Source organism: Curvibacter soli (assembly GCF_029211125.1).
In the GTDB taxonomy this organism is placed as follows: domain Bacteria; phylum Pseudomonadota; class Gammaproteobacteria; order Burkholderiales; family Burkholderiaceae_C; genus Curvibacter_A; species Curvibacter_A soli.
In genome coordinates this window covers 112,618-157,092 of record NZ_JARGEN010000058.1, presented here as the reverse complement: position 1 = coordinate 157,092, position 44,475 = coordinate 112,618, and the positions used below count along the sequence as shown (strand labels likewise).

General features: G+C 69.8%; 39 protein-coding genes and 1 pseudogene (1 of these 40 only partly in view). 23 read left to right on the top strand and 17 right to left on the bottom strand.

Annotation, left to right across the window (positions count from 1 at the left end; translation table 11 throughout):
* Nucleotides 1–135: 135 nt before the first annotated feature.
* The 3 genes from PY257_RS13170 to gph form a co-directional block, all read right to left on the bottom strand.
* Complete coding sequence (locus PY257_RS13170) at nt 136–489, bottom strand: chorismate mutase (protein ID WP_275742532.1); 354 nt, start codon at nt 487–489, stop codon at nt 136–138.
* A 6-nt stretch (nt 490–495) separates the two neighbouring features.
* Nucleotides 496–1,995: an anthranilate synthase component I gene (trpE, locus tag PY257_RS13165; protein WP_275742530.1), complete on the bottom strand. Its 1,500-nt coding sequence runs from the start codon at nt 1,993–1,995 to the stop codon at nt 496–498.
* Nucleotides 1,996–2,309: 314 nt separating this feature from the next.
* Nucleotides 2,310–3,008 (bottom strand): phosphoglycolate phosphatase, encoded by a 699-nt coding sequence (gene gph, locus PY257_RS13160; RefSeq protein WP_275742528.1) that lies wholly within the window; start codon nt 3,006–3,008, stop codon nt 2,310–2,312.
* 192 nt (nt 3,009–3,200) lie between these two features.
* Between gph and PY257_RS13155 the strand changes: the two genes are divergently transcribed.
* Nucleotides 3,201–3,596 carry a hypothetical protein gene (locus PY257_RS13155; protein ID WP_275742526.1) on the top strand — a complete coding sequence of 132 codons (396 nt, stop codon included), beginning with the start codon at nt 3,201–3,203 and terminating at the stop codon, nt 3,594–3,596.
* An 8-nt stretch (nt 3,597–3,604) separates the two neighbouring features.
* Here PY257_RS13155 and PY257_RS13150 read toward each other — a convergent pair whose 3' ends face one another.
* Both PY257_RS13150 and rpe read right to left on the bottom strand, forming a co-directional pair.
* Complete coding sequence (locus PY257_RS13150; RefSeq protein WP_275742524.1) at nt 3,605–5,749, bottom strand: catalase; 2,145 nt, start codon at nt 5,747–5,749, stop codon at nt 3,605–3,607.
* 315 nt (nt 5,750–6,064) lie between these two features.
* Nucleotides 6,065–6,757 (bottom strand): ribulose-phosphate 3-epimerase, encoded by a 693-nt coding sequence (gene rpe / locus PY257_RS13145; RefSeq protein ID WP_275742522.1) that lies wholly within the window; start codon nt 6,755–6,757, stop codon nt 6,065–6,067.
* A gap of 52 nt (nt 6,758–6,809) precedes the next feature.
* On the opposite strand from rpe, the gene apaG reads away from it, so the two are divergent.
* The 17 genes from apaG to PY257_RS13060 all read left to right on the top strand — a co-directional run bounded on the left by apaG (nt 6,810) and on the right by PY257_RS13060 (nt 26,320).
* A complete protein-coding gene (apaG, locus tag PY257_RS13140; protein ID WP_275742559.1) occupies nt 6,810–7,220 on the top strand; it encodes a Co2+/Mg2+ efflux protein ApaG in 411 nt (136 codons plus the stop codon).
* Complete coding sequence (locus tag PY257_RS13135; RefSeq protein ID WP_275742520.1) at nt 7,217–9,178, top strand: site-specific recombinase; 1,962 nt, start codon at nt 7,217–7,219, stop codon at nt 9,176–9,178. Before apaG ends, PY257_RS13135 begins: the two co-directional genes overlap by 4 nt.
* 122 nt (nt 9,179–9,300) lie before the next feature.
* A complete protein-coding gene (locus PY257_RS13130; protein WP_275742518.1) occupies nt 9,301–10,566 on the top strand; it encodes a cation:proton antiporter in 1,266 nt (421 codons plus the stop codon).
* The gene (locus PY257_RS13125) at nt 10,556–11,704 is read left to right on the top strand and encodes a YbdK family carboxylate-amine ligase (RefSeq protein ID WP_275742516.1); all 1,149 of its coding nucleotides are present in this window, start codon (nt 10,556–10,558) and stop codon (nt 11,702–11,704) included. Before PY257_RS13130 ends, PY257_RS13125 begins: the two co-directional genes overlap by 11 nt.
* Nucleotides 11,705–11,838: 134 nt before the next feature.
* Nucleotides 11,839–12,816, top strand: coding sequence for a thiamine-phosphate kinase (gene thiL / locus PY257_RS13120; RefSeq protein WP_275742556.1), 978 nt, complete (start codon nt 11,839–11,841; stop codon nt 12,814–12,816).
* Complete coding sequence (locus PY257_RS13115) at nt 12,794–13,309, top strand: hypothetical protein (RefSeq protein WP_275742514.1); 516 nt, start codon at nt 12,794–12,796, stop codon at nt 13,307–13,309. Before thiL ends, PY257_RS13115 begins: the two co-directional genes overlap by 23 nt.
* Entirely contained in the window at nt 13,299–15,041 is a 1,743-nt protein-coding gene (locus PY257_RS13110; protein WP_275742512.1) for an alpha/beta fold hydrolase, read from the top strand. The genes PY257_RS13115 and PY257_RS13110 overlap by 11 nt, the downstream gene beginning before the upstream one ends.
* Before the next feature lie 105 nt (nt 15,042–15,146).
* On the top strand, nt 15,147–15,338 hold the full coding sequence (locus PY257_RS13105) for an SDR family oxidoreductase (RefSeq protein WP_275742510.1): 192 nt from the start codon (nt 15,147–15,149) through the stop codon (nt 15,336–15,338).
* Nucleotides 15,339–15,396: 58 nt separating this feature from the next.
* Entirely contained in the window at nt 15,397–16,854 is a 1,458-nt protein-coding gene (gene adeC / locus PY257_RS13100) for an AdeC/AdeK/OprM family multidrug efflux complex outer membrane factor (RefSeq protein ID WP_275742508.1), read from the top strand.
* Nucleotides 16,855–16,872: 18 nt separating this feature from the next.
* On the top strand, nt 16,873–17,946 hold the full coding sequence (locus PY257_RS13095; protein ID WP_275742506.1) for an HlyD family secretion protein: 1,074 nt from the start codon (nt 16,873–16,875) through the stop codon (nt 17,944–17,946).
* Nucleotides 17,947–17,952: 6 nt separating this feature from the next.
* Nucleotides 17,953–20,706 (top strand): ribosome-associated ATPase/putative transporter RbbA, encoded by a 2,754-nt coding sequence (gene rbbA / locus PY257_RS13090; protein WP_275742504.1) that lies wholly within the window; start codon nt 17,953–17,955, stop codon nt 20,704–20,706.
* Nucleotides 20,706–21,836: an ABC transporter permease gene (locus tag PY257_RS13085; protein ID WP_275742501.1), complete on the top strand. Its 1,131-nt coding sequence runs from the start codon at nt 20,706–20,708 to the stop codon at nt 21,834–21,836. The genes rbbA and PY257_RS13085 overlap by 1 nt, the downstream gene beginning before the upstream one ends.
* A gap of 34 nt (nt 21,837–21,870) precedes the next feature.
* Nucleotides 21,871–22,278 carry a hypothetical protein gene (locus PY257_RS13080; RefSeq protein WP_275742499.1) on the top strand — a complete coding sequence of 136 codons (408 nt, stop codon included), beginning with the start codon at nt 21,871–21,873 and terminating at the stop codon, nt 22,276–22,278.
* 89 nt (nt 22,279–22,367) lie between these two features.
* Nucleotides 22,368–23,816 (top strand): bifunctional enoyl-CoA hydratase/phosphate acetyltransferase, encoded by a 1,449-nt coding sequence (locus PY257_RS13075; protein ID WP_275742497.1) that lies wholly within the window; start codon nt 22,368–22,370, stop codon nt 23,814–23,816.
* A 134-nt stretch (nt 23,817–23,950) separates the two neighbouring features.
* Complete coding sequence (locus PY257_RS13070) at nt 23,951–25,156, top strand: acetate/propionate family kinase (protein WP_275742495.1); 1,206 nt, start codon at nt 23,951–23,953, stop codon at nt 25,154–25,156.
* A 124-nt stretch (nt 25,157–25,280) separates the two neighbouring features.
* Nucleotides 25,281–25,811, top strand: coding sequence for a phosphatidylglycerophosphatase A family protein (locus PY257_RS13065; protein ID WP_419095714.1), 531 nt, complete (start codon nt 25,281–25,283; stop codon nt 25,809–25,811).
* Nucleotides 25,805–26,320: a CinA family protein gene (locus PY257_RS13060; protein ID WP_275742491.1), complete on the top strand. Its 516-nt coding sequence runs from the start codon at nt 25,805–25,807 to the stop codon at nt 26,318–26,320. Before PY257_RS13065 ends, PY257_RS13060 begins: the two co-directional genes overlap by 7 nt.
* 8 nt (nt 26,321–26,328) lie before the next feature.
* On the opposite strand, the gene PY257_RS13055 is transcribed toward PY257_RS13060, so the two are convergent.
* Nucleotides 26,329–26,493: a hypothetical protein gene (locus PY257_RS13055; RefSeq protein ID WP_275742489.1), complete on the bottom strand. Its 165-nt coding sequence runs from the start codon at nt 26,491–26,493 to the stop codon at nt 26,329–26,331.
* A gap of 51 nt (nt 26,494–26,544) precedes the next feature.
* Nucleotides 26,545–28,791: a beta-glucosidase BglX gene (bglX, locus tag PY257_RS13050; protein ID WP_275742487.1), complete on the bottom strand. Its 2,247-nt coding sequence runs from the start codon at nt 28,789–28,791 to the stop codon at nt 26,545–26,547.
* Between the two features lie 199 nt (nt 28,792–28,990).
* On the opposite strand from bglX, the gene PY257_RS13045 reads away from it, so the two are divergent.
* Complete coding sequence (locus PY257_RS13045) at nt 28,991–30,601, top strand: glucan biosynthesis protein G (RefSeq protein WP_419095713.1); 1,611 nt, start codon at nt 28,991–28,993, stop codon at nt 30,599–30,601.
* 102 nt (nt 30,602–30,703) lie between these two features.
* On the opposite strand, the gene PY257_RS13040 is transcribed toward PY257_RS13045, so the two are convergent.
* The gene (locus PY257_RS13040; RefSeq protein ID WP_275742485.1) at nt 30,704–31,474 is read right to left on the bottom strand and encodes a YecA/YgfB family protein; all 771 of its coding nucleotides are present in this window, start codon (nt 31,472–31,474) and stop codon (nt 30,704–30,706) included.
* Nucleotides 31,475–31,571: 97 nt separating this feature from the next.
* Between PY257_RS13040 and PY257_RS13035 the strand changes: the two genes are divergently transcribed.
* Nucleotides 31,572–33,209: an FMN-binding glutamate synthase family protein gene (locus tag PY257_RS13035; RefSeq protein ID WP_275742483.1), complete on the top strand. Its 1,638-nt coding sequence runs from the start codon at nt 31,572–31,574 to the stop codon at nt 33,207–33,209.
* Nucleotides 33,206–34,018 (top strand): BUD32 family EKC/KEOPS complex subunit, encoded by an 813-nt coding sequence (locus PY257_RS13030; protein ID WP_275742481.1) that lies wholly within the window; start codon nt 33,206–33,208, stop codon nt 34,016–34,018. Before PY257_RS13035 ends, PY257_RS13030 begins: the two co-directional genes overlap by 4 nt.
* Nucleotides 34,019–34,070: 52 nt before the next feature.
* On the opposite strand, the gene PY257_RS13025 is transcribed toward PY257_RS13030, so the two are convergent.
* From PY257_RS13025 to PY257_RS13010, 4 genes are all read right to left on the bottom strand, one after another.
* Nucleotides 34,071–34,502, bottom strand: coding sequence for a PIN domain-containing protein (locus tag PY257_RS13025; protein ID WP_275742478.1), 432 nt, complete (start codon nt 34,500–34,502; stop codon nt 34,071–34,073).
* Nucleotides 34,492–35,742: a THUMP domain-containing class I SAM-dependent RNA methyltransferase gene (locus tag PY257_RS13020; protein WP_275742476.1), complete on the bottom strand. Its 1,251-nt coding sequence runs from the start codon at nt 35,740–35,742 to the stop codon at nt 34,492–34,494. Before PY257_RS13020 ends, PY257_RS13025 begins: the two co-directional genes overlap by 11 nt.
* A gap of 151 nt (nt 35,743–35,893) precedes the next feature.
* Nucleotides 35,894–36,313 carry a hypothetical protein gene (locus tag PY257_RS16350; protein WP_419095712.1) on the bottom strand — a complete coding sequence of 140 codons (420 nt, stop codon included), beginning with the start codon at nt 36,311–36,313 and terminating at the stop codon, nt 35,894–35,896.
* 106 nt (nt 36,314–36,419) lie between these two features.
* The gene (locus PY257_RS13010) at nt 36,420–37,781 is read right to left on the bottom strand and encodes an ammonium transporter (RefSeq protein WP_419095711.1); all 1,362 of its coding nucleotides are present in this window, start codon (nt 37,779–37,781) and stop codon (nt 36,420–36,422) included.
* A 338-nt stretch (nt 37,782–38,119) separates the two neighbouring features.
* Here PY257_RS13010 and PY257_RS13005 point away from each other — a divergent pair.
* Nucleotides 38,120–38,414: pseudogene (locus PY257_RS13005) on the top strand (TSUP family transporter); the annotation flags it as partial.
* A 35-nt stretch (nt 38,415–38,449) separates the two neighbouring features.
* On the opposite strand, the gene PY257_RS13000 reads toward PY257_RS13005, so the two are convergent.
* Genes PY257_RS13000 through PY257_RS12990 form a run of 3 tightly spaced genes read right to left on the bottom strand, consistent with a single transcriptional unit; the run spans nt 38,450 to nt 41,222 of the window.
* On the bottom strand, nt 38,450–39,457 hold the full coding sequence (locus tag PY257_RS13000) for a tripartite tricarboxylate transporter substrate binding protein (protein ID WP_419095710.1): 1,008 nt from the start codon (nt 39,455–39,457) through the stop codon (nt 38,450–38,452).
* A gap of 47 nt (nt 39,458–39,504) precedes the next feature.
* Nucleotides 39,505–39,990, bottom strand: coding sequence for a MaoC family dehydratase (locus tag PY257_RS12995; RefSeq protein ID WP_275742474.1), 486 nt, complete (start codon nt 39,988–39,990; stop codon nt 39,505–39,507).
* Nucleotides 39,987–41,222, bottom strand: coding sequence for a CaiB/BaiF CoA transferase family protein (locus tag PY257_RS12990; protein WP_275742472.1), 1,236 nt, complete (start codon nt 41,220–41,222; stop codon nt 39,987–39,989). Before PY257_RS12990 ends, PY257_RS12995 begins: the two co-directional genes overlap by 4 nt.
* 98 nt (nt 41,223–41,320) lie before the next feature.
* Here PY257_RS12990 and PY257_RS12985 point away from each other — a divergent pair, with 98 nt between their 5' ends.
* Nucleotides 41,321–42,220 carry a LysR family transcriptional regulator gene (locus tag PY257_RS12985; RefSeq protein ID WP_275742470.1) on the top strand — a complete coding sequence of 300 codons (900 nt, stop codon included), beginning with the start codon at nt 41,321–41,323 and terminating at the stop codon, nt 42,218–42,220.
* A 44-nt stretch (nt 42,221–42,264) separates the two neighbouring features.
* Here PY257_RS12985 and mrdA read toward each other — a convergent pair whose 3' ends face one another.
* Both mrdA and mreD read right to left on the bottom strand, forming a co-directional pair.
* Nucleotides 42,265–44,208, bottom strand: a complete 1,944-nt coding sequence (gene mrdA / locus PY257_RS12980) for a penicillin-binding protein 2 (protein ID WP_275742468.1) — start codon at nt 44,206–44,208, stop codon at nt 42,265–42,267.
* On the bottom strand, nt 44,205–44,475 hold the 3' portion of the coding sequence (mreD, locus tag PY257_RS12975) for a rod shape-determining protein MreD (protein WP_275742466.1). The gene runs 254 nt beyond the window's last position; 271 of the gene's 525 nt are visible here — the last part of the coding sequence; its start codon lies beyond the right edge, outside the window — the gene reads right to left on this strand; its stop codon occupies nt 44,205–44,207. The genes mrdA and mreD overlap by 4 nt, the downstream gene beginning before the upstream one ends.

Genomic DNA, 44,475 nt, shown 5'->3' with positions numbered 1-44,475 from the left:
CTCTCAGACTACTTGCGTCAGGAACTCAGAAGTCCATCGCTCTCCATGGCTTTTGCGTAAGTCCTAGTAACTACTCTCGAAACTCTGTGGCCCTCCTCAGTGGATCTAAATCGTAGTTGCCGATCATCAGCAGCCTCATGCGGCACCTCCCGCGGACGGAGTCTCGGGCGACTGGGCGGCGCGGATGCGCTCGAACGTGCGGCCCTCGAACGCGATGAACGCGTCCACCATGGCCCGGTAGGTGGCTTCGAGCACATCCTCGGGCGCGCCGAAGCTGCGCGCGCCGGCACGCACGCGGCTGACGATGAACTCGATGCGCGGGCCGTCGTACACCTGGTCGGCGCTGTCCTTGATGCGCGCGGCCTGGGCCACGTAGCCGCTGCGCTCGGATATCAGGGCGACGATGCGGTCGTCTAGCGCGTCGATGTGGCGGCGCACGTCGGCCATGGTTTCGCAATGCTCCATGGGGATGCTGAGGTGCTGTGACATGCGGCTTTACTCCAATCCTTCTTCCACCAGTTCGGCCGCGCGCAGCAGCGCGCGGGCCTTGGCCTCGGTTTCCTTCCATTCCAACTCAGGCACGGAATCGGCCACCACGCCGGCGGCCGCCTGCACGTAGAGCCTGCCGTTCTTGATGACGCCGGTGCGGATGGCGATGGCCACGTCCATGTCACCGGCGTAGCTCAGGTAGCCGCAGGCGCCGCCGTACAGGCCGCGCTTGCTGGGCTCCAGCCGGTCGATCAGTTCCATGGCGTGCACCTTGGGCGCGCCGGTCAGCGTGCCGGCGGGGAAGGTGGCGCGCAGCACGTCCATGTTGGTCATGCCGTCGTTCAGGATGCCCTCGACGTTGCTCACGATGTGCATCACGTGGCTGTAGCGCTCCACCACGAACTGCTCGGTCACCTTGACCGTGCCGGTCTTGGCGATGCGCCCGATGTCGTTGCGCGCCAGGTCGATCAGCATGACATGCTCGGCGCGCTCCTTCGGGTCGGCGATCAGCTCGGCCTCGGCGGCCTTGTCCTGCTCGGGCGTGGCGCCGCGCGGGCGGGTGCCGGCCAGCGGGCGGATCGTGATCTTTTGTCCTTCACGCACCTTCTCCTGCCGCACCAGGATCTCGGGCGAGGCGCCCACGACCTGGAAGTCGCCGAAGTCGTAGTAGTACATGTAGGGGCTGGGGTTGAGCGAGCGCAGCGTCCGGTACAGCGACAGCGGGCTTTCGGTGAAGCGCTTGCTGATGCGCTGGCCCACCTGTACCTGCATGAAGTCCCCCGCGAAGATCAGCTCCTGGGCGCGCTCCACGGTGGCCAGGTAGTCGGCCTTGGCGAACTCGCGCTCGGGCGCGTGGCCCTGGGTGGGCAGGATCTGCGGCGCACTGACCGAGTAGCGCAACTGCCCCTTCAGTTCGCGCAGGCGCTTCCTGGCCGTGGCGTAGGCCTCGGGCCGCGCCGGATCGGCGTAGACGATAAGGTAGAGCCGGCCCGAGAGGTTGTCGATCACGGCCACCTCCTCGCACTGCAGCAGCAGGATGTCGGGGCAGCCCAGGGTATCGGGCGGGCAGGTGGCCTCGAGCTTCTTCTCGATGTAGCGCACCGCGTCGTAGCCGAAATAGCCTGCCAGCCCGCCGCAGAAGCGCGGCAGGCCGGGGCTGAGCGCCACCTTGAAGCGCTTCTGGTAGGCGGCGATGAAATCCAGCGGGTTGCCCGCGGCAGTTTCCACCACCTGGCCGTCGGTCACCACCTCGGTCCTGGCGGCGGCGCCGAAGCCGCTGGCGCGCAGCAAGGTGCGCGCGGGCAGGCCGATGAAGCTGTAGCGCCCGAAGCGCTCGCCGCCGACGACGGATTCGAGCAGGAAGCTGTTGCGCCCGCCGCCCGGGGCGTGGGCCAGCTTGAGGTAGAGCGAGAGCGGGGTTTCGAGGTCGGCGAACGCCTCGGCCATCAGCGGGATGCGGTTGTAGCCCTGGCCGGCGAGACTTTTGAATTCGATTTCGGTGATCACGGGACGGGAGCCTCCAAGCTCGTGGCGCCGCGCGGGAAGCTCAAGGCGCCACAGTTCATTCGGGGAAAGCGCCGCCGGGACCAGGCTGCCGGGCGGGCTGCGGGAGCAGCGGGGCGCGCGTGCGCCAGATGCTCAGATGCGTGCCGATGTCGCAGGCTTGCGCCAGGGCCAGGCTCCCCGGTCGCCGCAACCTGTGGTGAAAACATGGTGAATGAACATGTCCAAAGTGTAGCAAACGGCGTCCGGCGGGCGTTGGGGCCCACTATTTTTCTGATGAAAACCGGCCCCAGCGCCCGTATTACCTGCGGTGGCAGCTATTTTTTCGGGAGCATTTGCAGGTCGGCCAGCGCATCGACAAAGCCGTCCGCATCCACCGCGCGCACCGGCACGCCGTGGTTGTAGCCGTAGGTCACCAGCACCACGGGGCAGCCCGCGCCGCGCGCGGCCAGGGCGTCGTTGCTCGAATCCCCCACCATCAGCGTGCGCGCGGGCGGCGTGCCCAGCGCCGCGCAGGTCTTCAGGAGCGGCAGCGGGTCGGGCTTCTTGCGCGCGAAGCTGTCGCCGCCGAAGACATGGGCGAAGAAGCCGTCCAGCCCCTTGGCGCGCAACAGCGGCAGCGCGAAGGCCGTGGGCTTGTTGGTCAGGCAGGCCAGCGGCAGGCCCAGGCCGCACAGGCGCTCCAGCCCCAGCACCGCGCCGGGGTAGACCGTGGCATGGCGGCCGTTGACGGCGCGGTAGTGGTCCTGGTAGCGGTCCCGGGCGCGCGGGTACAGCGCCTGCACCGCCGCCGCGCCGGGCGCCTGCCCCAGCACGTGGGCCAGCACGGCGCGAATCAGGTGCTCGGAGCCCTTGCCCACCATCGTCTCGACCTCGGCCCTGCCCACGGGCGGCAGCGACAGGTCGGCCAGCATGCCACCCAGCGCGTGGACGAAGTCGCCCAGGGTGTCCACCAGGGTGCCGTCGAGATCGAGGATGGCCGCCAGGGGCCGGGCGGCAATGGGCGTGTGGGCCATGGCGGATGTCCAGCCGCGGGCGGGCAAAGCTTGGTATCTTACCGGCGGGCTTCTGCCAGCGGCGTCCTACGTGCGCCGTCGATACCGGGGCCGGGCGGCGGCCCAACTGTCCGACAGGTAGGGCGGGCACGCGCGGCCTACGCTGCAACCGTCGTCCCCGCAGCGGGATGCTTGCCATCGAAAGGTATTGCCATGATGTTCCTTACTCCCACCCGTTCCACCGTGTATGCACCGCTGCTGTTCTGCGCGGCGGCCCTGCTGGGCGCTGCCGCCCATGCCGCGCCCGGCGATGCGGCCCAGCAGCGCTACCGGCTGTACCGCCAGGACTGCCTGCGCAGCCAGTCGCAGGAAAGCCAGGCCGCCTGCCTGCACGAAGCCGAGGCCGCACTGCAGGCCGAGCGCGCCGGCCAATTGGCCGGCGGCGATGCCGCGACCTATGAACGCAATGCGCTGCAGCGCTGTGCCGTGTTCAAGAGTGCGGAAGACCGCTCGGACTGCAGGGCCCGCATGTCCGGCGGCGGCACCACCAGCGGCAGCGTGGAAGGCGGCGGTCTGCTGCGGGAGGCGGTCACGCCACTGTCGCAGTAGGCCCGCGCTCAGGCGGCGACGCCGCCGGCATCCTCGCGGCCCCAGTGCCGGTGCTGCGCGATGGCCTGCATGAATGCCAGGGCCAGGGCGGTGCCGTCCTCGCCCCGCGCGCTGCCCACCACCACGCCGGGGTGGGCCAGCGCCACGTCGGCGGCTGCCTGGCCGGGCGCGATGCCCAGCCCCGCGAGCAGTGCCACGCCCTCATCCACGGCGCAGATCGGCTTGCCGTGCTTGTAGGCTTCCTGCACGTAGTGCCGCGCATCGCCCAGCGCGCACAGCGCCTGGGCGCAATCCGCGCCGCCGGCCACGAGCACAGCGTCGAACAGCACGGACGGCATGGTGGCGAAGCTGTGCTCCACCATGAATTTACGCTTGCCCATGGTCGCCACCGACCCCAGACGCAGGCCGACGGTGCCGCAGGCCAGCCCGGCTTTTTCCAGTTGCTGCAGCACGGGGCGCAGCGCGAGCGCATCCATGCCGTCGTGCACCAGTACCGCCACCGTGCGCGTGGCGACCGGCGCGGCCCCGCGCACGGCCATGCTGAGGGCGGCGGATTCCGTCAGCGCCAGGGCCGGCATCGCCGCATCGGGCACCCGGAAACCCGCGCGCCCCGCGGCGGCCTGCGCGTCGGGCGCGCCGACGCCGATGTCCGACGCCACCTTGCGCGCCAGCCTGGCATCGACGCAGGCGAGGTTGTCCACCATGCGCTGGCGAACCTCGGGCGTCTGCACTTTCGACAGCTCGAAGCGGAAGGCGGCCACGATGTGCTCCTTCTCCGCCGGGCTCTGGCTGTTCCAGAACAGCGTGGCCTGCGAGAAATGGTCGTGGAACGAAGGACTGCGCCCGCGCTGCTTGCCGCCCGGCGCGTCGTCGCCCGTGTCGGGCTGCGTCTGGAAGCCCAGAGCGTCGCCGTCCACGCGCATCTCCGTGGCCGCGGGGCCCAGGGTATGGGGCTCGTAGGCCACGCGCTCCGCCTGCGGGGCCTGGCAATGCATGCCGTCGCGCTGGAAGTTGTGCACGGGACAGACGGCGCGGTTGATCGGCAGTTGATGGAAGTTGGGGCCACCCAGGCGCGAGAGCTGCGTGTCGGTGTACGAGAACAGCCGCCCCTGCAGCAGCGGATCGTTGCTGAAATCGATGCCCGGCACCAGGTGGCCGGGGTGGAAGGCGACCTGCTCGGTCTCGGCGAAGAAGTTGCCGGGGTTGCGGTCCAGCACCATCCGGCCGATGGGCTCCACGGGAACCAGTTCCTCGGGGATCAGCTTCGTAGGGTCGAGCAGCTCGATGCCCAGCGACTGCTCCTGGCCTGCGGGCACCATCTGCACGCCCAGTTCCCACTCGGGGAAATGGCCCTGGGCGATGGCGCTCCAGAGGTCGCGGCGGTGGAAGTCCGGGTCCTTGCCCGCGATCTTCTGCGCCTCGTCCCACGCCAGGCCGTGCATGCCTAGCTTGGGCTTCCAGTGGAACTTGACGAAATGCACGTCGCCCGCAGCGTTTATGAAGCGGAAAGTGTGCACGCCGAAGCCTTGCATCATGCGCAGGCTGCGCGGCAGCGCGCGGTCGGACATGAGCCACATCAGCATATGCGTGGCCTCGGGCATGAGGGAGGCGAAATCCCAGAACGTGTCGTGCGCGCTGGCCGCCTGCGGCATGCCGTGGCGCGGCTCGGGCTTGAGGGCGTGGATGAGGTCCGGGAACTTCATCGCGTCCTGGATGAAGAACACCGGGATGTTGTTGCCCACGAGGTCGTAGTTGCCCTGCTGCGTGTAGAACTTCACCGCGAAGCCGCGCACGTCGCGCACCGTGTCGGCGGAGCCCGCGCCGCCCGCGACGGTGGAAAAGCGCACGAACACCGGCGTCTTCTGCTGCGGGTCCTGCAGGAATGCCGCCTGCGTGACGCTGGCCAGCGACCGGTAGGGCTGGAAATAGCCGTGCGCGGCGCTGCCGCGCGCATGCACCACGCGCTCGGGGATGCGTTCGTGGTCGAAGTGCGTGATCTTCTCGCGCAAGATGAAGTCTTCGAGCAGCGTGGGCCCGCGCACGCCCGACTTCAGCGAATTGTGGTTGTCGGAGATGCGCAGACCCTGGCTGGTGGTGAGGTAGCTTTCAGGAGGCGCCGCGGCGGGCGCGGTGCGGTGGGATGCCAGCGGCATGGGAATCCTCTTCAAAGGGACGGCGGACGCGCGGCGCGGCCCACCGCGATGGCGGGAGTCAAGGGGCGTCGGAGCAGCTTTCGATGGCGTTCACGAGCGCAGCCAGGGCGCCGAAGGCCATGGCGGCGGCGACACACCAAACGATCCAGACCATGACGGGCGGCTCCTGTTCGCTTCCTGGGAGAAAGGCCGCATCCACTGCGGTACTGCAGTGGAGAAGCCTAGGCCCGCCCGCCGGCCCGCCGCGTGAGACAAGCCGGCACCACGCTGTAGGCGCCGGACGACAACCGCGGCAAGAACGGAGTTGCCGCGAAGTTACCGCACCAGGGCGCCGCGCATGGCCGCGATGACGGCGGCATAGTCGGGCTTGCCGAAGATGGCGCTGCCGGCCACGAAGGTGTCGGCCCCCGCCGCAGCCACGCGGGCGATGTTGTCCACCTTGATGCCGCCGTCGACCTCCAGGCGGATGTCCTTGCCGCTGGCGTCGATGCGGCGGCGCACGGCCTCGATCTTGCGCAGCGCCGAATCGATGAAGCCCTGGCCGCCGAAGCCCGGGTTGACGCTCATCACGAGCACGAGGTCGATGTCGTCGATCACCCAGTCCAGCACGTCTAGCGGCGCGGCGGGGTTGAACACCAGCCCCGCCTTCACGCCCTTGGAGGTGATGGCCTGGATGCTGCGGTGCACGTGGCCCGAGGCGTCGGGGTGGAAGCTGACGAGGTCCGCGCCCGCCTCGGCGAATGCCGCGGCCAGCGCATCGACCGGCGCCACCATCAGGTGCGCGTCGATCGGCACGGGCGTGCCGTCGGGCCGCTTCGCATGGGGCTTGAGCGCCTGGCACACCATGGGGCCGAACGTGAGGTTGGGCACGTAGTGGTTGTCCATCACATCGAAGTGGATCCAGTCGGCGCCGGCGCCGACGACGTTGCGGACTTCCTCCCCGAGCCGGGCGAAGTCGGCCGAGAGGATCGAGGGGGCAATGCGGTAGGTGCGGGACGGCATGTCCATGATTGTCGCAGCCGCAGGTGCATTGCGGCCCGCCGCAGGTACCATTGCCTCCATGCGAGCCTATGAATTCCGCGTGGAAGTGGTGCCCCGGTACCTGCCCGAGCAGTCGGCGCCCGAGGACGGCGTCTACGGCTTCTCCTACACCATCACGGTCACCAACGCGGGGAACGTCGCCGCGCAGTTGATCGCGCGCCACTGGATCATCAGCGACGCCCGCGGCCACACCGAGGAGGTCAAGGGCCTGGGCGTAGTCGGCCACCAGCCACTGCTGCAGCCCGGCGAATCGTTCCAGTACACCAGCGGCTGCCGCCTGCGCACCGCCAGCGGCACCATGCACGGCAGCTTCTTCTGCGTGGCCGAGGACGGCAAGCACTTCGACGCGCCGGTTGCGCTGTTCGTCCTCGAAGCCATGGGCCCGGCCGGCGGCTCCATGGAGCCCTTGAACGGCCGGGTACTGCATTGACGCGTCCCCGCGACCTGGACGCTCTGCTGGCGGCGCTCGACCCCGCTGCGGACCTGGCCGGGCGGCACCTGTGGCTGCTCTCCCTGCTGGAATGGATACGGGGCAGCCGGCGCGGCAGCGGCGATGCGGTCGCACGCGTGCGCCTGCTGCTCGCCGCCGCCGAGGCCCGGCCCGCCGTGCGCACCCGCCTGGCGGCATGGTGGCGCACGCTGGAAGACACGGTGGACGTCACGCCGCTGCTCGCCGACCTGGGCTTCGCACCGCGCACGGCGCTGTTCAGCGAAGCGTCGGAGCGCCTGCGCCGCAAGCTGCTGCCAGGCACGCCGGAGACGGTGGATGCGGCGGAGCTGTTCGTGCTGGCCCGGCCCACGGCGTTCGACGTGCAATGGCTGTCCGCGCTGGAGGAGGCCGACCTGGCCCGGCTGGAGGCGCTGCTTGCCAAGCCCGAAGCCACCGGCGCCTCGCACTGGCAGCAGGCGCTGATGGACGCCATCGCCTACTGCGCCAGCCAGATCGCCGCCGCCGGCTGCGCGCCCGAGTTGCGCCTACGCATGCGCGCGGCGGGGCGCGACACGCGCCCCTTCCTGGACCTGATGCGCGACGTGGAAACGCTGCGCGTGGAGGTGCTGCACGGCCTGCGCCACGACGACCGGCGCGACGCGGCGGCGCAGCAGCTACGCGAGCGGCTCGACGCCTGCCGCCACGCCGCCGCCACCGTCTACACGCACCTGGAGGAAAACGGCATCTCGGTCGGCCTGGTGTTCCGCCTGCGCCAACTGCGCGAGCGCGCGTTGCGCATCCGCGCCCTGCTGGACTGCGTGCTGTCGCCCCAGCCCGGCCCGAGCGCGGTGCGCCTGCTCGCGCACCTTGCGGCGGTGGCGCAGGAGCGCCGCAGCCTGCGCGCGCTGATCGCCTCCAACTCCTCCCTGCTGGCGGCCAAGGTCACCGAGCGCAGCGCCGAGACAGGCGAGCACTACATCACCCGCGACCGGACCGAGTACCTGGCCATGGTGCGCAAGGCCTGCGGCGGCGGCGTGCTCACGGCGGGCACCACGTTCCTGAAGTTCGTGGTCATGGCACTGGGCCTGCCGGCGTTCTGGAGCGGGTTCTGGGCCGGCGCGGTGTACGCGGGCAGCTTCGTGCTGATCCAGTTGCTGCACTTCACGCTGGCCACCAAGCAGCCCGCCATGACGGCGCCGGCCATGGCCGCCCGGCTGAAGGAGCTGAGCGGGGGCCACGCGGTCGACGATTTCGCGGACGAAGTGACGCACCTGGTGCGCACGCAGGTCGCGGCAGTGCTGGGCAACGTGCTGCTGGTGGTGCCGGCGGTGCTGGCCTTGAGCGTGCTGATCCAGTGGCTGCTCGGCCACCCGATGATCGATGCCCGCGAGGCCGGCCACGTGCTGCATTCACTGCACCTGCTGGGCCCCACGGCGCTGTTCGCGGGCGCCACGGGCGTGCTGCTGTTCGCCTCCAGCATCATTGCCGGCTGGGTGGAGAACTGGTTCGTGCTGCACCGGCTGGATTCGGCGCTGCGCTACAACCCGCGCATCACCGCGCTGCTGGGCACGCCCCGCGCCGCGCGCTGGGCACGCTTCATGCGCGAGAACATCTCGGGCTTCGCGGCCAACGTCTCGCTGGGTTTCATGCTCGGGCTGGTGCCGGCGTTCGCGGCGTTCTTCGGCATCGGGTTCGAGGTGCGCCACGTCACCCTCTCTGCCGGGCAGCTCGCCGCCGCAGGCGCCGCGCTGGGCTGGGAATCGCTGCGCACGTCCGCGCTCTGGTGGGGCGCCGCCAGCCTGCCGCTGGTGGGCGCGCTCAACGTCGTTGTAAGCTTCTACTGCGCATTCCGCTTGGCGCTGCGCGCCCACAACGTGAGCGGCGTGGACCGGGCGCGCATCCGCGCGGCCATCCGGGCGCGCATGCAACGCGCGCCGCTGCACTTCCTGCTACCCTGAGCCGCGCTAGGCCGATTGCAGCACCTGTCCTACAGGGCCGGCGCGCATGCGCGGTTAGATTCGAAGCCCATGGCCGGATACCCGTGGTCGCCCGCGGCGCCCATGGCACACAACGACACTCCATGAACGAACTCCTCTCTTTCTGGGCCGAATGGCTGCGCCCTTCCGCCGGACTGCCGACCGTGCAGTGGTCGCTGCTGCTGGCCGCCGCCGCCATCGCCGGCCATCTGCTGCAGCGCTACAGCGGCCTGCCCAAGGTGCTCGGCTACTCGCTCGTGGGCGCGATCGCGGGCCTGGCGGGCTTCAGCGGCGCGCAATGGCCGCTGCAGGGCATTGGCCTGTTCCTGCTGGAACTGGGCACGTCGCTGGTGCTGTTCCAGGCCGGCAGCCGCATTCCGCTGCGCTGGTTCCGCCACAACCCCATGGTGCTGGTGCAGAGCGTGGCCGAATCGGCGCTCACCTGGCTCGCCGTGTACGGCGTGCTGCACTACTGGCTGCATGTACCCGCCGCCGTGGCCAGCCCGCTGGCGCTGATGGCCATGGCTGCTTCGCCCGCGGTGCTGTCGCGCGTGGTGGCCGACACGCACGCCACCGGGCCGGTGACCGACCGGGCCATGGTGCTGGCCACCCTTTCCGCGCTCTACGCGCTGACGCTGGGCAGCGCCAAGGCCGAACTGCTGCCACGCGAACAACTGCCGTTCATCGACACCATCTACCCCGTGGTCGTGGTGCTGGGCGTGTCCATCGTCGTCGGCGCGGTGCTGGCGCTGGCGCTGCGGCTGGCACTGCGCTTCATGAGCCCGACGAGCGAGAACACCTCCATCCTGCTGCTCGCGCTCATCACCGCCTGCACCACGGTGGCCGCCACCATGGGCGGCTCCGCGCCGCTGGCGGCGCTGCTGGGCGGCATGCTGCTCAAGCAGTTGCACCCGCGGCCCTGGGCCTGGCCGCGCCAGTTGGGCACCGCGTCGTCGCTGCTGGTCATGCTGATGTTCGTGCTGGTCTCCACCGTGGCCGCGCAGGGCGACTGGAACGCGCCCGTGGCTGGCATGGTGCTGGCGCTGATCGCGGTGCGCGTGGCGGCCAAGGCCGTGGGCGTGGGCATCGGCAACGTGGGCAGCGGCGCGAGCTGGCGGCAGGCGTTCTGGGTGAGCTGCGCCATGTCACCCATGTCGTCCATCGCGCTGCTCATCGCGTCGCAGTTCATGGTGGCGGCGCCCGCCACGGGCGCGATGATCGCGCGCATCGCGCTGCCGGCCATCCTGCTCATGGAGGTGCTGGGCGCGGTGCTGGCGACGGCGGCCATCTACCGCGCCGGCGAAAGCGCCAAGCCCTGGCCAGCGGGCCGCGAGCACAACGCCGTCGAGGAGAACCGCCATGAGTCTTGAGCCCTTCAGCCACTCGGAGGCGCTGACGCTCGGCGTGGAGCTGGAGCTGCAGCTCGTCAACACCAACGACTACGACCTCGCCCCCTACGCCGAGGACATGCTGCGCCTGATGCACAAGCAGACGCTGCCCGGCAGCGTGGTGCCCGAGATGACGTCGAGCATGATCGAAATATCGACCGACATCTGCCACTCGTGGCTGGAGGCGCGCGAGCAGCTCGGGCAGATCCGCGACGCGCTGGTGAAGAGCGCCGACAAGCTCAACATCGCCATCGTGGGCGGCGGCACGCACCCGTTCCAGCAGTGGCACGAGCGGCGCATCTACGACAAGCAGCGCTTCCGCGAGCTGTCGGAGCTGTACGGCTACCTGAGCAAGCAGTTCACCATCTTCGGCCAGCACGTGCACATCGGCTGCCCCGGCGCCAACGAGGCGCTGCTCATGCTGCACCGCATGTCGCGCTACATCCCGCATTTCATCGCGCTGTCGGCATCGAGCCCCTACGTGCAGGGGCAGGACACGGCGTTCGACTCGGCGCGGCTGAACTCGGTGTTCGCCTTTCCGCTCTCGGGCCGCGCGCCGTTCGCGCTGACCTGGGGCGAGTTCGATGCCTACTTCGGCAAGATGGCGCGCACCGGCGTGGTCAAGAGCATGAAGGACTTCTACTGGGACATCCGGCCCAAGCCGGAGTTCGGCACCATTGAGATCCGCGTGTTCGACACCCCGCTGACCGTGGAGCGCGCCGCCGCGCTCGCGGGCTACGTGCAGAGCCTGGCCGCATGGTTCCTGGCCGAGCAGCCCTTCGTGCCCGATGAGGACGACTACCTCGTCTACACCTACAACCGCTTCCAGGCCTGCCGCTTCGGGCTCGACGCGGTGTACGTGGACCCGCAAAGCGGCGAGCACATGCCGCTGCGCGAGCACATCCTCCACACCATGGACCGCATCGCGCGCCACGTCCAAACCCACGGCGCCACCGGTGCCCTGGCCCTGCTGCGCGACAGCGTGGAGCGCGACCACAACGACGCGCGCTGGCTGCGCGAGCGGCAGCGGCAGGAGCAGTTGCTAGGCGAGGTGGTGCGGCAGGCGGCGGGGCGGTTCCGGGGCGAAGCAGTGCTGCGGGCGGCTGCAGACGCTCCTTGATTGATAGCTTGCAGCTCTTATTCCATAAGCGCCGCAGGCATGAAAGCCTTGTCATCCACAGAGCCAATTCTCCAGCGACCACAAAATCGTGAGTCAGCGTACCAACCTTGCAAACCACCGCATCGCAGGCCCCCATGGGTGAATTCGACCTCATAGCCCGCTACTTCCAGCGCCCCGTGCGCCGCGCCGTCCTTGGCGTGGGCGACGACTGCGCGCTGCTCGCGCCCGCGCCGGGCATGCAGCTCGCCGTATCGAGCGACATGCTGGTGGAGGGGCGGCACTTCCTGCCCACAGTCCAGCCCGAGGCGCTGGGGCACAAGGCGCTGGCGGTCAACCTGTCGGACCTGGCGGCCTGCGGCGCGCAGCCGCTGGCCTTCACGCTGGCGCTGGCGCTGCCGCGCGTGGACGAAGACTGGCTCGCGGGCTTCTCGCGCGGGCTGCTGGCGCTGGCCGACGCGCACGGCTGCGAACTGGTGGGCGGCGACACCACGGCGGGGCCGCTGAACATCTGCATCACCGTGTTCGGCGAAGTGCCCGCAGGCCAGGCCCTGCTGCGCAGCGGCGCGCGGGCGGGCGACGACATCTATGTGAGCGGCACCGTGGGCGATGCGCGGCTGGCGCTGGAGGCCTTCCGTGGCACGCTGAGCCTGCCGGCCGAGGTGTTCGCCGCCGCCCGCCAGCGCATGGAGCGCCCCACGCCGCGCGTGGCGCTGGGGCTGGCGCTGCGCGGCGTAGCGAGCAGCGCGATCGACGTCAGCGACGGGCTGCTGGGCGACCTGATGCATGTGCTGCGCGCATCCGGCGTAGGGGCGCGCGTGGAAGCCTCGGTTGCTCCTGAACTGATAGCTGCCTCCGCTTATGTATCAAGCGCTAGAGGCCAATTTGACCCTGAAACCCTGGCGACCTGCGTGTTCGCGGGCGGCGACGACTACGAACTGGCCTTCACCGCCCCGCCCGCCGCACGCGATGCGGTGCAGGCCGCGGCGCGCGATGCCGGCACGCGGGCCACGCGCATCGGCGTGGTGGAGGCGCAGCCCGGCCTGCGGCTGGTGGATGGCGCGGGCCACGCGCTCGACCTGCGGCGCCTGCATGGGTTCGACCATTTCGCCTGAGCGCCGCGCGGGTTCATGCCAGCGCCATGCGCCCGCCCCCGGCACATCGCCCGGGTCATCGCGGCTCCAGCAGTTCGCACAGGGCGTCGATGCAATCGGCGCGGTATCCGCCAATACCGCGTCAGGTGCGATGACAGCATGTTCACCATGTTGCCGCGCCACAGCTCCATCAGGCGCGGAACTCGCCCTCAGCCAGAAGCAGCCGCAAGGTGGCCAGGGCGGCGTCGAGGATCTGTGCTGCACGCGCACATCCGCCGGCCGCCGCGAGCGGGTGATCGCGACCGGGGCAAAAGCGGGCAAGGCATTCACCTCTGGAAACCCCATGTCTTTTTTGCCCGGTATTCTGACGTATCCTGCCCATACCGACCGACTGCTGGTCGGTACCCGTGGGGTCTTGACGCACATCAACCCAGGCCGCGCGTCCGGTGCATACACTGACAGCGGTTCCATGCACATCTGCCCAAAGAGAGGAAGCCTGCCCCATGCCTTCTGATGCGCCTGCTCCATCGTCCGGTTTCGCCGACCAGATAGACCAGCCTGTGCATGCGACGATCGCCCGGTGGTCCGCATCGCTGTCGCAGTCCTCGGCCCTGTTGGCCGCCGCCGACTGGGGTATGCACCTTGCGCTTTCGCCCGGCAAGCGGCTGGAGCTGGCATCGCTGGCGCTCGGCTACGCCGAACAGCTCGTGCACTATGCGCTGGAATGCGCCTTGCACCCGGCCTGCACGCCGGCATGCGTCCCGGTGCCGGCGCGCGACCGCCGGTTCGCCCAGGACGAATGGCACCACTGGCCGTTCAACCTGCTGCACCAGTCCTTCCTGCTGACCGAGCAATGGTGGGTGGCCGCCACGCACGGCGTATGGGGCGTCGAGAAGCACCACCAGGACATGGTGGCCTTCGCGGCGCGCCAGTTGCTGGACATGTTCTCGCCGGGCAACCTTGTCCTCACCAACCCGGTGGTGCTGCGCAGGACATGGAACGAGGGTGGCGCCAACCTGCTGCGCGGCGCGCTTTATGCGATGGACGACATGGAGCGCCAGATCAGCCAGCGGCCCCCCGCGGGCGCGGAGGATTTCACGGTCGGCGTGAACGTGGGCGTGACCCCCGGCAAGGTAGTGCTGAAAAACCGCCTGATGGAGCTGATCCAGTACACGCCCACCACGCCCACGGTGCACCCCGAACCGGTGCTGGTCGTGCCGGCGTGGATCATGAAGTACTACATCCTCGACCTCTCGCCGCACAACTCGCTCATCAAGTACCTGGTGGACCAGGGCCATACGGTGTTCTGCATCTCGTGGAAGAACCCGGGCGCCGAGGACCGCGACCTGGGCATGGACGACTACCTGGAACTGGGCTTCGACGCCGCGCTGGACGCGGTGAACGCCATCGTGCCGAAGCGCAAGGTGCATGCCACGGGCTACTGCCTGGGCGGCACGCTGCTGGCCATCGCGGCGGCGGCCATGGCGCGCGACGGCGACGAGCGGCTCGCCTCGATGACGCTGTTCGCGGCCCAGACCGACTTCACCGAGCCCGGTGAACTGGCCCTGTTCGTCGACGAAAGCCAGGTCAGCCTGCTGGAAGCGCAGATGGCGCAGGCCGGCTACCTCACCGCCGGGCAGATGGCGGGGGCGTTCCAACTACTGCGCTCCTACGACCTGCTGTGGTCGCACCTGGTCAACCAGCACCTGCTGGGCGAGCGCGCCAAGATGAACGACCTCATGGCCTGGAACGCCGACGCCACGCGCATGCCCGCGCGCATGCATTCGCAGTACCTGCGCCGCCTGTTCCTGAACGATGACCTCAGCGAAGGCCGCTACCCGGTGCGCGGCAAGCCCGTGGCGCTGGGCGACATCGACGTGCCCACGTTCATGGTGGGCACCGAAACCGACCACGTGGCACCCTGGCGCTCGGTCTACAAGCTGCAGTACATGTGCCCGACGGAGATCACCTTCGTGCTCACCAGCGGTGGCCACAACGCGGGCATCGTGAGCGAGCCGGGCCACCCGCACCGCCATTTCCGCATGCAGACGCGCCCGGCCGGCGGCACCCATCTGTCGGCCGACGACTGGCAGGCCCAGGCACCCGATTTCCAGGGCTCGTGGTGGCCGGAATGGGCCAAGTGGCTGCGGCAGCATTCGTCGGCGCCGGCGAAGCCCCCGCGCATGGGCATGCCCGGCCATCCGCCGCTGGGCGACGCGCCCGGCGTCTACGTGCTGGAGAAATGACCATGCCGCCCATGCTGCAGGGCCGCAAGGGGCTGGTGATCGGCAGCGACAACGATCAGGGCATCGCCTGGGGCTGCGCGCGCCTTTGCCGGCGCGGGGGCGGAGTTGGCCGTCACCTGGCTCGACGACAAGGCGCGGCCCCATGCGGAGCCCCTGGTCCGGCAGGTCTGGGGAGCGCCCATCCCGATGCCGCTCGACGTGAAGCAGCCGGGCCCGCTGGAAGCGGTGCTCGCCGCCATCGCCCGGCGCTGGGGCCGGCTCGACTTCCTGCTGCACTCGACGCGGCGCGCTCCATGACCGGCAGCACGCTCTACGTCGATGCCGGCTTCCACGTTCCTGGGCTGAACCGGACTCCATGAACCCGACCATCCATCGCCGCCTGCGAGGCTTTCCCGCTGCCTGCGCGCTGGCCGGCGCCGCATGGCTGGCGGCGGGCTGCGCCTCCATGGCCCCGCCCTACGAAGCACCCGCGCTGCCCGTGGCCGCGCAGTACCCGTCCGACGCTCCCGCGGACGCGGCCGGTGCCACCGCCGCCAGCCTGGGCTGGCGCGACCTGTCCACCGACCCGCGCCTGCAGCAGTTGATCGCGCAGGCGCTGGACAACAACCGCGACCTGCGCATCGCCGCACTGCGCGTGGAAGAAGCCCGCGCGGCCTACGCGATCCAGCGCGCGGAGCAGTTCCCGTCCATCGGCGCCAACGCGGATGCCAGCCGCTCACGTGTACCGGCGGACCTGAACATCACAGGCAAGCCGCTGGTATCGGGCACCTACCAGGCCGGCGTCGGCATGGGCGCGTGGGAACTCGACTTCTGGGGCCGGGTCCGCAGCCTGCGGGACGCCGCGCTGGAGAACTTCCTGGCCAGCGACGCCGCCCGACAGGCCGTCGCCATCGGGCTGGTGGCCGAAGTGGCCAACGGCTACCTGTCGCTGCGGGAGCTCGACGAGCGCGTGGCGCTCGCGCGCCGCACCATCGCCACCCGCCAGGAGTCGCTGCGCATCTTCACACGGCGCTTCGAAGTGGGCTCCACCTCGAAGCTGGACCTGACGCAAGTGCAGACGCTGCTGACGCAGGCCCAGGCGCTCGGCGTGCAACTGGAGCAGGCCCGCGCAAGCCAGGCCCACGCGCTGGAGTTGCTGGTGGGCGCCCCGGTGGACCTGCCGACCGCACCCAGCGGCCTGGAAGACGGCTCCGTGGTGCAGCAACTGCGCCCGGGCCTGCCGTCGGATCTGCTGGCCGCGCGGCCCGACATCCTGGCCGCGGAGCACCAGCTACGCGCGGCCCAGGCCAACATCGGTGCGGCGCGGGCGGCGTTCTTCCCGCGCATCACGCTCACGGGCAGCCTCGGCACCGCCAGCGCCGAATTCGACGGGCTGTTCAAGTCCGGCAGCGGCACCTGGAGCTTCGCCCCCAGCCTTTCGCTGCCGATCTTCGACGCCGGGCGCAACCAGGCCGGCCTGGATCTCTCGCAGGTGCGCCGCGACATCGCCGTGGCGAACTACGAAAAAACCGTGCAGTCGGCGTTTCGCGAGGTGTCGGACGCGCTCACGGCACAGCAGCGGCTGGCCGAGCAGGTGCGCATCCAGCAGGCGGCGCAGGACGCGCAGCAGGAGCGCGCACGCCTGGCCCGGCTGCGCTACGACAACGGCGCCGCAGCCTTCCTCGAAGTGCTGGATGCGCAGCGCGACCTGCTCTCCACCGAACAGCAGTTGGTGCAGACGCGCCGCGCCCTGCTCTCCGCCCGCGTGGGCCTGTATGCCGCGCTAGGCGGCGGCGCGCAGGCCCTGCCCACAGCCACCACCCCTGCCCACTGAAAGAAAAGCGCCGACTCCATGAGCCCTTCCATCAAGCACAAACTGGTACCGGTCGCGGTCGTGGCAGTCCTTGCGGCGGCGGGCTATTACGCTTGGGCGCAACTCCGGCCCACAGGCCCCGGCGCGGGTTTCGCGAGCGGCAACGGACGCATCGAGGCCACCGAGATCGACGTAGCGACCAAGTTCGCGGGCCGCGTGGACGACATCCTGGTCAACGAAGGCGACTTCGTGAAAGCCGGTCAGCCGCTCGCGCGGATGCAGATCCAGACCCTGGAGGCGCAGCGCGACGAGGCGCGCGCCCAGCGCCAGCAGGCGCTCAACGCCGCCGCAAGCGCCGATGCCCAGGTGACCGTGCGCGAAAGCGACAAGATGGCCGCCCAGGCCGTGGTGGCGCAGCGCGAGAGCGAACTCGACGCCGCCCAGCGGCGCCTGGCGCGCTCTGAAACGCTCACGCGCGAGGGCGCGTCGTCGGCGCAGGAGCTCGACGACGACCGCGCCCGCGTGCGCAGCGCGCAGGCCGCCGTGGGCGCGGCCAGCGCCCAGGTGGCGGCGGCGCAGGCGGCCATCGACGCGGCCCGGGCGCAGCGCGTGGGCGCGCGCTCGGCCATCGCGGCGGTGGACGCGACCATCGCGCGCATCGAGGCGGACATCAGCGACAGCCAGCTCAAGGCCCCGCGCGACGGCCGCGTGCAATTCCGCGTGGCCCAGCCCGGTGAAGTGCTGGGCGGCGGCGGCAAGGTGCTCAATCTGGTCGATCTGTCCGACGTGTACATGACCTTCTTCCTGCCCGAGACGGTGGCGGGCAAGGTGGCCCTGGGCAGCGACGTGCGCATCATCCTCGACGCCGCGCCGGCCTACGTGCTGCCGGCCAAGGTGTCCTTCGTGGCCAGCACCGCGCAGTTCACGCCCAAGACCGTGGAGACGGCAAGCGAGCGCCAGAAGCTCATGTTCCGCATCAAGGCGAAGATCGACCCCGAGCTGCTGCAGAAACACCTCAGGCAGGTCAAGACCGGCCTGCCCGGCATGGCCTGGGTCAAGACGGACCCGGGCGAGGAATGGCCCTCGGAGCTGCAGGTGAAGCTGCCGGAATAAACCAGCGTGCAAGCACCTACGCCCACCCCTGTGCCGCCGGACCGTGCCCCGGTGGCCCGCCTGGCCGGCGTGCGGCTGCGCTATGGCAAGGCGTTGGCCCTGGCGGGCATCGACCTCGAAATTCCCGCCGGGTGCATGGCGGGCGTCATCGGCCCCGACGGCGTGGGCAAATCCAGCATGCTGGCGCTGCTGGCGGGTTCGCGCGCCGTGCAGGAGGGCCGCGTGGAGGTTCTGGGCGGCGACATGGCCAGCAAGCGGCACCGCGACCACGTATGCCCGCGCATCGCCTACATGCCGCAGGGCCTGGGCAGGAACCTCTACCCCACGCTGTCGGTGGAGGAGAACCTGCAGTTCTTCGCGCGCCTGTTCGGCCACGACGCGGCCGAGCGCCGCCGCCGCATCGACGACCTCACGCAGAGCACGGGGCTGTACGAGTTCCTCGCGCGCCCCGCGGGCAAGCTCTCGGGCGGGATGAAGCAGAAACTCGGCCTGTGCTGCGCGCTGATCCACGACCCCGACCTGCTCATCCTCGACGAGCCCACCACCGGCGTGGACCCGCTGGCGCGCGCCCAGTTCTGGGACCTGATCCAGCGCATCCGCCGCCAGCGCCCCGGCATGAGCGTGCTCGTGGCCACGGCCTACATGGACGAGGCGCAGCGCTTCGACTGGCTGGTGGCCATGGACGACGGCCGGGTGCTGGCGACCGGCGCGCCGGCCGAACTGCTTGCGCGCACCGGCAGCGACTCGCTGGAGGCCGCCTTCATCGAGCTGCTGCCCGAGGAGAAGAAGCGCGGCTACCAGCCGGTGGAGATCCCGCCACTGCCGCAGGAGGGCCAGAACGAGATTGCCATCGAGGCACAGGGTCTGACGATGCGCTTCGGCGACTTCGTGGCCGTGGAAAACGTGAGCTTTCGCATCCGGCGTGGCGAGATCTTCGGCTTCCTCGGCTCCAACGGCTGCGGCAAGTCCACCACGATGAAGATGCTCACTGGCCTGCTGCCCGCCACCGAAGGGCACGCGGCGCTGTTCGGCAAGCCCGTGGACCCGCGCGACATGAACACCCGGCGCCGCGTGGGCTACATGTCGCAGGCGTTCTCGCTCTATGGCGAGCTGACCTGCGAGCAGAACCTGGTGCTGCACGCGCGCCTGTTCCACGTGCCCGAGGCGGAGATGCCCGCGCGCGTAGAGGAGATGCTGCAACGCTTCGGCCTGCAGGACGTGCGCGCCAGCCTGCCCGAGAGCCTGCCGCTGGGCATGCGCCAGCGTCTGTCGCTGGCCGTGGCGATGGTGCACCAGCCCGAGATGCTGATCCTCGACGAGCCGACCTCGGGCGTGGACCCGATCGCGCGCGACAACTTCTGGCGCCTGCTGGTCGAGCTTTCGCGCCGCGACCGCGTGACCATCTTCATCTCCACCCACTTCATGAACGAGGCCGAGCGCTGCGACCGCATCTCGCTCATGCACGCGGGCAAGGTGCTCGACAGCGACACGCCCCAGGCCCTGGTGCACAAGCGCGGCGCGGCGACGCTGGAGCAAGCCTTCATCGGCTACCTGGTGGACGCGGGCGGCGGCACGCCCACCAGCGCCGAAGACACACCTGCGTCCGCCGCGGCGGTTGTGCAGACGCGCAACCCGTACTTCAGCCTGCGACGCATGTTCAGCTACACGTGGCGAGAGACGCTGGAACTGCAGCGCGATCCGGTGCGCGCCACGCTGGCCCTGGCCGGCTCGCTGATCCTCATGTTCGTGATCGGCTACGGCATCAACATGGACGTGGAGAACCTGCACTACGCGGTGCTCGACCGCGACCAGAGCACGCTGAGCCAGAGCTACACGCTGAACCTGGCGGGGTCGCGCTACTTCGTCGAACGCCCGCCGATCACCGACTACGCCGAGCTGGACCGGCGCATGCGCAGCGGCGAGCTGTCGCTGGCGATCGAGATCCCGCCCGGCTTCGGACGCGACGCCCTGCGCGGCCAGCCGGTGCAGATCGGCGCCTGGATCGACGGCGCGATGCCGATGCGCGCCGAGACCGTGCAAGGCTACGTGCAAGGCATCCACCAGCAGTGGCTGGCCGATCAGGCCCTCGAACGCACAGGCATCAGCCTGGTCGGCGGCGCGACCATCCAGAGCCGCTTCCGCTACAACCCCGACGTGCGCAGCCTGCCGGCGATGGTGCCCGCCGTGGTGCCGATGCTGCTGCTGCTGCTGCCGGCGATGCTGACCGCGCTGGCCGTGGTGCGCGAGAAGGAAATGGGCTCGATCGTCAATCTCTACGTCACGCCGGTCACGAGCAGCGAGTTCCTGCTCGGCAAGCAGCTGCCCTACGTGGCGCTGGCCATGCTCAACTTCGGGCTGATGAGTCTGCTGGCGGTCACCGTGTTCGGGGTGCCGGTGACCGGCAGCTACCCGGCCCTGCTGCTGGCCGCGCTGATCTTCAGCTTCAGCGCCACCGGCATGGGACTGCTCGCCTCGGCGATCACCCGCAGCCAGATCGCGGCGATGTTCTTCGCGATGATCGGCACGCTGATCCCGGCGGCGCAGTTCGCCGGGCTGATCGACCCGGTGTCGTCGCTGGAAGGCGCCGGCCGGCTCATCGGCGAGATCTACCCGGCGACCTACATGTTCACCATCAGCCGCGGCGTGTTCAGCAAGGGGCTGGGGCTCGCGGACCTGCAGGCCTCGTTCCTGCCGCTGCTGCTGGCGGCGCCGGTGATCATGGGCGCGGCGGTCGCGCTGCTCAGGAAGCAGGAGCGGTGATGTACCGGCATCACCTCGCCAACATCTACCGCCTGGGCATCAAGGAGCTGTGGAGCCTGTGGCGCGATCCGATGATGCTGCTGCTGATCACCTACACCTTCACGGTGTCGGTCTACACCGCCGCCACCGCGATGCCGGAGACCTTGCACAAGGCGCCGATCGCGATCGTCGACGAAGACGGCTCGCCACTGTCGCAGCGCATCGTCTCGGCCTTCTATCCGCCGCAGTTCCTGCCGCCGCGGATGATCACGCTGCCGGAGATGGACACGGGCATGGACGAGGGTCGGTTCACCTTCGCGCTCGACATCCCGCCCAACTTCCAGCGCGATGTGCTGGCCGGACGCGCGCCGGAGATCCAGCTCAACGTCGACGCCACGCGCATGAGCCAGGCCTTCTCGGGCAACGGCTACGTGCAGCAGATAGTAATGGGCGAGGTGAGCGAGTTCGTGCAGCGCTACCGCGCCGCCGCCGCGCTGCCCGTGGAGCTGGCGCTGCGTGTGCGCTTCAACCCGGCGTTGGATAAGACCTGGTTCGGCGCGCTGATGCAGATCATCAACAACGTGACCATGCTGTCGATCATCCTCACCGGCGCGGCCCTGATCCGCGAGCGCGAGCATGGCACCATCGAGCACCTGCTGGTGATGCCCGTCACGCCCACCGAGATCATGCTGGCCAAGGTCTGGTCGATGGGCGCCGTGGTGCTGCTGGCCGCAGGCGTATCGCTCACCTTCATGGTCCGTGGGCTGCTGCACGTGCCCATCGGCGGCTCTATGGCGCTGTTCCTGGCGGGCGCCGCGCTGCACCTGTTCGCCACCACGTCCATGGGCATCTTCATGGCGACCGTCGCGCGCAGCATGCCGCAGTTCGGGCTGCTCATGATGCTCACGCTGCTGCCGCTGCAACTGCTCTCGGGCGGCAGCACGCCGCGCGAGAGCATGCCGCAGATGGTGCAGTACCTGATGCTGGCCGCACCCACCACGCACTTCGTCGAACTCGGCCAGGCCATCCTGTACCGCGGCGCGGGCATCGAGGTGGTGTGGGAGCCCTTCCTGGTACTGCTGGTCATCGGCGCCATCATGTTCAGCTTGTCATTGGCGCGTTTCCGTAAGACCATAGGACAAATGGCCTGAATTCCCTTTTCCAACCACCAACCGAGGAGATAGCATGAGCACCATACCCACCGAGCTGCCCATGGCCCTGTACAAGGCCCAATTGGATTTCTTCATGCGCACCGGGGCGCTGCTGCAGGAAAGCGGCCAGCGCTGGGTCGAATTCAGCACGGAGCACCTGAAAGAAGGCGCGCTGGCGCGGCCCACCGGGCCTGCCGAGCTGCTGCAGCGCCAGTTTGGCGACATGCAGACCCTGGCCCAGGAGGCCACCGACAACCAGAAGGCGCTGGTGGCGGGGTTGAGCGAGGCGATGCGCGCCTGGCAGCAGGCATCCGCCGACGCACTGGGCCATGCGAATACCGCCCTGCCGCCCACCGACGCCTGGAACGAACTGCTCAAGCCCTTTGGCCTGGTGACGCCCGCGCAACCCGCAGCCAAGCCCGCCAGCCGCGGCGGCAAGTAGCAGCCCCGCAGCCGCCACGGGGGCCTGCGCATGCCGCAAAGGCATCCGCCCGCCGCGCCCTTCACCTCCCACCTGCAACCTGGTGCCCGATGACCGACGCTTCCCCACCCAGCACAGCACAGGCCGCCTCCGAAGGCGGCACCCTGCAAACGATCCGCAACCGGGTCTTCGACGAGATCGCCGTGGGCGACACGGCGGCGATAGAGCGCACGCTGAGCGCACAGGACATCCAGCTCTTTGCCGTGCTCTCGGGCGACGTGAACCCGCAGCACCTCGACGCCGACTACGCCGCCTCCACGCGCTTTCACGGCGTGATCGCCCACGGCATGCTCGGCGGCGCACTGATCTCCGCCGTGCTGGGCACGCGGCTGCCGGGGCCGGGCACGATCTACCTGGGGCAGACGCTGAAGTTCCTGGCGCCCGTGCGCATCGGTGACCGGCTCACCATCCGCGTGACCGTGAGTTCGCGCGACGAGGCCAAGAAGCGCCTGAAGCTCGCCTGCACCTGCGTGAACCAGGACGGCGCGACCGTCATCACCGGCGAGGCCGACGTGATCGCCCCCACCGAGCACATCGAGCGGGTCCGCACCACGCTGCCCGAGGTGCGGCTCACCACGGGCGGGGGTGGCCTGCCGCGCCTGCTCGACCACGTGCGACCCCTGGGCGCGGTCCGCGTGGCGGTGGTGCACCCGTGCGATGTGCTGAGCCTTTCGGCCACGCTCGACGCGCGGGCCGCGGGCCTGATCGAGCCGGTGCTGGTGGCGCCCTCGGCGCGCCTGATCGCGCTGGCGGCGCAGGAGGGACTGGACATCGCGGGCATAGCCATCGAGGATGTCGCGCACAGCCACGCCGCCGCCGCCCGCGCCGTCGAGCTGGCCAGCCAGGGCGCGGTGGAGGCCCTCATGAAGGGCAGCCTGCACACCGACGAACTCATGGCCGCCGTGGTGGCCGGCGCCTCGGGCCTGCGCACCAAGCGGCGCATCAGCCACTGCTTCCTGATGCAGACGCCGGCCTACCCGCGGCCCTTCATCATCACCGACGCGGCCATCAACATCGCACCCGACCTGGAGGCCAAGGCCGACATCGCGCGCAACGCCATCGATCTGGCCCACGCCATCGGCGTGGCGCAGCCGCGCCTGGCCGTCCTGGCGGCGGTGGAAACGGTGAACCCCCACATGCCCGCCACAGTGGACGCGGCAGCGCTGTGCAAGATGGCCGACCGCGGGCAGATCGCGGGCGCGCTGCTCGACGGGCCGCTGGCGTTCGACAACGCGGTGTCGGTCGCCGCCGCGCGCATCAAGGGCATCGTCTCCGACGTGGCGGGCCAGGCCGACATCCTGCTCGTACCCGACCTGGAGAGCGGCAACATGCTGGCCAAGCAGCTCGAATACCTGGGCGGTGCCGCCAGCGCCGGCATCGTGCTCGGCGCCAAGGTCCCGATCGTGCTGACCAGCCGCGCCGACTCGCGCGAATCGCGCATCGCCTCCTGCGCCATCGCCGTGCTGCTGGCACACCGCTACCGGAGCACGCCGCCGTGAAATGGAACACCCCGGCGCGCCTGCGGTGCATCCCCCTCGCGAGGGCGACGCCAGTGGCCCGGTAAAGCCGGCTCCACGGCGTCCCTGGCTTTGGCTGCGCCGGCTCCATGCGCGGTGTAGATAGAAAACCCCCAATGAACGACCTCATCCTGGTACTCAACTGCGGCTCGTCGAGCATCAAGTTCGCACTGTTCGACGCCGCCGCGCAGCCGCTGCCGCGCACGCCGCTGTGGAACGGCAAGGTGGACGGCATCACCGGCCCGCGCCCGACCTTCGGCGAGACCGGCGTCGCGCCCAGCCCCGTGGCGCTGGACGCCGCGCAGCCCTACCACGCGGCGCTCGCGCACATCCGCGAGCGCGTGCGCGCGCGCCTGGGCAGCCGCGCGGACATGCAATACCGTATTGCCGCCGTGGCGCACCGCGTGGTGCACGGCGGCGCCAAGTATTCCGCGCCCGTGCGCATCGACGCGGCGGTGCTGGCCGACCTGAAGGCCTACATCCCGCTCGCGCCGCTGCACCAGCCGTTCGCGCTCGAAGCCATCGAATCCCTGCTCGCGAGCCGCCCCGACCTGCCGCAGGTGGCCTGCTTCGACACCGCCTTCCACCACACCCTGCCCGACGTGGAGAAGATGCTGCCCCTGCCCTGGAGCGCCTGGGAGCGCGGCCTGCGCCGCTACGGCTTTCACGGCCTGTCGTACGCGTACATGGCCGTCGCGCTGGCCGAGCGCCACGGCGACGCCGCGCGCGGGCGCGCCATCGTCGCCCACCTGGGCAGCGGCGCCAGCCTGTGCGGCATGCGGGGCCTGGAAAGCGTCTCCACCACCATGGGCTTCTCGGCGCTCGACGGGCTGATGATGGGCACGCGCTGCGGCGCGCTGGACCCCGGCGCGGTGCTCTACCTGATGGAGATCGAGAAGCTCACGCTCGAACAGGTGGGCCACGTGCTCTACCACGAGTCGGGCCTGCTGGGCATCTCGGGCACCTCGTCCGACCCGCGCGACCTGCTGGCCGTGGAGGGCGGCGACGAACGCGCGCGCGCCGCGCTCGCGCTCTACGTGCGGCGCATCGTGCGCGAGTGCGGCGCGCTCGCCGCCGCGCTCGGCGGGCTGGACATGCTGGCCTTCACCGCCGGCATCGGCGAGCACAACGCCGACATCCGCGCCCGCGTCTGCGCCGGCCTGGCCTTCCTGGGCGTGGAGCTGGACGCCGCCGCCAACGCGGCGCACGCGCCCGTCATCTCCACCCCCGGCAGCCGCGTGCGCGTGGCGGTGGAGCCCACCAACGAGGAATGGATCGTCGCGCGCAACGCGGCATGCATTGCAGGGCTGGCGGCGGGCTGATGCCGCTTGCTAGTGCAGTGTTCGATGCTTGGCGGCACCAATAAAAGCGATGCGTTTTGGCGCAGGGCAAGGCGCGGTTTTATGTGCTGCTTGGCGTTGAACGCTGCGGGCTAGAATGCCCGCCATGACCTTCACCCCCGGTCTGGCGCCGCCGCGCCCCACCGTCGGCTTCCTGCTCGCGCATCCGGCCCACTTCATCGCGCTGGGCTGCGGTGCGGGCTTGGCGCGCAAGGCGCCGGGCACGGCGGGCACGCTGTGGGCCTGGGTGGCGTGGCTGCTGCTGGCGCGCTGGCTGACGCCGGCGCAGCAGGGCTGGCTCGTCGCCGCGTCGCTGCCCGTGGGCTGGTGGGCCTGCACCGTGGCCGCGCGCAATCTGCAAACCACCGACCCCGGCAACGTCGTCTGGGACGAGGTGGCCGCCTTCTGGCTCGTGCTGTGGCTGGCGATGCCCATGGGCTTCTGGGGCCAGTTCGCGGCCTTCGGGCTGTTTCGCTTCTTCGACGCCGCCAAGCCCGGCCCCGTGGGCTGGGCCGATCAGTTGTTCCATGGCCGGCTCGGGCCGGCGGGGGGCTTTGGCATCATGCTCGACGACCTGGTGGCGGCGTTCTGCACGCTGCTGGCCCTGGCGGCGTGGAGGTTCCATTTTCCATGGTGACTCCAGCTTTGCTATCGAAAGATGAGCTGCCACCGCAGGAATTACCTGCGCTGGTGGCCGATTTGCTTATAAAAAAAGGCTGGATGCTGGCCACCGCCGAAAGCTGCACCGGCGGCATGATCGCCGCGGCCTGCACGGATCTGGCGGGGTCGAGCGCCTGGTTCGAGCGCGGCTTCGTCGCCTATTCCAACGAAGCCAAGACCGATCTGCTCGGCGTCCCCGCCGCGCTCATCGCGGCCCACGGCGCCGTCAGCGAGCCCGTGGCCCGCGCGATGGCCGAGGGCGCCGTGGCCCGCTCGCGCGCGCAAGCGGCGGTGGCCGTGACCGGCATCGCCGGTCCGACGGGCGGCAGCCCGGAGAAGCCCGTGGGCACGGTGTGGTTCGGCTGGCGCGTGGGCGCGGCCACGCATGCGCAGGTGCAGGGCTTTGCGGGCGACCGCGCCGCCGTGCGGCAGGCCACGGTGCGGCACGCGCTGGCGCGGCTGGCGGAACTGCTTCGGAGCGCCTGAAAACGTGTTTACGATTCTGACAGCGCGCCACGCCCCCTGGCTTGGCGAAGCCGGCGGCGCAGCAGCACGCCCGCCACACCCGCGACCATGCCGGCCAGCCGCAATGGCAGCGGCATGTCCACCGGCACCGCCTCTGCGGCCACGGCACGCAATGCCAGGTGCGGCGTGGACATCTTTCTGGATGTCGTAGTCCGCCAGCGTTTTGACGAAGATCTGCATGGCGACTATCTCAGCTCGAAACTCCGTTGCTTCACGTCGCGCGAGTCGAGCCCGATCTGCACGTTGAAGCGCCCCGGCTCGGCCACCTGCTCCAGCCGGGCGTTGAAGAAGCGCAGTTGTTCCTCGCCGACGGCGAAGCGCACCACCTGTTCCTCGCCGGGCTGGAGCATCAGCTTGCGGAAGCCCTTGAGCTCCTTCACGGGCCGGGCGACGGAGGCCGCGGGGTCCTCGATGTAGAGCTGCACCACGGTGGCGCCCGCGCGCTGGCCCGTGTTCTTCACCGCGACGCTGGCGCTGAGGGTGCCGCCGCGCTCCAGCGTGTCGGCGGACAGCGCCACGTCCGACACGCTGAAATCGGTGTAGCTCCGGCCGTAGCCGAACGGGTAGAGCGGGCCGTTGGGCTCCTCGAAGTACTGCGAGGTGTAGTTGCCGGGCTGGCCCTCGGTGAAGGGCCGGCCGATGCGCAGGTGGTTGTAGTACTGCGGGATCTGCCCTACCGAGCGCGGGAAGGTGATGGGCAGCTTGCCCGCGGGGTTCACGTCGCCGAACAGCACGTCGCTGATGGCGTGGCCGCCCTCGGTGCCGGTGTACCAGGTTTCGAGGATGGCGTCGGCGTTGTCGCGCTCCCAGCCGAGCGCGAGCGGGCGACCATTCATCAGCACCAGCACCAGCGGCTTGCCGGTGGCCTTGAGCGCGGCGAGCAGCGCGCGCTGGCTCGCGGGGATTTCCAGACTGGTGCGGCTAGACGATTCGTGCGACATCCCGCGCGTCTCGCCCACGGCGGCGACCACCGCGTCGGACTGCCTGGCGGCCTCCACGGCCTCGGCGATCATGGCCTCGGCGGGGCGCTGGTCCTGCACCACCTCGGGCATGTCCCAGTTCATGAAGTTGAGGTATTCGACGATGCGCGCGTCGTCCGTGGCGTTGGCGCCGCGCGCATGGCGCAGTTGTCCGCCTTGCGCGGCCACGGCCTCGCGCATGCCTTGCAGCAGCGTGACCGAGTGCTTGAACTTGCCGGAGGCGGACCAACTGCCCATGATGTCGATGGGCGCGTCGGCCAGCGGGCCGACCAAGGCGATGCGCGCGCCCTTCCTCAGCGGCAGCGCGCCATTGCGGTTTTCCAGCAGCACCATGGATTCGCGCGCCACGGCGCGGGCCTCGGCGCGGTGCAGGCGCTCCTCGGCATCGGCGTCCGCCGGGTCGCGCGCGGCGTCGCCGATGCGGCGAAACGGGTCGTGGAACAGGCCCAGGTCGTACTTGGTGCCGAGCACCTCGCGCACGGCGGCGTCGAGGGTCTGCTCGCGCACCGTGCCCGACCGCACCAGTTGCGGCAACTGCTCCAGGTAGATGGAGTCGGCCATGCTCAGGTCCACGCCGGCCTCGACGGCCAGGCGCGCGGCCTCGCGCGGGTCGCCGGCCACGCCGTGCTGCATGAGTTCGGTGATGGCGCCGTGGTCGCTCACCGTCAGCCCCTTGAAGCCCCACTGCCCGCGCAGCAGGTCGCGCAGCAGCCAGGTGTTGGACGTGGCCGGTACGCCGTTGATGGAGTTGAGCGCCACCATCACGCCGCCCGCGCCGGCCTCGATGGCGGCGCGGTAGGGCGGCAGGTAGTCGTTGTACATGCGCATCGGGCTCATGTCGACGGTGTTGTAGTCGCGCCCGCCCTCCACCGCGCCGTAGAGCGCGAAGTGCTTGGCCACGGCCATGATGCTGTCGGGCGCGGCCAGCGAGTCGCCCTGCAGGCCGCGCACGCTGGCGCGGGCGATTTCGGAGACGAGGAACGGGTCCTCGCCGAAGCCCTCGGACATGCGGCCCCAGCGCGGGTCGCGCGAGATGTCGACCATCGGCGCGAAGGTCATGTCGATGCCGTCGGCGGCGGCCTCGGCGGCGGCCACGCGGGCGCTCTGGCGCACCACCTCCATGTCCCAGCTCGACGCCAGGCCCAGGCCGATGGGGAAGATGGTGCGGTGGCCGTGGACGATGTCGTAGGCGAACGTGACCGGGATGCGCAGCCGGCTGCGCAGCGCCGCAGCCTCCTGCAAGGGCCGGTTCTCGGCGGACGTGACGGTGTTGAAGGTGGCGCCGATGCGCCCGGCGGCGATTTCGTCGTAGATGCGCGCCTTGGTCATCTCCGGGCCGATGCTGATGAGGCGCAACTGGCCGATTTTCTCGTCGAGCGTCATGCGGGCGATCAGGCCGTCGATGAAGGCGGCCTTGTTCTCCAGGCCAGGCGCAGGCACGTATCGCTGCATGGCCGGCTCAGCTTGCTGGTCATCGGACCAAACGACCGGGGAGTACATGGCGCACCCCGCAAGAACCAGTGCAGCGAGAAGGCGGGGAAAGGCGTTGCGAAAGGTCTGCATCGTGTCTCGGATATGGGCATGGGCGTGGGCATGGGCCATGCTAAGGTCATGGCGCTGAATTCATTGTCCCAGAACCCCCGCCGTGACCGTGTTACCGAATCCCCTGTTCCTGCGCCGGTTCGCAGCCCTGGCCGTTCTGGCCTGCGGCGCCGCGCATGCCTTCTCGCTCGACGAACTCACCACCCGCGCGCTCGCGCTGGCGGCCCAGCCCTACGTGGCGCTGCAGAGCAACCTGCCGCCCGCATTCAGCCAGATGCAGTTCGCCGACTACCAGAAAATCCAGCCGCTGCGCGAACGCTTCGAGTGGGCCGGGCTGGACACGCCGTTCAAGCTGGCCTTCTACCACCAGGGCATGCAGTTCGCGGCCCCCGTGCAGATCAACGAGATCGTGGGTGCGCAGGGCAGCGAGGCGGTGCAGGAAATCCGCTACGACCCGGCGCGCTTCGACTTCGGCGACCTCGCGTTCGACAAGCAGGCCACCAGTGCGCTGGGCTACGCGGGCTTTCGCGTGCTGTACCCGGTCAACCAGCCGGGCAAGGACGACGAGGTCATGAGCCTGCTGGGCGCGAGCTATTTCCGGGTGATCGGCAAGGGGCAGGTATACGGCCTGTCCTCGCGCGGGCTGGCGATCGACACCGCGCAGCCGGGGCCCGAGGAGTTCCCGCGCTTTCGCGAGTTCTGGATCCGCCGCCCGGCGCCGCAGGATCGCCAGCTCACGATCTATGCGCTGCTGGATTCGCCGCGCGCCACCGGCGCCTATGAATTCACCCTGACGCCGGGCAGCGACGCGCTGCTGGACGTGAAAGCCCGCATCTTCCTGCGCGGCGACATCCGCACCCTGGGCGTGGCGCCGCTGACCAGCATGTTCCTGTTCGGCCCCAGCCAGCCCGCGGCGCAGCACAACTTTCGTCCCGCCATCCACGACTCCAACGGCCTGGCCATCCACACCGGCGGCGGCGAATGGATCTGGCGCCCGCTCAACAACCCGCCGATGCTGTCCATCAGCAGCTTCCAGGCCGACAGCCCCAAGGGCTTCGGCCTGCTGCAGCGCGGGCGCGAGTTCTCGCGCTTCGAGGATCTGAAGGACCGCTACGACCTGCGCCCCAGCGCCTGGGTCGAGCCGCGCGGCGACTGGGGCCGTGGCCGCGTGACGCTGGTGGAAATCCCCACGCCCGACGAGACCAACGACAACATCGTGGCCTTCTGGTCGCCCGACGCGCTGCCCGCCCCCGGCGACCCCTTGCAGCTCGACTACCGCATGCACTGGACGATGGACGAGCCCGCGCTGTTCGGCGACGACACCGCCTGGGTGCGCCAGACCCTGCGCGCCACTGGCGAGCGCTACCAGCCCAACCTGGTCCGCCAGAGCGACGGCAGCATCGCGCTGATGGTGGATTTCGAAGGCCCTTCGCTGGCCCGGCTGACGCCCGACGCGGCGGTGAGCGCGCGCTACAGCGGCAATGCCAACGCCGACATCCTGGGCAGCAGCCTGCAGTACCACCCCGCGATCCGCGGCTGGCGCCTGACGCTGCGGGTGAAGGTGAAGGAGGCCACGCAGGTGGCGGAGCTGCGCGCGGCGCTGGCGGGGCCCGATGGCGCCGCGCTCAGCGAAACCTGGAGCTACCAGTTGCCGCCGCTGCCGCCGCAGGCCACGCCGGGGGTGGTGCTGCCGGGGGCTGCGGCCAGCCCTGGCCCGTAAGGTACAGACCCCTTATACTCCCCGGGAGTATAAGTCATTACCGCTTAATTTAATTGCGGCGCCAGGGTGGCAGGGGGGGAGTATCCTGTTTTTCCCCTGCAGTCAGGCCCCGTGGCACTTCTTGAACTTCTTCCCGCTGCCGCACGGGCACGGGTCGTTGCGGCCCGGGTCGGCCTGCTTGCGCACGGGCTCCGCGCGCGGGCCCAGGCTTTTCCATAGCTGGCGCAGGTCGTACACGGCCCAGATCGCCTCGCCCCAGGCGTCCAGCCGGGCGTTGCTGACCGTGGGCGGGCCATCCTCGGCGTACAGCGATACCGTGGGCGGGCCGGTGTCGTCTTCGATCAGCGCGACGATGGCGGTCAGCGCGTCGTCGAGCCAGCCGGCGGCCTCCTTGTCGCGTGGGGGCGCCCAGTCCTCGGGCCAGCTCTCCACCGCGTACATGAAGCCCAGCGCCCAGATCTGGCCGAAAGACGGCAACACGCCGCCTTCCAATTCACCGCGCTCCTCGGGCGGCAGCATGGCGGCGGCGCCGCGCACGTCCAGCACCTCGGGCTGGTAGCAGCGCTCGTCGTCGAGCGTCTGCACCTCGGCGTCCAGGGCCTGCTCCACCTCTTTCCAGCGGCGCTTCCAGAACCAGACGAACTCCATCTGCGCGGCCGGATTGAAACTGTTGAACAGGACCGGCCAGTATTCCTCCGGCGCGATGGCGCGGCGGCTGCAGACGAGCGCGGCAAGGAAGCCTTCGCAGAACTCCCATTCGGGCGTTTCCACGTCGTCGGCGCGCATGGCGTCCAGCAGCGCATCGAGCGTGTCGAAATCGTCGGGGCCGAGCTGACCGCCGGCGGGCGGGGTGGCGGGGGTGATGGATGGCATGGTGCGGGGGCTCTGGCGTGGGGGAAACGGCGGTTGTCTTTAGTCTTTATCATGGCCGCCGTCCACGACCGCCACGACAAGAAAAGAGTATCCCCTGATGATAGGCCGCCTCAATACCCTCTACCCGGTGCGCTACACGGCCCTGGGCCTGTGCGCGTTCGCGCTGCTGCTGTCGCTGTTCTCCCTGGTGGCGTTCGGCCGGGGGCTGGCGTTGTTCGTCGTGGCCGCGGCGCTGGTGGCGCTGGGCGTGTACGACCTGCTGCAGCAGCGCCACGCGATCCTGCGCAACTACCCCATCATCGGCCACCTGCGCTTCGCGCTGGAGTTCATCCGCCCCGAGATCCGCCAGTACTTCATCGAGAGCGACCGCGAGGCCGCGCCGTTCTCGCGCGCGCAGCGCACGCTGGTGTACCAGCGCGCCAAGTCCGAGCCCGACAACCGCCCGCTGGGCACGCTGCTCGACGTGGGCGCGGTCGGCTACGAGTGGATCAACCACTCGATGGCGCCCACCAGGCTCGACTCGCACGACTTCCGCGTCACCATCGGGCCCGACCGCGCCCAGCCCTACAGCGCCAGCGTGTTCAACATCTCGGCCATGAGCTTCGGCGCGCTGTCGGCCAACGCCATCATGGCGCTCAACCGCGGCGCCAAGCTCGGCGGCTTCATGCACGACACGGGCGAGGGCTCGATCTCCACCCACCACCGCGTGTTCGGCGGCGACCTGGTGTGGCAGGTGGCCTCGGGCTACTTCGGCTGCCGCAACGGCGACGGCACGTTCAGCGAGGAAAAGTTCGTCGCCAACGCACGCGACCCGCAGGTCAAGCTGATCGAGCTCAAGCTCAGCCAGGGCGCCAAGCCCGGCCACGGCGGCGTGCTGCCGGGGGCCAAGGTCACGCCCGAGATCGCCGCCGCGCGCGGCGTGCCCGTGGGCGTGGACTGCATCTCGCCCGCGGCCCACAGCGCCTTCGACACGCCAGTGGGCATGATGCATTTCATCGAGAGGCTGCGCAGCCTCTCGGGCGGCAAGCCCACGGGCATCAAGCTCTGCATCGGCCACCCATGGGAGTGGTTCGCCATCGTCAAGGCCATGCTGGAGACGGGCATCACGCCCGACTTCATCGTGGTGGACGGCGCCGAGGGCGGCACGGGCGCGGCGCCGGTGGAGTTCAGCGACCACGTGGGCTCGCCGCTGCAGGAAGGGCTGCTGCTGGTCCACAACACGCTGATCGGCGTGAACCTGCGCGAGCGCATCCGCATCGGCTGCGCGGGCAAGGTGACCTCGGCCTTCGACATCGCGCACATGATGGCGCTGGGCGCCGACTGGTGCAACGCGGCGCGCGGCTACATGATGGCGCTGGGCTGCATCCAGGCGCAAAACTGCCACACGGGCCACTGCCCTACCGGCGTGGCCACGCAGGATCCGCTGCGCCAGAAAGCCCTGGTGGTGCCCGACAAGGCCGAGCGCGTGGCGCAGTTCCACGCCAGTACGCTGCACGCCCTGCAGGAGCTGGTGCAGGCCGCCGGGCTGCGCCACCCGCAGGACATCACGGCCCACCACATCGTGCGCCGCATCAGCGACACCGAGGTGCGCCTGCTCTCCAACCTGATCATGCGCGTGGAGCCCGCAGCGCTGCTGGGCCCGCTGGACGCCCAGCACAACGTGTTCCGCATGTACTGGCCGCTGGCAAACGCGCACGACTTCCGCGCCTCGGTAGCGGCTGCCGCCACCGCATGACGGCCATGCCGGGGGCGCAGCGCTGCGCCAGCTTTCTGCGCGCGGCGCTGCCCGCCCAGGCCAAGGCGGTGGCGAGCTACCCGCTCGACGGCCAGACCGTGTGGCTGAAAAAGGCGCCGCCCATCACCCCGCCGTGGCGCTACGCGCTGCTGGGGCTGATCGCCCGCCTGCTGCGCCTAGACGTGCTGCAGCCCGTGACGAACCCCGGCGGTGCAGCGGCCATCGCCCAGGAGGCCCGCCGCCTGCGCGAACTGGCCGCGCTGGGCCTGCGCGTGCCGGCGGTGCTGGCCGCGCAGGGTGACGCGCTGCTGCTGGCCGACGTGGGCAGCGACCCCGCGCGGCCCACGCGCATGCTGGCGCGCGAGATCGAGACATTGCTGCCCGTCCAATCCACCGAGGCCGTGGCGCTATGGCGCCAGGGGCTGGAGGGCATTGCCCTCGTGCATGCGCGCGGCACCTATCTGAGCCAGGCGTTCGCGCGCAACCTCGTACGCTGCGCCGACGGCGCCATCGCCTATCTGGACTTCGAGGACGACCCCGGCGCCACGCTGTCGCTGACCGAGTGCCAGGCGCGCGACTGGCTGTGCTACGTGCATTCCACCGCGCTGCTGCTGCAGACGCACGGCGCCACCGCGTCGGCACGGCCGCAGTGGCACGCCGTGCTGCAGGCCCATGCCAGCGCGCCCGTGCGCGCCGCGCTGCGCGACACGGTCCGGCGCCTGGCCTGGATGCGCCACCTGCCCGCGGGCCGGGTCTGGGGCCGCGACACGCAGTGTCTGCGCGCGGCGGCGCGGTTCCTGGCACCCTGACGCCGGCCGCCGGACCGGCGCGCCAAAGGGGCGCCCGCCGAGCGCCAACTGTTCAGCCCCCCGGCGCCGGCATGGCCAGCACGCCGAGCGCCAACAGGCGGCGGCGCATGCAGAGCACGGCGCGGTCCTTGCTGAACAGCCGCGCGCCGTGGGCCACGGCCAGGTCGATGAAGTGCTGGTCGTCCGGGTCGCTGCAGGTGACGGGCGCCTTGGGCGCGGGCGTCACGATGCGCGCCTGGGCGTCGAACGCGGCCAGCACGCCAGCGGCCTGCAGGCCGTGGAAGGCCAGCCGCGGCGCGATCTGCGCATAGCCCAGCACGCGCGCCAGCTCGTCGCGCATGGCGGCGGTGGCGATCCACTCCAGCGCGCCCGCGGCCAGCCCCGTGCGCAGCGGCTGCGCGGCGGCATCGGCAAAGACGAACAGGTCGAGGACGATGTTGGTGTCGATGACGGCCAGCGCCCGGTCCGCCGGCTCAGTGCTCACGCGCCGACCCCGCGAGCATGTCGAAGCGAAACAGCCGGCATTCGATGGGCCCGTTCCACATCGGCACGCGGCGCGACTCCTTCAGCCGCATGCGGGTGGGCAGCTTCATGTCGGGCGTGAGCACCCAGGCGGTCCAGCCGGCGTAGTGGTTCTTCCAGTGCGCGGCCAGGCGGCTGAAGAATTCGCCGCCCTCCTCGCCGGTCTGCGCGGTTTCGCGGCCCGCGCCAGCCGCGCCGCCGGCCTGAGCGCGCTCGCCCATGCGCCGCGCCCCGGCGATACCGGAGGCGTCGATGCGCTCGCCATACGGCGGGTTGAGCAGCATCACCCCGCGCGGCGCGGGCGGCATGCGCTGCAGCGCGTCGCCGCCGCGGAATTCGACGGCCTGGGCCACGCCCGCGCGCTCGGCATTGCGCTGCGCGAAATCGACCATGCGGTGCGCCACGTCACTGCCAAAAATGGCTGCGGCGCTTTTGGATACTGCGGCAGCAGCTTCGCTTTTGATAGCGGACCAGACATGCGGCTGGAACGGCAGCAGCTTCTCGAAGCCGAAACGCCGCAGCGCGCCGGGGGCGATGCGGCAGGCGATCTGCGCGGCCTCGATGGCGATGGTGCCGCTGCCGCAGCAGGGGTCGTAGAGCGGCACGGGCTCGTCGCCATGAGGGTCCCACCCGCTGGCGGCGATCATCGCGGCGGCCAGGGTTTCCTTGAGCGGGGCGTCGCCCTTGTCCTCGCGCCAGCCGCGCTTGAACAGCGGCTCGCCCGAGGTGTCGATGTAGAGCGTGGCGTGGTCGTGCGTGAGGTGCGCGTGAATGCGCACGTCGGGCCAGCGCGTCTCCACGCTGGGGCGCTCGCCGGCCTTGTGGCGGAAGCGGTCGGCCACGGCATCCTTCACCTTCAGCGCGGCGAAGTTCAGGCTCTTGAGGGGGCTGTGCTGGGCGGTGATCTCGATCTTGAAGGTCTGGCGCGGGGTGAACCAGATTTCCCACGCCACGGCGCTGGCGGCCTCGTACAGGTCGGACTCGGCGCGGTAGGGCGTGTGCGAGAGCTGCACCAGCACGCGCTGCGCCAGCCGGCTGTGCAGGTTGAGCAGCAGCGCGTCGCGCCACGATGCGCTGAGCAGTACGCCGCCGCGGCCCACGAGCAGGTCGCCGCCGGCCAGGCCGGTGATCGCGTGGGCCTCGTCGGCCAGATAGTCCTCGACGCCGGCGGCGCAGGGCAGGAAGAGTTGGAGCTGGTTCATGAAGCTCGCAGGATACAGCCCCCTCCATTGCCGCCCCGCCGCGCAGGCCAGGCCCAGTTGGCCGCCGTGCGGGGACAGGGGCCGGACGACCTCGCGCTGCGCCGCATCCCGGGCGGCGGCCCGGCCTTGCTCACGCTGCCGGCGCCGGGGCTCAGCGCAGGCCGCCGACGTAGCGCGGCGAATTGGGATCGCGCTTGGCCGCGTCGGCCTGGCTGCCGAAGGTGGAGTCGCCGCCCGACACCGAATGGCCGAAGCTGCTGTGGCCTGGCTCGCCTGCCGATGGCGATGCGCCCCCCGCCGGACGCGCGTTGTGCAAGACGGCTGCGGCTTCCTGCAGCAGCGGGGCACGGCGCGCGGCGCGCGGCTCGGCCATGACCTGCTCCAGCTTGGCTGCCCATTCGGCCAGCTCGGGAAGGTTGTCTTCCGCCGCCTTGGCGCGTGAGAAGCGCACGACCTCGGCGGCGTATTCGCCATTGGCGGCCATCCACTCGGTGTCGGTCACCCGTCCGGTCTTGCGGCGCAGCAGCACGTGCAGGTGCGCCGCAATGGCGAGGCGGTCACTGTCGGTCATGGTTGTCTAGCCCCTTGTGCGCGAGATGCAAAAACCGAACCCAGGGCGCGTGCCGTTTCCATGCAGGTAGTCGTTGTACGGCAGGCGACGCCCCGGCATTCAACTCTCAGCCGCCCAGGCGCTCGCGGTGCTGGGAGATGTCCAGGCCATTGAGCTCGGAATCCTCGTCCACGCGCAGGCCCACGAGCAGCTTCGTTACCCAAAGCAGCACGGCGGTGCCGACGCCGCTGTAGATGAGCACCGCGCCGGCATCGACGATCTGGACGAGGACATGCCCCTCGGCGCCCGAAATGTCCTTGCTCGCGAACACGCCGGTGAGTATGCAGCCGACGATGCCGCCGATGCCGTGCACGCCAAACACGTCGAGCGAATCGTCGGCGCGCAGCAGGCGCTTGAGCCCGGTGGCACCCCAGTAGCAGGCCAGCCCGGCGACGATGCCGATGACCAGCGCGGCGCGCGGCGACACGAAGCCCGAGGCCGGCGTGATGGCGACGAGCCCGGCCACCACGCCCGAACTCATGCCGAGCAGCGACGGGCGACGGCGCATGACCCATTCGCCGAACATCCACGAGAGGGATGCCGCCGCCGCCGCGATGTGCGTGACGGCCATCGCCAGCCCGGCGCGGCCATCGGCGGCAACGGCGGAGCCGGCGTTGAAGCCGAACCAGCCTACCCACAGCAGCGAGGCGCCGGTCATGGTGAAGCCGAGGTTGAACGGCTCGAACGGCTCGCGCCCGTAGCCCTTGCGCGGGCCGAGCACGTAGGCGCAGACCAGCCCGGCGATGCCGGCGTTGATGTGCACGACCGAGCCGCCCGCGAAGTCGAGCGCGCCCATCTGCGCCAGCCAGCCGCCCGGCTCCCAGACCCAGTGGGCCACCGGCGCATAGACGAACAGCGACCACAGTCCAATGAACCAGAGCATGGCGGCAAAGCGCATGCGCTCCACGAACGCGCCAGCGATGAGCGCGGGCGTGATGATCGCGAAGGTCAGTTGGAACATCGAATAGACCGATTCAGGGATGTTGGGCGCGACATGGCTCACCGCGACCTTGCCCGCGTCCTTCATGTAGTCGAGCCCGCTGAACCACAGGCGCTGGCCGCCGCCGATCCAGCCGTTGCCAGGCGTGAAGGCCCACGAGTAGCCGACGGCGTACCAGAGGATGGTCACGAGTGTGGTGACGGCCAGCACGCAGGCCATCGTATTGAGCACGTTCTTGCGCCGCACCATGCCGGCATAGAACAATGCCAAGCCGGGCACGGTCATCAGCAGCACGAGCGCCGTGGCGACGATCATCCACGCCGTGTCGGCGCCATTGATGCCCGACTGCAGCACCAGGGCAGGCTGACTGGGTGCGACGGCGGCGGCGACTGCGGGAGCCTGGGCGGAAGCCTCCGTCTGCGCCCAAACGAGGGTGTGGAGGCCCCAGGATCCGGCTGCCAGAAGGGCCTTGCGAAGTCCTAACCGCATGTTGTTCCCGTTCGTTACTAACCTATGCGGCATAGCTGCATAAGTCATGCCAGCGGCACATAAGCCATAGCGGGGTGGGAAATCCCCAATGCACTAAAAGTGCGCATCGGTATAAATTCATACCACTCGCAGCAGGCCCAGCAGCCTGCGGGGGCGGGGAACCGAGGAGACTGCAACACAAGTACAAAATTTCAGGCGTCCGCAACGAGACACCCCATTTCCTTCAGGCATCGGCGATCCCGGTGCCTTTTTCTTGGTCTTTTCGGCCTCCAGCGCCCTATTCACCTGCGCCATAAGCTATCAAATATGTAGCACCTTGCGCCTGCGACAATCGGCGCATGGATTTGCTCGTCGTGGCGCCGGCCTCGCTGCTGGCGGGTTTCGTCGACGCCATCGTTGGCGGCGGCGGTCTGGCTCTGTCTGGTCCCCGCGCTGTTCGCCACCTTCCATCAGGCACACCCCGCAACGCTGTTCGGCGTGAACAAAAGCGCCTCAATATGGGGCACCGCCCTGGCGACCTGGCAGTTCAGCCGGCGCGTGACGATCCGCTGGCGCACCATGCTGCCCGCTGCTGGTGCGGGCTTTGCCGGTGCATTCGTGGGCGCCCGGGTGGTCGCCGTCGTGTCGCCTGACCCGTTGCACGGCAGGCCGACGCGTGCGGCCCCCGATCACTCCAGCGTGACGCCCGTGGCCTTCACGACGCCAGCCCAGCGCGCGAGCTCCGCCTTCAGGTAGGTGCCATATTCATCGGGCGTGGACGACAGCGGCTCGGCCCCCTGCAAAGCAAGCTTCTCCAGGACGGCCGGCGTCTTCAGCGCCTTGAGAATCTCGGTATTGAGGCGGTTGATGATGGGGCGCGGCGTGCCCGCGGGCACCATCACGCCCTGCCACGCGCCGGCCTCGAAGCCGGGCATGCCCGACTCGGCCAGCGTGGGAACGTCGGGGAACAGCGAGATGCGCTTGGCCGTCGTGACGGCGAGGATCTTCAGGCGTTTGTCGCGCACGAACGGCGCGACCGAGTTGATGGTGTCGGTCAGGAAGCTGATCTGGCCGGCGACCAGGTCCACGTCGGCCGGCGCGCTGCCGCGGTAGGGCACGTGCACGGCGTCGATCCCTGCATTGCGCACGAACTGGAAGGCGGTGAGATGGGTCACATTGCCGTTGCCGGCCGACCCGTAGGACAGCTTGCCGCCCTGCGCCTTGGCATAGGCGATGAACTCCTTGACGTTGCTGGCAGGCACCGAGGGATGGACCACCAGCGCCAGCGGCACCACGGCCGTGAGCGCCACCGGCGCGAGATCGCGCTGCACGTCGTAGGTCATGTGCTTGTAGAGCGCCGGGCTCAGCGCGATCGACGAGGTGTTGTAGAGCACGGTGTAGCCGTCGGGCGCAGCCTTGGCCACCATGCCATTGCCGATGTTGCCATTGGCACCGGGGCGGTTATCGACGATGACCGGCTGACCCAACTGCTCCGAAAGCTGCTGGCCCAGCACGCGCGCAACGAGGTCGGTCGGCCCGCCCGGCGGGAACGGCACGATGAGCGTGATGGGCTTGGCCGGCCAGGCTGCGGCGCCCTGGGCCTGCGCGGCCGGCCCCGCAAGGGCTGTGGCCAGCATGGCCGCGGCCAGCGCCAACAGGTGCCGACGCGCGGCAGGCAAGGGCAGGGAATGTTCCATGAATGTCTCCTTTGAAGGGTGAGAATGAACGATGCGCGGCACCGCGCCTACGTGCGGCCAGCCAGCAGCCGCGTGGCGACGTAGGTCATGACGGCTTCGGCACGCTGGTTGAAGACGTCGATCCTCGACGTGACCACGGCCCGCCCGCCCTGCGAGGTGGGACGGATGCCAGTGACCTCGACCATGGCCTCGATGCTGTCGCCTACGCGCACGGGGCCATGGATCTTCTGGCTGAGCTCCAGCATCGCCAGGCCCGTGCCCTGGATCATGGTCTGCAGCAGGAAGCCCTCGATGAGGCTGTAGGTCAGTGCGGCGGGCACGGGCCTGCCCGTGATCGCGCCGCCCGCATAGCCCTCCTCGATGAAGATGGCTTCGAGCATGCCGGTCACACCGATGAAATTGACGAGGTCTGTCTCGGTCACGGTGCGGCGGAAGGTGCGCAGGCGCTGGCCCACGGCAAGGTCCTGCCAGACGAAGCCGCGCCCGAGCTGGGGCAGGGTGGAATCGAGGGCTGGTGGTGCGGTAGCGCTCATGTCGGCGGGTTCTCCGGGTTCGGATCGGTGGTTTCGGGATGCGTGCCGTGCTGGCGGGCTGCGCCGCTGTCGATCAGGGCCTGCACGTCGCCGGCCGCCAGGCCGGCCGCCTCGAGGACGCCGCGCGTGTGTTCGCCCAGGCGCGGCGGCATGCCCACGCCGGGGCGGACGCCGTCGAAGCGCACCGGCACGCCGGGAAAGTGCAGCCGACCCATGCCCGGGTCGTCAAGCGTGGCGAAAAAACCCGTGGCTGCGAGATGCGGATCGCCAGGGAGATCCTCCAGTCGCATGATGGGCGCCGCCGGGATCTCCAGCCGCTCGCATGCGGCCAGCCAGTGCGCCGTGCCATGGCGCGCGACGAAGCCGCCCGCGATCTGCAACAGCTCGCCGATGTGGCTCGTGCGGCCTGCGATGTCGGTGAAACGCGGATCGGCGCCGATCTCGGGCGCGCCGACCTCGTCAAAGAAACGCCGCCAGTGCGCATCGGTGTACGGCATCATGGCCACGTAGCCATCGGCCGTGCGGTAGGGGCGGCGCCAGGGTGCGAGCACGCGCGGATAGCCGGGCCCGGACAGCGGCGGATCGAAATGCTGGCCGTAGAAATGCTCGACGAAGTTGAACGCCACCATCGACTCGAACATCGGGATCTCGACGAAGCCGCCGCGCCCCGTGCGCTCGCGCCGCAACAGCGCGGCCAGGATGGCATGGGCAGCCACCAGCGCGCAGGTCTTGTCGGCCGCGATGGTCGGCAGGTAGCGCGCCTCGCCCGTCTGGCGCTCCATCAGGGCGGCCAGGCCCGACATGCCCTGCACCACGTCGTCGTATGCGGGCCGCCCCGCATACGGCCCACCCTGCCCGAAGCCATGCAAACCCGCATAGACCAGGCGGGGATGCCGCTGCAGCAACGGCCCGGGATCGATGCCGAGCGCGGCGAGCTTCTGGGGCCGCATGCTGTGCATGAACACGTCCGTCTGCGCCACCAGGGCCTGCAGCGCGGCCTGTGCCGCAGGCTGCTTGAGATCCAGCACAACGCTCTTTTTGCTGCGGTTGGTGCCCAGGAAGATGGCAGCCATGCCCGGCTCGGCGGCCGGACCGGTGCGCCGCGTGGAGTCGCCCTCGGGAGGCTCGATCTTGATGACTTCGGCGCCGTAGTCAGCCAGCACCTGGCTGGCCAGCGGCCCGAAGACCACGCCCGACAGGTCCAGGACCCGGATGCCATGGAGAGGATGCATGGCCTTGTCTCTGTAACTTATGCAGCCGCTGATTATTCAGACGCCTTTCAATCTCGTCTAATATTTGTTTTCCACCCTGTGATACTCCTGGAATATCAATGGACACGCGCCAACTGCGCCATTTCGTGGCGCTTGCCGAAACCTTGAACTACCATCGCGCCGCCGAGCGGCTGCACATGGCGCAGCCGCCGCTGTCGGCGTCGATCCGCAAGCTGGAGGAACAGCTCGGTGTGCAATTATTCGCACGTACCCGCCGCGGTACCGAACTCACGGCCGCAGGCACGGCGGCGCTCGAAAATGCGCGGCGCGCGCTGTTCCATACCGAGCAGTTCGGCCGCACGGCGGCGGCGGCGGCCAACGGCGAGGCGGGGGCGCTGCGCATCGGCTTCGTCGGCTCGGCCACCTATGCACTGATGCCGCAGTCCATGCCACTGTTCCGCCAACGCTATCCACAGGTGCAACTCGTGCTGCACGAGTCGACGACGAGCCGCATCATGGCCTTGCTCGACAAGGGCGACATCGACCTGGGGCTGCTGCGCTTTCCGCTGGCGCAGGCCGGCGCGATCCGCGTCGTGCCGATCGAGCGCGACGTGTTCGTGGCCGCGCTGCCCCAGCACAGCCCGCTGGTCCAGCGGCGTCGGCTGCAGCTCTCCCACCTCGCGCAGGAGCCGTTCGTTCTCTACAGTGCAACCGAGGTACCTGGCCTGCACGCCACGGCATTGCTGGCCTGCCAGCAGGCGGGCTTCCTGCCGCGCGTACAGCAGGAAGCGGTGCAGGTCCAGACCGTCGTGAGCCTGGTGGAGAGTGGCATGGGCGTGGCGCTGGTGCCCTCGGTGGCAGCGCGCCATACGGCGCGCAACGTCGTTTTCAAGCAATTGCACGGCAACGGGTCGGCCGTGGAAATCGGCATCGCCCTGGCCTACCGGCCCCAGGCCGAAACACCGGCCGCGCGCCGTTTCAGGGAAACGCTGGAGATCATGGCCGGTACTGGAGCTTGAGCTTCCGGCATGCCATCGCCCCCCGTACACAGATGGCAAGACGCTCAAGGCGCAGGCAGTCCCACGTCGGCCAGGCTGCGCGGCTTGCCGATGGGCGCGGCGGACTTGCCCTCGCGCGTGGCGGCCATGTCCTCCTCGCTCGGGTACTGGCCGAGCAGCCAGTAGTCGAACACGCGCCGCGCGATCGGCGCGGCCACGCCGGCGCCCCAGCCGGCGTTCTCGACCACCACGGCCAGCGCAATGCGCGGGTTGTCGGCGGGCGCGAAGGCCATATAGAGGCCGTGGTCGCGTTGGTGCTCCTCGAGCTTGGCACCGTTGTACTTCTCCTTCTGGCCGATGGTCACGGCCTGGGCCGTGCCGGTCTTGCCGCCCGAGAGATAGCCCGCGCCCGCAAACACGCGCGTGGAGGTGCCCTCCTGCGTCACGCCAATGAGCGCCCGGCGCACGATGGCGACGTTCTCGGGCTTGAAGCCCAGGTCCGCCGGCGCGGGCTGCGGCAGCGGCGTGCGCGCATGCGTGAGCGGGTCCTGCGTCGCCAGCCCGAGGTGCGGCGTGTACGACATGCCGCCGCCCGCCAGCGTGGCCGTGGCATGCGCCAGTTGCAGCATGGTGAAGCTGTTGTAGCCCTGGCCGATGCCCAGCGAAATGGTTTCGCCCGCGAACCACTTCTTCTGCTCGGGGCGCTTGTAGGCGTCGCGTTTCCATTCGGTGCTGGGCAACACGCCGCGCACTTCACCGTTGATGTCGATGCCGGTGATCTGGCCGAACCCCAGCGGTGCCATGAAGTCGTGGATGGTGTCCACGCCCAGGTCGTTGGCGAGCGAATAGAAATAGACGTTGCTCGACAGCACGATGGCGCGGTGCATGTCCACGGGGCCCAACGCGATGTCGCCGTGGCTGCGGAAGGTATGGCCGCCGAAGGTCCATGAAGCGTTGTCGTTGACGATGAAGCTTGGCGAGCGCTTGCCGGTCTGCAGCGCGGCCATGGCCATGAAGGGCTTGTAGGTGGAGCCCGGCGGGTAGGTGCCGCGCAGGGCCCGGTTGAGCAGCGGCAGGTCGATGGATTCGTTGAGTGCCTGCCAGTTCTCCTGGTCGATGCCGTCGACGAACAGGTTGGGGTCGAAGGTGGGCTTACTGACGAAGGCCAGCACCTCGCCGTTGCGCGGGTCGATGGCTACCAGCGCGCCGCGGCGGTCACCGAACAAGTCTTCGACGAGCTTCTGGAGCTTGATGTCGAGCGAAAGCACGACGGCCTGGCCCGGCGTGGACGGGTGGCTCGCCAGCCGCCGCACGGCGCGACCGCCGGCAGAGGTCTCCATCTGCTCCACGCCGGTGATGCCGTGCAGTTGCCGCTCGAAGCTCTGCTCGATGCCCAGCTTGCCGATGTACTCGGTGCCGCGATAGTTGGCGGCGTCGTCGGATTCGTCGATGCGCGCCTTCTCGGCCTGGTTGATGCGCCCGATGTAGCCGATGACGTGGCTGGCCAGGTCGCCGAACGGATAGCTGCGGAACAGCCGCGCCTTGATCTCCACGCCGGGGAAGCGGTAGCGCTGGGCCGCGAAGCGCGCCACCTCCTGATCGCTCAGGCGGGTGCGGATGGGCAGCGACTCGAAGCTCCTGGATTCGTCCATGAGCTTCTTGAAGCGGCGCCGGTCGCGCGCCGTGATGTCCACCACCTGCGCCAGCGCGTCGATGGTGGCGTCCAGGTCGTCGATCTTGGAGCGCGTGATCTCCAGCGTGTAGGCCGAGTAGTTGCTGGCCAGCACCACGCCGTTGCGGTCGAGGATGAGCCCGCGGTTGGGCACGATGGGCACCACGGCGGTACGGTTGCTCTCGGCCTGCTCGGCCAGGTCTTCATGGCGCGTGACCTGCAGATGCACCAGCCGCGCCGCCAGCAGGCCGAAGGCGGCGCACACCACCAGCGCGACGACGAACACGCGCATGCGAAAGCGCGAGAGGTCGGCCTCGACGTTGCGCAGCTCGGTCATAGCGGCCGGTTCTCGTCGCGGTCGGGCGGGCGGCGCTGCGGTGCCAGCAGGATCAGGCTGGCCAGCGGCCACAGCGCGGCCTCGATCAGCGGCGCCAGCAGGAAGTCCAGCCCCGGAAACGCGCCGCCCGCAAGCATGCGGATGGGCACCTCGACCACGTGCGCCGCCAAAAACAGCGGCAGCACCTGCACGGCCTGCGCGACCAGGCTGAACCACAGCAGGCGCCGCTCGATGGTGATGGCCAGGAACACCAGCGCGACGTAGGCG

Excerpts from the sequence above, each read along its gene's own strand:
- PY257_RS13170 (WP_275742532.1), bottom strand. The coding sequence starts at position 489 with ATGTCACAGCACCTCAGCATCCCCATGGAGCATTGCGAAACCATGGCC.
- gph (WP_275742528.1), bottom strand. The coding sequence starts at position 3,008 with ATGGCCCACACGCCCATTGCCGCCCGGCCCCTGGCGGCCATCCTCGAT.
- PY257_RS13155 (WP_275742526.1), top strand. The coding sequence starts at position 3,201 with ATGATGTTCCTTACTCCCACCCGTTCCACCGTGTATGCACCGCTGCTG.
- PY257_RS13150 (WP_275742524.1), bottom strand. The coding sequence starts at position 5,749 with ATGCCGCTGGCATCCCACCGCACCGCGCCCGCCGCGGCGCCTCCTGAA.
- rpe (WP_275742522.1), bottom strand. The coding sequence starts at position 6,757 with ATGGACATGCCGTCCCGCACCTACCGCATTGCCCCCTCGATCCTCTCG.
- apaG (WP_275742559.1), top strand. The coding sequence starts at position 6,810 with ATGCGAGCCTATGAATTCCGCGTGGAAGTGGTGCCCCGGTACCTGCCC.
- PY257_RS13130 (WP_275742518.1), top strand. The coding sequence starts at position 9,301 with ATGAACGAACTCCTCTCTTTCTGGGCCGAATGGCTGCGCCCTTCCGCC.
- PY257_RS13125 (WP_275742516.1), top strand. The coding sequence starts at position 10,556 with ATGAGTCTTGAGCCCTTCAGCCACTCGGAGGCGCTGACGCTCGGCGTG.
- thiL (WP_275742556.1), top strand. The coding sequence starts at position 11,839 with ATGGGTGAATTCGACCTCATAGCCCGCTACTTCCAGCGCCCCGTGCGC.
- PY257_RS13115 (WP_275742514.1), top strand. The coding sequence starts at position 12,794 with ATGGGTTCGACCATTTCGCCTGAGCGCCGCGCGGGTTCATGCCAGCGC.
- PY257_RS13110 (WP_275742512.1), top strand. The coding sequence starts at position 13,299 with ATGCCTTCTGATGCGCCTGCTCCATCGTCCGGTTTCGCCGACCAGATA.
- adeC (WP_275742508.1), top strand. The coding sequence starts at position 15,397 with ATGAACCCGACCATCCATCGCCGCCTGCGAGGCTTTCCCGCTGCCTGC.
- PY257_RS13095 (WP_275742506.1), top strand. The coding sequence starts at position 16,873 with ATGAGCCCTTCCATCAAGCACAAACTGGTACCGGTCGCGGTCGTGGCA.
- PY257_RS13085 (WP_275742501.1), top strand. The coding sequence starts at position 20,706 with ATGTACCGGCATCACCTCGCCAACATCTACCGCCTGGGCATCAAGGAG.
- PY257_RS13080 (WP_275742499.1), top strand. The coding sequence starts at position 21,871 with ATGAGCACCATACCCACCGAGCTGCCCATGGCCCTGTACAAGGCCCAA.
- PY257_RS13075 (WP_275742497.1), top strand. The coding sequence starts at position 22,368 with ATGACCGACGCTTCCCCACCCAGCACAGCACAGGCCGCCTCCGAAGGC.
- PY257_RS13070 (WP_275742495.1), top strand. The coding sequence starts at position 23,951 with ATGAACGACCTCATCCTGGTACTCAACTGCGGCTCGTCGAGCATCAAG.
- PY257_RS13065 (WP_419095714.1), top strand. The coding sequence starts at position 25,281 with ATGACCTTCACCCCCGGTCTGGCGCCGCCGCGCCCCACCGTCGGCTTC.
- PY257_RS13060 (WP_275742491.1), top strand. The coding sequence starts at position 25,805 with ATGGTGACTCCAGCTTTGCTATCGAAAGATGAGCTGCCACCGCAGGAA.
- PY257_RS13055 (WP_275742489.1), bottom strand. The coding sequence starts at position 26,493 with ATGTCCACGCCGCACCTGGCATTGCGTGCCGTGGCCGCAGAGGCGGTG.
- bglX (WP_275742487.1), bottom strand. The coding sequence starts at position 28,791 with ATGCAGCGATACGTGCCTGCGCCTGGCCTGGAGAACAAGGCCGCCTTC.
- PY257_RS13040 (WP_275742485.1), bottom strand. The coding sequence starts at position 31,474 with ATGCCATCCATCACCCCCGCCACCCCGCCCGCCGGCGGTCAGCTCGGC.
- PY257_RS13035 (WP_275742483.1), top strand. The coding sequence starts at position 31,572 with ATGATAGGCCGCCTCAATACCCTCTACCCGGTGCGCTACACGGCCCTG.
- PY257_RS13030 (WP_275742481.1), top strand. The coding sequence starts at position 33,206 with ATGACGGCCATGCCGGGGGCGCAGCGCTGCGCCAGCTTTCTGCGCGCG.
- PY257_RS13020 (WP_275742476.1), bottom strand. The coding sequence starts at position 35,742 with ATGAACCAGCTCCAACTCTTCCTGCCCTGCGCCGCCGGCGTCGAGGAC.
- PY257_RS16350 (WP_419095712.1), bottom strand. The coding sequence starts at position 36,313 with ATGACCGACAGTGACCGCCTCGCCATTGCGGCGCACCTGCACGTGCTG.
- PY257_RS13010 (WP_419095711.1), bottom strand. The coding sequence starts at position 37,781 with ATGCGGTTAGGACTTCGCAAGGCCCTTCTGGCAGCCGGATCCTGGGGC.
- PY257_RS13000 (WP_419095710.1), bottom strand. The coding sequence starts at position 39,457 with ATGGAACATTCCCTGCCCTTGCCTGCCGCGCGTCGGCACCTGTTGGCG.
- PY257_RS12995 (WP_275742474.1), bottom strand. The coding sequence starts at position 39,990 with ATGAGCGCTACCGCACCACCAGCCCTCGATTCCACCCTGCCCCAGCTC.
- PY257_RS12990 (WP_275742472.1), bottom strand. The coding sequence starts at position 41,222 with ATGCATCCTCTCCATGGCATCCGGGTCCTGGACCTGTCGGGCGTGGTC.
- PY257_RS12985 (WP_275742470.1), top strand. The coding sequence starts at position 41,321 with ATGGACACGCGCCAACTGCGCCATTTCGTGGCGCTTGCCGAAACCTTG.
- mrdA (WP_275742468.1), bottom strand. The coding sequence starts at position 44,208 with ATGACCGAGCTGCGCAACGTCGAGGCCGACCTCTCGCGCTTTCGCATG.